Source organism: Enterococcus sp. CWB-B31 (assembly GCF_020567645.1).
Lineage (GTDB): Bacteria > Bacillota > Bacilli > Lactobacillales > Enterococcaceae > Enterococcus_L.
Genome location: NZ_JAJDJW010000020.1, coordinates 1 through 57,671, shown reverse-complemented (window position 1 = coordinate 57,671; position 57,671 = coordinate 1). Strand labels below are relative to the sequence as shown.

Below are 57,671 nucleotides of genomic sequence, written 5' to 3'. Positions count from 1 at the left end.
GTGGCAAAAGCTCAAATTGATAACCGTAAAATGCACTATTTGTATGAAAACGGCGAAAGCCATGTGTTTATGGATCTGGAAACGTATGAACAGATTGAAATTCCTGAAGAACAAATTCAGGATGAACTAAAATACATGCTGGAAAATATGGAATTGAGTATCATTATGTTTGGTTCTGAAATTCTTGGTGTTGATTTACCGAATACAGTGACATTGGAAGTAACATCTACTGACCCGAACATTAAAGGAGATACTTCTTCTGGAGGATCAAAACCTGCAACTATGGAAACGGGTGTTGTTGTGAATGTGCCGTTCTTTGTTAATCAGGGAGATCGGCTGATTGTTAATACAGCAGACGGAAGTTATGTGTCACGGGCATAAAGGACAGGAGGATTTATAATGGCAGAAGAAAGAAATCTTATTATTGATACAAAAGACGCTTTGGGCGAAATAGTTATTGCTCCGGAGGTCATTGAAGTAATTATTGGTATTGCCGCATCAAAAATTGATGGTGTCTATGGCATGCGAGGTACTTTTGCTAATAACGTAACAGAATTTCTGGGACGTGCAGCACATGGGAAAGGTGTCTATCTGAATCAGGAAGAAGATGGACTGAAAGTGGATATCTACTGTTACTTGGAATATGGTGTGTCTGTACCTAAAGCAGCGCTGGAAATGCAGGAGCGTGTAAAACAGCAGGTACTGTTTATGACAGATATTGATCTAATTGAAGTGAATATTCATGTTGTGGCGGTTATTCCGGAAAAGCTGCCTGAACCTGATTTTTCAGAACTTTTCCCGGAGGATGGGGAAGAGAATGAGTAAAGAAGCATTAACTCGACATGAGATTAGAGAAAAAGCCCTTCAGGCTCTTTTTCCTTTAGACTTTAACAGCGACCTGACAAAGCAGGATGCAATTACAAATGCTCTTGAACTGGATCATGGCGAAATGATCAGCGAAGATGGAGAAGAATTTGTCCCTGTCTATCTTGATGTACTGGTTGGCGGCGTCTGTGAAAAGAAAGAGGAGCTGGATCAGCTGATTCAAGGTCATTTAGGTAAAAACTGGACGATTCAGCGCATTGCAAAACTGGATCTGATTATCCTGCGAATTGCCATCTTTGAAATGAAGTACGCAGCAGACGTTCCGAATACTGTTGCGCTGAATGAAGCACTTGAGTTGGCTAAAAAATACAGTGATGACAGTTCAAGAAAATTTATTAACGGCGTGCTGTCTAATGTTATGAAGGGTCTGCAGGAATAACTTGATAAAAAAATGAATGACTTCCCTTATGCTCAGTCAGTACTTGGTTACGCTTGCTGCTATTGAGAGGGAAGTTTTTCAATTTCTTGAACCGATTCTGCTGAACATTAGTCATGTCTTTTTCTAACGAAAGACTGTTACTTATAGTGTCAAGCAACCTGAAATTATGCTAGAATAAAAGCATTGAAAAATTTGGGAAGAAAGTAGATCGTATCTTTTTTTAGAATAGCCGGCTGATGAAGGCAGAAAAACAGGTTGTTTAAGGATCGAAAAAATCAGATGACAAATCTCATTTTATTGTTTACTTATAGAAATAGGGGAAAAAGAACAATATATTATTCATTACCGGTACAGTCAAGTGCTGACCGGTTGTTAAAAAACAGGAGGAGTATGAACATGGGGCAATTAATCAACGGCCGGGAACTGGCAGATAAAATGCAGGAAGAAATGAAAAATGAAGTAAGTAAGCTGCAAGAAAGCGGGATTACTCCCGGTATTGTTGTTTTGCTGGTTGGTGAAAATCACGCCAGTCAGACTTATGTGAAAAACAAGGATCTGGCAGCAGCCCGTATCGGCATTCATTCAAAGGTGGAGCAATTGCCGGAGACGATCACAGAAGAGGAACTGCTTGGCAAAATTGAGCAATATAATCAGGATAAAAATTTTCACGGGATACTGGTTCAGCTGCCTCTCCCAAAGCATATTGATGAAGACAAAGTATTGCTGGCGATTGATCCGGCAAAGGATGTAGACGGTTTTCATCCGGTGAATCTTGGTCATCTGTTTATTGGAAAACCAACAATGATTCCTTGTACACCTTATGGCATTATGAAAATGTTTGAAGCCTATGATATTGATCTTGAAGGGAAACGAGCTGTGGTCATTGGTCGCAGTAATATTGTCGGTAAACCAATGGCACAGTTGCTGTTGATGAAAAGTGCTACTGTCACTATTGCACATTCCAAGACAAAAAATCTGGCGGAGCTTACCCGTGAAGCAGATATACTAGTAGTAGCCATTGGGAGAGGGCATTTTGTAACAAAAGAGTTCGTGAAGCCTGGTGCGGTGGTCATTGATGTTGGCATGAACAGAGATGAAAACGGCAAACTTATTGGCGATGTGAAATTTGATGAGGTTTCTGAAACAGCAGGCTTCATTACACCGGTACCTAAAGGAGTCGGACCAATGACCATTACCATGCTGATGTATCAGACCATCGAAGCAGCAAAGCGAATAAATTAAGTAAGAATATCTTTCTTAGTGTATGGAAATCCTTATATTCAAAGTAAAAATAATTTAACAGTCAATCATTCTATATAGAATAATAAAAACTGTATTGCTTCATTCGACAGAGGAACAGGATAATTGAATGACTGGCCTCGTATCAATCCAGTACCTGCTCATTTGGTTTGCAGATAGGGCAGACTGGTAAAATAATACAGGCAGTATCAAAAAAGAGAAGAGGAACGTAATGACGCAGCAATATTTAACAGTGACTGCATTAACTAAATATTTGAAGCGTAAATTTGATGCAGATCCTTATCTGGGGCGTGTCTATCTGACTGGAGAAATCTCCAATTTTCGATTGAGGGCAAACGCTCATCAGTATTTCAGCTTGAAAGATGACCGTGCTAAAATATCTGCAATTATGTTTAAATCTGCCTTTCAAAAATTGAAATTTCAGCCGAAGGAAGGTATGAAAGTGCTCGTTGTCGGCAGAATTTCATTATATGAAAATGGCGGGTCCTATCAAATTTATGTAGAACATATGGAACCTGACGGGGTTGGTGCGCTTTATCAGGCTTTGGCTGAACTAAAGGAAAAGCTATCAAAAGAGGGTCTGTTTGATGGTGTGAAAAAGCCGCTGCCCAGATATCCCAAACGGATTGCCATTATAACAAGTCCGAGCGGAGCTGTAATCAGAGATATTATTACCACGGTAAAAAGACGATATCCAATTGCTCAGCTGGTTCTGTTTCCCACCTTTGTTCAAGGGGATCAGGCAGCGGCTGATATTGTCAGGAACATCCATCGAGTGGAAGAAGAAGGTACCTTTGATACCATGATTATTGGTCGTGGAGGAGGTTCCATCGAGGATCTCTGGTCATTTAATGAAGAAGTGGTTGCTAGAGCAATTTTTGATACGGCAATTCCAGTTATTTCTTCTGTGGGTCACGAAACAGATGTTACCGTTGCTGATCTGGTTGCTGATGTGCGTGCGGCTACACCGACTGCGGCAGCGGAGCTTGCGGTTCCGGTACTTTCAGAGGAATTGATGCGTATTCGTGATAGGCAAAGCAGATTGGAGCAAAGCTTTCTCTATTTGCTGCAGCAAAAGAACGAGCGCTATACTCGTTTAAAAAATTCGTATGTTTTTCTTCAACCGGATCGTTTATATGAAGGTCAGGCTGTTAAACTGGATAAAATGATGCAGCGGCTGAATCAGGGGATGCAGGCTATTTATCATGAAAGATATCAGGTCTCACAGCAGATTATCAGTCGTCTGGTACAGCAAAATCCTACAGGAAGAATCAGGGAAGCGCGTCAGCAGGTAAATTTCATGAGTCAGCGTTTAACTGATCGTAAGGATAATTATATGAGCAATCAGCAAAAACGGCTGATTTCAGCTATTCAGCAGCTGGATTTGCTGAGTCCTTTAAAAATTATGGGGCGCGGCTACAGTTATACAACGAAGAATGAGATAGTTGTTAAATCAGCAGAAGAGCTCAGTGTGAACGATAAATTGACCATTCACTATGTTGATGGAGAAGTGACGGCTGTCATTGATTCGGTTGAGTTGAACAAAAAAGAGAAATAAATGAGTGACAGCATTCATGCAGGAGTCTGAAGAATCTGAAAAGTATTATCGTTGATGAAGAAGGAAAAGGAGCAGCAAGATGCCAAAAAAAACAGAGAAAACATTTGAAGAATCATTAAATGAACTGGAAGAAATTGTGCAGCGTCTGGAAAGAGGAGATGTTCCCTTGGAGGAAGCGTTGGATGCCTTTCAAAAGGGAGTGCTGCTAAGCAAACATTGTCAGGATACCCTGGAAAAAGCAGAAAAAACACTGACAAAAATGATGACTGACACAAATGAGGAAGTTGCCTTTGAAGAGAGTGAAGCAGAATGACAGAAGCCTTTCAGAAATTCCGGGCAGTCTATGTTCCGCTGGTCGAAAAAGAGATGACAGGCTTTTTGGAAAAGCACACTGCCAATGACTATTTAAAAGAGAGTATGTTGTATTCTATACAGGCTGGGGGGAAAAGGCTCCGTCCGCTTCTGGTAATCGCTGCGGTTCTTTCCTTTGGCAAAGAGCTTGAAAAAGAGGACTGTCAGGTTGCTGCGGCTTTGGAAATGATCCATACGTATTCTTTGATTCATGATGATTTGCCGGCAATGGATGATGATGATCTTCGCAGAGGAAAACCGACCAATCATAAAGTTTATGGAGAAGCGCATGCGATTTTGGCAGGTGATGGTCTACTGACAGCAGCTATTCAGCTGATTGCTATCAGCCAGCTGGACATGTCGAAGAAAGTACTCTTAATTCAGCAGCTGACAAGAGCGGCGGGAACACAGGGAATGGTTGCCGGACAAGCTGGCGACCTGCAGGGAGAAACACGTTCTCTGTCTTTGGAAGAACTGGTGGAAGTACATGAAGCCAAAACAGGTGCGCTCATTGAATTTGCTCTGATAGCAGGCGGAATTTTGGCAGATCAGACTGAGGTTATTATTGAACTTCTGAGCAGTTTTGCCCGCTATTTAGGACTGGCTTTTCAGATCAGAGATGATTTACTGGACGTAACAAGCTCGGAAGAAGAGCTTGGCAAGCAAGTGGGCAGAGATGAAACTTTAAATAAAAGTACGTATCCCGGATTGCTTGGAATAGAAGGAGCAGCAAAGGAATTTGAACAGCAGATGAAGCTTGCAAGCGAAAAATTAGCTGAAATTCAAGCCTGTAACAATGAGTTTCAGCCGATGCTTCTGGAAAATATACTGAAACAGCTGGCGCTTCAGTAAGGAGAAGAAGAGCATGAAGAAAGAACGAGTGGACGTCCTGGCATTTAATCAGGAATTATTTGAGACAAGAGAAAAAGCAAAACGCGGTGTTATGGCTGGACTGGTCTATAATGATAAAAATGAGCGATTGGATAAACCAGGAGAAAAAATTCCTGTAGACAGTATTTTGCAGGTGAAAGGTCAGACATTGCCTTACGTCTCTCGAGGCGGTTTGAAGCTGGAAAAAGCGTTGAAGGTATTCGACATAGCAGTTCAAGATAAAATTATGCTCGATATTGGCGCGTCAACCGGAGGCTTTACGGATGCGGCACTGCAGAATGGTGCGAAAATGAGTTATGCGCTGGATGTAGGGTACAATCAGCTTGCCTGGAAAATCAGACAGGATGAACGAGTTGTAGTTATGGAACGAACAAACTTCAGGTACAGCGAACCGGAAGACTTTTCAAAAGGACAGCCAGAGGTTGCCACGATTGATGTTTCATTCATTTCTTTGCGTCTTATTTTACCTCCGCTCCATAAAATATTAAAATCGGGCGGCGATGTTGTTGCACTTATAAAGCCTCAGTTTGAAGCTGGAAAAGAACAAGTTGGTAAAAAGGGAATTGTAAGAGATCCACATACACACACGGCTGTCTTAGAGGATATTCTTAGTTTTTCAGCAAGATCAGGCTACAAAGTTGCCGAACTGGATTATTCACCTATTACTGGAGGAGAAGGAAATATTGAATTTTTGGTTCATTTGATTTCAGTTGAAAATGAAGGAAGTATTGCACCTGAGGTTGATATTGAAGGCACTGTTCAGCAAGCTCATCAAAAATTAAAAAAGGCTTGATATAGAAAAATTGAGACGTTAATGCTCAGTTTTTTTATTTTAAACGGTTTTTGAAAGTGCTGTACACTATGATAAAATCGGCTTGTCAACTTGCATAAAATCAACAGTACTTTTTTAATTCTTTAAAAACAATGAAAAATGCGCTATGATAAAATGGAAATGAACCTGAAAAGGAGTAAAGTATTATGAGGAAGAAAGATCGTCATCGGTTAATCACTCGTCTGCTGACAGACAATAACATACAAAAACAGGAAGACTTTGTTTCCTTATTACAATCTGCAGGTGTGGAAGTGACGCAGGCAACTATTTCAAGAGATATTAAAGAAATGAAACTAATCAAAATACCATCAATAGAGGGCGGCTATCGGTACAGTATCCCTTTGGAGACGCAGGAAGACACAAAGAAAAAACTGGAAAAATTGATGAAAGAAGCATTTGTTTCTGTTGATCAAATGGAAAAATATGTGGTACTGCACACAATTCCGGGGAATGCCAAAGCATCGGCAGATTTGATTGAAAAGCAGTACAAAGAACAGCTGTTTGCAACGATCTGTGATGATGACAGCGTTCTGATGATCACACGGACAGAACAGGATGCTGGATTTTTAAGAGAAGAATTCTTCAATTATTTATAATGTAACGGGGTGAAAAATTATGCTGCAGGAGCTTTCAGTAAAAAACTTTGCAATTATCTCCTCACTGGAATTGGAATTTCGGAAGGGAATGACTGTTCTTACCGGAGAAACCGGGGCAGGGAAATCGATTATTATTGATGCAGTGGGCTTGTTAACTGGAGGAAGAGGCTCCAGTGATTTTATTCGTCAAGGTGCATCTAAATGTACGTTGGAGGGGTTGTTTACTCTGCCTGCTAATCCGGAGTTAATTGCATTACTGGATGAACAAGGGATTGAGCAGGAAGAAGAAATGCTGATTCTGCAAAGAGATATTTTTTCCTCAGGTAAAAATATTTGCCGTGTGAATGGACGAATTGTTACCATTGCCACGCTTAGAAGAGTTGGTGAATTTCTTGTTGATATCCATGGACAAAATGAGCATCAGGAATTAATGCACAACGAGAAGCATTTAGGTATGCTTGATGATTTTGGCGGCAGTGATCTTCGTGTGATTAAACAGGAGTATACTGAAGGCTATCAGGAATACTGTCAGCTGGAGCAAAAGGTTAGGAGTCTTCAAAAAAATGAAAAAGCATTCGCTCAGCGTTTGGACATGCTCCAGTTTCAACGTAATGAGATTGAAGAGGCTAAACTGACAGCTGGTGAAGAAGAACAGCTGACAGAAGAACGAAATAAACTGGCAAATTTTCAAAAAATTGTAGATGTACTGGCTGGCAGCTATGAGGCAATCAACGGGGAAGAAAACAGCAGTTTGGATAAAATAGCCTATGCGATGAATGAACTGACTACCATTGAAACGCTGGATACTGAATATCAGGCTATATCAGAAACGGTTCAAAATGGATACTATCAGCTTCAGGAAGCAAGTGCAGATTTGTCTCGTCATTTAGGTCAGCTTGAGCTTGATGAAGGTCGTCTGGATGAAGTTGAAAATCGGTTGGAATTGATCAGACAGTTGAAAAGAAAATATGGGGAATCCATCGCTTCCATATTAGATTATTATCAGGAAATCAGCGAAGAGCTGGCTGAAAATGGGCTGCTTGATGGAAAAGCAGATGAGTTGGAGCAGATACTTGCTGAGAAAAAAGAACAGGTGCTGAAGCTTGGACGCAAACTCAGTCAAATACGTAAGGAAGCAGCAGCTGGTCTGGAAAAAAGTATTTTAAAAGAGCTGAAAGAGCTCTATATGGAACGAACGGAATTTCAAGTGAATTTCCAGAACAACTCGGAAGAGGTGCTGACAGAAGATGGATTGGATCAAGTGGAATTTTACATCACCACGAATCCGGGAGAACCTTTAAAGCCGTTAGTAAAAGTAGCTTCAGGAGGAGAGCTTTCTCGGGTCATGCTGGCACTGAAAACTATTTTTTCAAAGACCCAGGGTATTACAAGTATTGTATTTGATGAGGTGGATACTGGAGTCAGCGGGCGAGTGGCTCAGGCAATTGCTGATAAAATCTACCAAATTTCCAAAAAATCTCAGGTTTTATGCATTACTCATCTGCCGCAGGTTGCAGCGATGGCTGATTATCAGTATTTTATTTCCAAAGAAATCAGTAATAATCGGACAGAAACGAAAGTTCGCAGACTTACCGGAGAGGAACGTACGTCAGAGGTTGCAAGAATGCTTTCTGGAAGCGAGATTACTCCGCTGACAATGGAGCATGCCAAAGAACTGCTTCAACTGGCTGATAAGGAGAAAGCAATCTAACTAAACAGCGTAATAAGTTTAATACTTGTCTTTAAAGACAGGCTCAGTCCTGATCTGAATAGTATGATATAAGAAGAAGCGCTTTTCAATAAAAAAAGGGACTACTTTTGTACAGTCCCTTTTATTGTACTCAAAAATCCCAATGAAATGAACCCTTTCCGGTTCTTTCATTGGGATTTTATTATGGACTAATGTCACAGTCCCTAAAGCCGAATAAACTGTGTTCCAGTCTTTGTATAATTCGAGCCTTCGTAAGAAGCTTTGTCACAACCTCTGCTTGTATGCCCGATTTATCTCAGATATAAAATCGCAGTGATGATAGTTGAACCTAAAATTGCAATCAACATCAGCCAAACAACGAATTTTGTAATTTTCGAAAAGGTACTGGTTTTCTTTTTATTCATCATTCTCACATCCTTTGCCTCTTACAGTTTACAACCTTTTATGAAAATCATCAACAGCAATTTACAGGAGATTTCTCTTTTTTAGGAATCGAATCACACCAATACATACTATGGAAGTAATGATAAAAATCCATAAAAAGGCGTCTTCTCTGCTTGCAAACGGCAGTTTAACATTCATTCCGTAAATCCCTCCGATAATTGTCGGAATGGTCAAAACAATCGTCAGAGAAGTTAGAATCTTCATAACTATATTTAGATTATTGGACACTATAGATGAGAATGTACTGCTGATCTGGTTTACCAGTTTTAATTGAATCTTGGTTGTCGTCAGAGCCTGCTTCATTTCTACAAGTATGTCGTGAAGATGAGGCAGATGATCAAATTTTTGTGCTTCTTTTCGAGTATCATAGAGTTGTCTGATCACACTGATATTCTCAGAAATAGCAGATTCAAAATAGACAAGGCTTTTCTGGATATCCATCATTTGGTAAAGCTGACTGTTTTCTGTTGCAATTTTCAATTCGCCCTCAAGATCACCAATCTCAGTAATAATCTTTGCAAGAAAGCTATTATAATGTTTGGAAATACGCCAGAGCAGCTGAAATAAAATGGCATTTTTTGTTGATAGTTGGGACTGAGAAAGATTTTCTGTCCGAACCTCATTGATAAAGTCAGTTGTTCTGTTGGTAACTGTGATAAGCTTTTCGTTTTTTGCCTGTATGACTGCGCAAGGAAAAGTATCCAACTGCATATATCCGCTTGGACTCAATGAGGCTATTGGATATTGAACCAATATTAATGCTGGGTGTTCACTGGCATTTTGCCAGTTTCCTTCAGAACGTGCCATTTCTCTTTCATCAAGGACACTGGTAATATAGTCTTTCGGTAGTTCGTAGGTTGAGATCAAATGATCTGCTTCTTCTTTGGTAGGAGCCTCCGCTATAATCCACTGAACTTCAGGGCTGTCTTGAGCTGTGCCGCTGAAACCGGCTGTGTCCTTTTTTAAATATGTAATCAATTCTGCCACCTCTTTCAAAAAAATCAATAGATAATTTCATTATAAGCGATTGAGCCCTTGAATAGTAACTGAATGACTTGTAAAATGGTATTATTTAGGCATCAACTTTTAAAGGAAATGAAACATGAGTGTAAAGTAAATGCAGTATAGTTAAACTAGGAGCTGTTTGAAAACTGTGGAGGAATTCGAATTTTTCAGGAATTTTAGTTGAGGTCTAAATTTACCAAACAAAAAAGCCGACTCATTTTAACGTGTTCATTTTTCTGTAAATAATGGTTGGAAAAATAGGATATATTCTCGTACGCATACCGTCCTACTAACTTGTAACAGGGGAAGCAGGATGGTATGTGTACGAGAATGAGATTGATTTTATGGTCATAAAATCAATTCATTAATACAGAGTAGTTGTCAATGCTTTTTCGAATAGACGTGTTTGTATTGAGAATCGAACAATATGAGACTCATGGATGCAAGTCTTTTCTTTGGTGCAGTTTAGTAGAATTGTCAGTCCCGCGTCTGTAGGAATATTTAGTGGTATAGTATGTGTCCGACAATAAAAAGAATGTTGCCACATTCTTTCTTTAAATGGAGTTAGCTCATATCTATTTCTTTGAAAATATTCGCTGCTAGAGTTTTCAAACAGGTCCTAAGTGTTATGAAAGGAATTGTTCTGGATGGTCTCTTTTTCAATTATTATGCTTCTTTGGTATGTTTTTCCGGTGGCAGCTTTATTCGCATCAAGTATTCTTATTACAAGGCTTTCTCTTGCAGAACGCTACAAGGTGAAAGCTCCTGATATTGCGACGCCGTTTCTGTTGATTGGAATGCATGTTTTATCAAAGGATACATATAATCAATCGATCATTCCCTATATGTTTATTTCTATTTTATTATTAGGGATATGTGTGGCTCTTTTTCAGGCATACTATTATGGAGAATTGATTTATGGACGCTATTTTAAGATGTTCTGGCGTCTTAATTTTTTATTGGTTCTAGTGGTATATGCTTTATTAGTGTTGTCCAACATTAGTCATTATTTGTTTTAAAAAGAAAAAATCGCCCGGAAATCGCAGAACAGAAGCGTTGATTCCGTTTTCTGCAAAATATGGTTAAATGATGAAATGTTACAAAGTCTTTAAATAACAGTGATTTGGTATAAGTTTTTTGGTTTTAAGTGGTAGAAAGTGGTGGAATATGGTAGACTGTTTCTATCAAGTGGAAAAGCGGGGAATCCGACTATGTTGATGGGCGAATTTCAACATAATATTGATGCCAAGGGCAGATTAATTGTGCCAGCCAAACTTCGTGATGAACTTGGAGACAAATTCATTGTTACTCGAGGAATGGACGGCTGCTTATTTGGTTATCCATTATCAGAATGGACAATATTGGAAGAGAAGTTGAAAACAATGCCCCTTGCAAAGAAAGATACCCGTACATTCGTCCGCTATTTTTATTCGGCTGCTGCTGAATGTGAAGTGGATAAACAGGGAAGAATCAATATTCCTGCAACATTAAGAGCTCACGGCAATCTGGAAAAGGGCTGTGTGATTATCGGTGTTTCAAACCGGATTGAAATTTGGGATGAAGCCAGATGGGCAGAATTTTCAGCAGAAGCTGAAGAGAATTTTGATGAAATCGCTGAAACAATGACTGATTTTGGTTTTTAAGGATGAGGAGCATGCATGGTGGAGTTTCAGCATTATACTGTTTTACTAAAAGAGACAGTAGACGGATTGGCAGTTAAAAAAAATGGTATCTATGTAGACTGTACCTTGGGTGGTGCAGGACACAGTGAGTATCTCTTGTCCCAATTAGATGAAACCGGTCATTTATATGCTTTCGATCAGGATCAAAAAGCACTGGACTTTGCAGCAGAGCGACTGAAGAAATACGTGGATAAAGGAATGGTCACATTTGTTAAATCAAACTTCCGCTATTTGAAGGAACGTTTGAATGAGCTCAATGTCCAGCATATTGATGGAGCCATTTACGATCTTGGAGTCTCTTCCCCTCAACTGGATGAAGCAGGTCGAGGATTTAGTTATCATAAGGATGCACCGTTGGATATGAGAATGGATCAGAGTGCAGAATTAACTGCTTATGATATTGTAAATACATACTCCTATCAGGAATTAATTAAAATATTTTTCCGTTATGGAGAAGAAAAATTTTCAAAACAGATTGCTAGAGAAATCGAGCGGGTGAGAAGTAAACAGCCAATCGAAACAACTGGCGAGTTAGTTGACATTATTAAGACAGCTATCCCTGCTGCTGCACGCCGCACTGGAGGACACCCTGCGAAAAGAATTTTTCAGGCGATCCGAATAGCCGTCAATGATGAGCTTCGTGTGATTGAAGAATCACTGGAGCAGGCAATTTCTTTGATTAGTTTATCGGGGAGAATCAGTGTCATTACCTTCCATTCATTGGAAGATCGAATTGTAAAAAATATGTTTAAAGAATACAGCTCAATAAAAGATCTGCCGCCCGGGCTGCCGGTTGTACCTGAAGAATTTCAACCGGAATTAAAGGTGATTACAAGAAAACCTGTATTACCGGGAGCGCAGGAATTAGAAGAAAATAATCGCTCGCGAAGCGCGAAGCTGAGAATAGCTGAGAGAATAAAAGCAAATTAGGGGAAGGAGAGCAGAGGATGGCAGAATTGAAGAAATATGAAGAAACAAATTATATAGGAATCATGGACGAAGCAGTGATTGAAACAGAAAGTCCTGAAATAAAAATTCAATCGCCGGAAAATCTGCCATATTCTCCTAAGAAACGCCTAAGAAATGTTTCGCTTTTTGAAAAATTTCTCAGTATTGTTATATTGGCTGCGGCAATCAGTGTTGCGGTGTTGACAATCCAAGTCAGAACAGCCATTGTTCAGACAACAAATGACATCACCAATGCACAGGCAGAAATAAAGCTCAAAGAAAATACTGCTTTGCAATTGGAACAGGAAAAAAATGAACTTTCAAAAGCAGACCGTATTAAGCAAACTGCTGAAGAACAAGGCCTTTCAGAAATTGATGGAAACTTAAGGAAAGTGAATTAAGTATGAGTAAAGATAGCAGAATAAAACGATTTATCAGGAAAAAAAACTTAAATCCAACGAACAATCGAAAAAAGGTGGGCATAATTCTATTTGCTGCAAGTATTGGATTGTTCTTTTTGTTTGCCTTTAGATTATCCTATATCATCAGCTCCGGCGAAGTTGCAGGTGTTTCTTTAAAGGAAAAAACACAGGACTTATACACAGGCAGTACGGTGATAAAAGCTAAAAGAGGGGCAATACTAGATAGAAACGGTCAGATTATTGCGGAAGATGCAACTTCTTATTCCCTTTATGCAGTGCTGTCGGAAACATTTTTAGGACAGGAAAACAAAAAGCTGTACGCTCAGAAAAAGGATTATGAGGCTATTGCTGAGACATTGGATAAATATACGAATTTATCAAAAGAAGACGCATTGAAATACTTAAATGGCGGTACAAAAGAAGACGGTACAGTTCAATTTCAGGTGGAATTTGGTAACAATGGAAAGAACCTAACTTTGGAACAACGGCAAAATATTGAGAATGAACTTGAAACTCTTGGGATTGAAGGAATTTATTTTAATGATCATCCTGACAGGATTTATCCAAATGGTGTATTTTCCTCTCATTTTATTGGTTATACAGACCTTGCAGATCCAGATGATGAATCAACAGGACTAGTTGGAAAAATGGGATTGGAAGCAGCTTATGACAACATTCTGAGCGGGAAAGACGGAAAAATTGAATATCAAAGAGATGTCTATGGCAATCCGTTGCCGGGAACAATTGTTGAAGATTCAGAATCTTATGACGGTAAAGATATTTATACAACTCTTGACATTCGTCTTCAGACACGCTTGGAAGCTTTGTTAGACCCGTTCGTGGAAAAATATGAGCCTGAGAGCGTTACAACTATGCTGATGGAAGCTAAAACAGGAAATATTCTTGCTATGGCACAACGACCTTCATTTGAACCTGAAACAAAAGAAGGAGTAGATGAAAATTTTGTCTGGCGTAATGCTTTAATTGAGGATTCTTTTGAGCCGGGCTCGACTATGAAAATAATAACCGCTGCAGCAGCTATTCAGGAAGGTGTATTTAATCCAAATGAGCAATTCGCCTATCCTTATGGCGGTGTGGTGCTTGATGAAGAGCGCGATGTAAAAGTAAATGACTGGGATAAAGGGGAAAAAGGAGTACTGACATTTCGTCAGGCCATTTCCTGGTCCAGTAATGTAGGGATGCTTGAACTGGAAAGACGTATGGGTAATGACAAATGGAAGAGTTATCTTGAAAGTTTTAATTTCGGGAAGTCAACGAATTCAGGCTTGCCAAGTGAATCTGCAGGAAGTCTTCCAACAGATAATATTGTAGATATTGCGATGTCTTCATTTGGCCAGGCGGTTTCAGTAACAAACTTTCAGATGATGCAGGCTTTTAGTGCATTTGCCAATGATGGGACGATGCTGAAGCCTCAGTACATCAGCAAAATCAAAGATCCTCAAACCGGGGAAGAAACAGTAACCAAAAAAGAAGCAGTTGGGACTCCTGTCAGTGCTCAGGCTGTTAGTGATGTTCGAACATACATGATCGATACAGTTGAAGATCCGGATTATGGTATTGCTTATGGGGTATATACAGTACCAAATTATCGGGTTGCTGCGAAAACAGGAACAGCTCAGATTACTGAAAATGGGCTCTATTTAGACGGAGAGACTGACTATCTTTACTCAGTTGTTGAAATGGTACCGGCAGAAAATCCAGAATACATCTTATATGTAACGGTTAAACGACCTGCATACTATGATAAAACGATGATGTCTGAAATTGCAAATCCATTAATGAAATTAGCAATGGAGCTTAAAGATACAGATGGAGCCGCTGATACGGCAACAGCTGTAGTAACGGAAACACCCGAGTCATCTGAGGTTGTTGAAGGAAATGAATAATGTTGAAGTGAATTAGGAGAGATAATATGGAGTGGACACAGATTTTTATTCCCATAGCGTTAAGTTTTGCGCTGACTGTTTCGGTTATGCCAATATTCATCGGCTATTTTCAAATGAAAAAACAGGGACAGGTGACAAGGGAAGAAGGACCAACCTGGCATAATGTTAAGTCTGGTACCCCGACTATGGGAGGAGCGGTTTTTTTAAGTGCAGCTTTTATTACTGCGCTGGCGATCGCATTCTGGCTTAGACAATTGACGCCGTCTGTGTTCATCATGCTCTTCATTTTGGTTTTATACGGACTACTTGGTTTTTTGGATGATTTTATCAAAATATTCAAAAAAAGAAACATGGGATTGAATTCTAAACAGAAACTGATTGGTCAGATTCTTGGAGGTATTGTTTTTTATCTGGTCTATCGAACGGAAGGACCGTCGGGGACTCTGAGCTTGTTTGGTTTGACAGAGCTTCCTCTGGGAATTTTTTATGGAGTATTCATCATTTTCTGGCTAGTTGGTTTTTCAAATGCAGTTAATTTGACGGACGGGATTGACGGACTGGTTTCCGGTTTGGGAACAATTTCTTTTGGTACATATGCAATTATTGCCTGGAAACAACAGCAATTTGATGTTGTGATTGTCTGCCTGAGTGTTGTTGGCGGATTAATTGGCTTCTTTCCATATAATAAGAAGTCTGCAAAAATATTTATGGGGGATGTCGGATCTCTGGCGCTGGGCGGATTACTGGCGGCGATTTCAATTATTCTCAGACAGGAATGGACTTTATTGCTGGTTGGCTTTATCTATGTTTGTGAAACAGCGAGTGTTATGCTGCAGGTTTTTTCATTTAAAGTATTTGGAAAACGAATCTTTAAGATGTCTCCTATCCATCATCATTTTGAAATGTCAGGATGGTCTGAATGGAAAGTGGATATCGTTTTTTGGACAGTTAGTTTAATTGGCTCCGCAGTTACACTGTGGATTCTTTTCTAATGAAGGGGAAAAAATAATGAAGAAAATTACAACCTATGAAAATAAAAAAATTCTGGTACTTGGTTTGGCCAAAAGTGGAGTAAGTGCAGCAAAGTTGCTGCAGGAGTTAGGTGCATTGGTCACTGTTAATGATTTTAAACAATTTGATCAAAACCCTGATGCCCAAGATTTATTAAGCTTGGGTATTCGTGTTGTTACGGGAGGTCATCCGATTGAATTGTTAGATGAGGATTTCTATATGGTTGTTAAAAACCCGGGGATTCCATATTCCAATACACTGGTTCAGCGTGCACTTGAAAAAGGACTGCCGATTCTGACAGAGGTTGAACTGGCTTATCAAATAGCTGATTGTCCAATAATAGGGATTACAGGAACAAATGGGAAAACAACGACAACGACTATGATTGGTCTATTGTTGAATGCTGACCGTGCAGCAGGAAGTGCGCGGCTTGCCGGCAATATTGGTTTTCCTGCAAGTCAGGTAGCGCAGGAAGCTGTCTCAGAGGACGAACTGGTCATGGAGCTGTCAAGTTTTCAATTAATGGGCGTTGATACGTTTAAACCTGAAATAGCAGTGATTACAAATTTGTATGAGGCACATTTAGACTACCATGAATCTCGTGAAGAATATGTTCGGGCGAAATGGGCTCTTCAAAAAAATATGACAGCATCAGACTATCTGATCCTCAATTGGGATCAGGAAGAGCTGCGTCAGCTGAGTAAGATGACACAGGCAACCGTGATTCCTTTTTCAACACTTGAAAAAGTTCCAGGGGCATTCTGCGACAGTGGAAAACTTTACTATAAAAAAGAATATATTATGGAAGCTTCAGAGCTTGGGGTTCCCGGAAGTCATAACATTGAGAACGCATTGGCTGCAATTGCTGCAGTGAAATTAAAAGGTGTTTCAAATGAAGCAATCAGAGAAACTTTGAAAAATTTCAATGGCGTTCCTCATCGAACACAGTACGTAGGGGAGCTTCATGGTCGGAAATTTTTCAACGACTCTAAAGCCACCAATATTTTGGCAACAGAAAAAGCATTGAGCGGGTTTAAAAAGAACCAGCTGATTCTATTAGCGGGCGGTTTGGATCGAGGGAATGAGTTTGATGAACTGATTCCGTCTTTAAAAGGACTAAAAGGAATTGTCATTTTTGGCGAAACAAAAGACAAGTTGTATCAGGCAGCAGCTGCTGCTGGAATTAAAGAAATAAAACTGACTGAGAATGTTGAAACAGCAGTAAAAGAAGCCTATGATTTTTCAGAAAAAGATGATACTATTTTATTGTCGCCGGCTTGTGCAAGCTGGGATCAGTATCCTAATTTTGAAATACGAGGAGACAAATTTATGCAGGCATTTCAGCAGCTAAAACAAATAGAAAAGTGAGAAATCGAATGAAGATACTAGTGACAGGCGGTGGAACCGGTGGACATATCTATCCGGCACTGGCTTTTATCAATTATGTAAAAAAAATAGATTCCGAGGCTGAGTTTATGTATGTCGGCACAGAAAACGGACTGGAAAGCAAAATTGTTCCATTATATGGCATTCCTTTTGAAACAATTGAAATCCAAGGGTTTCGCCGTTCGTTAAGTCCTCAAAACTTAAAGACGGTTTATCTTTTTTTATCCAGTATTGGTAAAGCAAAGAAAATTATTCGTTCTTTTCAGCCTGATCTGGTTATTGGGACAGGGGGCTATGTCTCTGGTTCTGTAGTAGTAGCTGCCAAACAGTTGAAGATTCCTATAATTGTTCATGAACAAAACAGCGTTCCTGGAGTAACCAACAAATTTCTTAGTAGATTCGCTTCTCGTGTAGCAATTTGTTTTCCGGATGTGGCTGCTTATTTTCCAGATGAAAAAGTTGTGCTGACAGGGAATCCGCGTGGACAGGAAGTTGCGGATATAAAACAATCAGCCATTTTATCAGAATATGATTTGGAACCGGGACAGCCGACAGTTGTTATTTTTGGCGGAAGTCGCGGAGCTTTGAAAATTAATCAGGCATTTATGGAAGCTTTACCTTTTTTTGAAGACAAGCCGTATCAAGTCTTATATGCATCGGGTGAGCGCTATTTTAAAGAGCTTCAGGAAAAGTTAAATCTTTCTAAAAGAAAGTTCAATAATGTAAGTATTCAGCCATATATTGATAAAATGGCAGATGTCATGGGGAATACGCAATTGGTGGTAGGTCGAGCAGGGGCAACTTCGATTGCTGAAATTACTGCTCTTGGTTTACCGGCTATTTTGATCCCCAGTCCGTTTGTTACAAATGATCATCAAACCAAAAATGCTGAAAGTCTTGTAAAAGCGGGAGCAGCTAAATTGATTCCGGATGGAGAACTGACAGGACAGCAGCTGGTTGCTGCAATTGATGAAATTTTATTAGATGATGAAGTGCACAGAAAAATGGCAGAAAGTTCCCGCAAAGAAGGGATTCCAGATGCCAGCAAACGACTTTATCAGCTGGTGAAAGAGCTTGTTCAATGACAGGGGGTGTAGAAGATTAGCAGGAAGGACCTTGAGGAAAGAGAAAATAATCCTAATACAGCTGAAAGCGAAATTGTAAAGCTCACTCCATGGCAACGAGAAAACCTTGAATATATGAAAAGCAAGGGCACTGCTCCCATTTGGCATGAGGAAGAAAAAGAGTCTGAGGAGGAGGAGCCGGCAACAGAAGAGGTTGAAGAGGAGTCTGAAGAAGCATCGTCAGAGGCAGAAATAAATCTGGAGATAGAAGTCCAGCATGATACGTATGAATCTTTTGCTGATCGACTGCCGAATGTCAAAAAAGTACGAAATAAACTCCTGATTCGACGCTTGACACTGATTATCTCAATTGCTGTTTTAATTATACTTGTACTGGTTTATTTTGTTTCACCGCTGAGCAAATTATCCAAGATCACTGTTTCAGGGAATGAAAATATAAATGCAGAAACAATTATTGCGGATTCCAAACTTAAAGTAGAAAGTCCATTATGGGATCAATACTGGAACCGTTCTGTTTATGAAAAAAATATTGTGAGAACCTTTCCTCGAGTGAGGAAAGCAGTTATTTCATTTAATGGATTGAATACCTTTAATGTTTCGATCCAGGAGTATGAAGTTGTAGCCATTGAAGCTTCTGAGGGTTCGTATTATCCAATTCTTGAAAACGGGAAAATTTTACCGGACAAACTGGAAAACCAGCCTGGTGGAATGCCGGTATTTGAAAATTTTGAAGATGAAGAAATCATCAAGAATCTTATGGTATCCTATACGCAGTTAAGTGACGAACTGAAGGAGAAAATTTCAGAAATAAAATATGCACCCTCCGAATCAAATAAAGATTTGGTTAATCTTTATATGAGAGATAACAACCGGGTACTTGTAAACATCTCCCAGCTGGCTGAAAAGATGAGGTACTATGAACAGGTTGCTGCACAGATGTCGGAACCAGGTGTGATTGATATGGAAGTAGGTATTTACTCCTATTCATTTGAAACTGAGAAGAAAAATAATGAAATAAACGAAAGTACAGATACCAGCTCTCAAATCGTGGAAGAAGGATAGTAAAAAAATAAAAGAGAAAAAAGTAGAATCTTCTTTCTAAAAGACCTATCTTTATGGTAGAATTGAAAGAAGTGAGTATTGATAAAAATAGATAAACGAGCTGTAGGTTCGCTTACATATTGGATTAACTAGGAGGAGGAACACCATTCATGGCAAAAACAGGAATGTATGTAGGCCTGGATATTGGTACAACATCAGTAAAGGTTGTAGTTGCCGAATTTATCGAAGGCCAAATGAATATAATTGGCGTCGGCAATGCGAAGTCTGACGGACTAAACAGAGGGATCATTGTTGATATTGACAAAACAGTAAACGCAATTCAGCGTGCAGTAAGACAGGCTGAAGAAAAAGCAGGAATTCAAATTAAGAGTGTAAATGTAGGGTTGCCGGCGAATATGCTGGAAGTAGAAAACTGCCAGGGAATGATCGCTGTCAGCAGCGACTCTAAAGAAATCAATGATGAAGATGTACTAAATGTTGCGTCTGCTGCCTTGGTTCGTTCAACTCCTCCAGAACGTCAAATTGTTGCGATCCTGCCACAGGAATTTACAGTCGACGGCTTTGAAGGAATTAAGGACCCTAGAGGAATGATCGGTGTTCGTCTGGAAATGATCGGTGTTGTATTCACTGGTCCTAAGACGATCATTCACAATACAAGAAAATGCGTTGAAAAAGCAGGACTTGCAGTGAATGAACTGGTTATTTTACCATTGGCTCTGACTGAAACTATTCTTTCTGACGGTGAAAAAGAATTTGGAACGATTGTTATTGATATGGGCGGCGGTCAGACAACGACTGCAGTTATGCATGACAAACAGTTGAAATTTAATCACGTGAATCAGGAAGGTGGAGAATTTGTCACTAAAGACATTTCTATCGTATTAAATACTTCCTTTAATAATGCGGAAGCACTAAAAATCAACTATGGAGATGCTTTCCCCGAAAGAACATCGGTTAGTGAAGAATTTCCTGTAGATGTTATCGGTAAATCAGAACCTGTAAAAGTTGATGAACGTTATTTATCTGAAGTGATTGAAGCCAGAGTAGAACAAATTTTCAGAAAATCAAAAGAAGTATTGGATGACATTGATGCACTTGATTTGCCAGGCGGAATCATACTGACTGGCGGCGGCGCGAGTCTTCCAGGTGTTGTTGATTTGGCACAGGACATTTTTGATGTAAATGTGAAGCTTTATGTACCAAACCATATGGGATTGCGTAATCCTGTATTCACAAATGTAATCAGCATTGTAGAATATTCTGCCCAGCTGGCTGATATTTATCATATTGCCAAGGGTGCAATTCCAGGGAAAAAATCAACGCCTGCGCCTCAAATAAGTGTTCAGCAGCAGGAAGTTAATTATGAGAGCTACAAGGAAGAACCAGTGGAAATCAACTATGAAGATTCTGAATCGTCAGAGTCAAATGAAAAAGTAACTGGAAAAATCAAAGATTTCTTCTCGAATATCTTTGATTAATCACTAAAACAGGAGGATATGAAAATATGGAATTTTCTTTAGATAATAACATCAATAATGGCGCTGTCATTAAAGTCATCGGTGTCGGCGGCGGCGGCGGCAATGCTGTCAACCGTATGATTGAAGAAAATGTCAAGGGCGTGGAGTTCATTGCTGCGAATACAGATGTTCAGGCATTGAGAAACTCACAGGCTGAAACAGTGATTCAGCTTGGACCTAAATATACAAGAGGCCTGGGAGCCGGTTCCCAACCGGAGGTGGGTCAAAAAGCAGCAGAAGAAAGTGAACAGACGATTTCTGATGCGCTTCAAGGAGCGGATATGATCTTTATCACTGCCGGAATGGGCGGCGGAACTGGAACTGGTGCTGCTCCTGTTGTTGCAAAAATCGCTAAGGAGCTAGGCGCTCTTACGGTTGGCGTGGTAACTCGCCCATTTAGTTTTGAAGGACCAAAAAGAGGACGTTTCGCAGCTGAAGGGATCGCTTTGCTGAAAGAAAATGTAGATACACTATTGATTATTTCGAACAACCGTTTATTAGAGGTTGTTGATAAGAAGACGCCGATGCTTGAAGCATTCCGTGAAGCAGACAATGTGTTGCGTCAAGGGGTTCAGGGAATCTCTGATTTAATCACTGCACCTGGTTACGTCAATTTGGACTTTGCTGATGTGAAGACAGTCATGGAAAATCAGGGAACGGCTTTAATGGGAATCGGTGTTGCCAGCGGTGAAGATCGCGTGATTGAAGCAACGAAGAAAGCAATTTCTTCTGCTTTGCTGGAAACATCTATTGACGGAGCTGAGCAGGTATTGCTTAACATTACAGGCGGGCTGGACATGACTCTGTTTGAAGCACAGGATGCTTCTGACATTATCACAGCAGCTGCTACAGGTGATGTGAATATCATTCTGGGTACATCGATTAATGAAGATCTTGGAGACGAAATTCGTGTAACAGTTATTGCTACAGGAATTGATCCTTCCAAAAAGGAAAAACGTCATCAAAGACATCCGAGAAATAACCAAATTCAGACTGCTCAACAAGCACCTGTTTTGGATATGGAACAAGCAAGAGGTTCTCAACCTCAGCAAACTGAAGAAACAAGTGCATTCGGTGACTGGGATATCCGTCGTGAACAGAATGTACGTCCTAAAGTAGAGGAAGCATCAACTGAAAATGTCGAGAAGAAAGAGTTCGAGACATTCAATCGTGAAGAATCCGGACAAAATGATGATGAATTAAATACACCGCCATTTTTCCGCAGAAAAAGATAAGGGGTAGTATTGTCGTATGCTGGCAGATAATTTAAAAGAAATAAATGAAAATATCGAGCTGGCTTGTGAAAATGCCCATCGTTCAACGTCTGAAGTAACTTTGGTTGCTGTGACAAAATCTGTCGACAGTGAAACGGCAGAAAAGCTCGCTGAACTGGGCGTGAATAATTTTGCTGAGAATCGCGTAGATAAATTATTGGAAAAAATGGCAGCTTTGAAAAATTTTTCGTCTTTAAAATGGCATTTGATTGGTAATTTACAGCGTAGGAAGGTAAAATTAGTAATTAATGATATTGATTATTTTCACGCTCTGGACAGTTTGAGTTTAGCTGAGGAAATTCAAAAACGTGCAGATAAGATTATTCCATGTTTTATCGAAGTAAATGTTTCAGAAGAAGAAAGCAAACATGGAATAAGAAAAGAAGAATTAAAAGATTTTATCAGTCAGTTAGATAACATGGATAAGATCTGCGTTATCGGTCTGATGACCATGGCGCCTTTAAATGCTGATAAGTGTCAACTTCATGAAATCTTTTCAGAACTCAGACAGCTTCAGGTGATGATAAAGGATTTGCAGTTGAAGCATGCACCTTGTACTGAACTGAGCATGGGAATGTCCAATGATTTTCCTATCGCTGTAGAAGAAGGTGCGACATTTGTACGTGTTGGCAGAGGATTATTTAGAGGTGCGTAAAGGAGGGGAATCTATGTCAATTTTTAATAAGAATGCATTATCAAACTTTTTTGGATTATCCAGTGAAGATGAATACGATAATTACGACAGCTATGTGGAAAAAAGCGCTGTGAACGAACAACCAAGACAGCCGAGACAGCAGCCACGGCAGCAACAGGCGGTTCCTCAGCAGCAGACTGCTCAGCGTCAGGATTATTACAGATCCAGCTCTGAACCTTTGAGCGGTAAACCATCCGCTCGTTATCGCTCGACTGAGGAAGCGTCAAATCCAAACAATGGTAATAGGCATCAGACAAGATCATATAATGAGAAAAAGGTTGTCTCCATGCGCAATTCCAGTAATTCAGCCAATTCTCAGGAGTTCAATCATTCGGGAAAACCTGTGAAAATATCAATCATTGAACCTAGAGTTTATTCAGAAGCAATGAATATTGCAAAACATATTATCGTGGATGAAGCTGTTTTAGTGAATTTTCATTTGGTTGAAGAAAGTCAGGCAAGAAGGATTGTTGATTTTCTTACCGGAGCAGTCTATGCATTAGATGGCGATATACAGCGCGTTGGAGATGAAATCTTCTTGTGTACACCATCAAATATGGAAATAGACAGTGCAACAGCGCAGTCATTAGCTAAAAAACAAATGTTTGATTTTTAGTCTTAGGAGGTAAATATGCTCTTATTTATTCAGATTATCTATTTAATTAATAAAGCCGTTCAAATTTATTCATGGATACTAGTCATTTATGCATTACTTTCATGGCTTCCAGGAGCTTATAATTCATTATTGGGTCGAATCGTCGCAAGACTATGTGAACCGTATTTGAATTTGTTTGACCGACTAAATCTGAATTTTGGCATGGTCAGTCTCAATGTGGTAGTCGGCATTCTTGCATTAAATCTGGTAAGCTGGGGTTTAAATTTTATTGTGAGACTACTATTAGGATATTAATCGAAGAAGGGTGGTTTATCTATGAATGAAAATGTGTATCAGCATTTCCGTAAAGATGAGCATCCTTTTATTGATTCAGTCGGAGACTGGCTGGAAAGAGTAGAAGATCAATATGCACCTTATTTAACTGAGTTTTTAGATCCCAGACAGGCTTATATTGTAGAGACTATTATTCGTCAAGACAGTGAGTTATCTTTTCGCTTTTATGGAGGATATGAACAAGCTGAAAGAAAGAGATGTTTGATTTTTCCAGATTACTATGAGCCAACCATTGAAGATTTTAAAATCGAATTGTTTGAAATCGTTTATCCAATAAAATTTGCTTCCCTGTCTCATGGGAAAATATTAGGTACTTTGGTAAGTACAGGTATTAAGCGTGAGTATTTTGGAGATATCATTTCCGATGGGGAGAAATGGCAGGTATTTATTTCTGAAGAAACGATGAATTTTATTACTGCTCAAGTAGAGAAAATTGGAAAAGTAGCTGTGCGGCTGGAGCCAAGAAACTATACGAAAATCATTGTGCCAAAAGATGAATGGACAGCGGAAAGAACGACAGTTAGTTCCTTGCGATTGGATAATTTGATTTCAACAGTATACAACATCTCTAGACAGCGATCCAAGCAGCTGATAGAATCTGGAAAGGTCAAAATCAACTGGGCTGAAAATACTCGACCCGATTTTCCTTTGGAGTTGTTGGATATTATTTCTGTAAGAGGCTTTGGCCGAATACAGATACAGGAGTTAGAAGGTAAGACAAAAAAAGATAAATATCGTTTGTTATTGGGAGTACTGCGAAAATAAATGGATGAGGTGAAAAATTATGGCATTAACCCCACTGGATATTCAAAATAAAGCTTTCTCAACAAAGATGAGAGGGTATAATCAAGATGAAGTCGATGATTTTCTGGATCAGGTAACAAAGGATTATGAAGATTCCATACAGAAAGTCCGTGAACTGGAAAAATCTTTAAAACATGCTGAAGAAAAACTGCAGTACTTTAATGAATTGAAGGATGCTTTGAATCAGTCAATTATTGTTGCACAGGACACTGCTGATAAAGTGAAAAACAGTGCGACAAAAGAATCAGAAGTCATTGTTACGTCTGCTGAAAATACAGCAAATGAAATGCTTTCCAATGCAGAAAGACGTTCTAATGCATTGGTTACGGCTGCCGAAGATAAAGCAACAGAGATTTTAACAGAAGCAACGAACCGTGCAAGACAGCTGGCTGTGGAAACAGATGATCTCAAGAAGAAAACAAGAGTATTCCACCAACGCCTGACTCTAATGCTGGAAACTCAGTTAGAACAAGTGAAAAGCGAAGAATGGAACGATTTGTTAAAACCATTCTCAAGCTATGTAAGCGACTCGCATACAGTGATTCAGGAGGTTCTTTCAAAAGAACTTGATGAGTTGGAGGCAGATCCTGAGAAAGCACCGGAATCAATTGTTTCTCTTGAAGATGCGAAGAAGCTGAATGATGAATTATCAGAATCAATGAATTTTTTAGATGATGACTCTTCAGAAGAAGATTCAGTAAAAGACGAATAGAACAGAAAGATTAACAGTATTCTTTTAAGCGAGTCAATGATGGTGTGAGATTGACAGACCCTGCTGTTAAAAAGATCCTCTATTCATAATCAGATTTGAACGGGTAGTAGAATCTGGCGGGTGATTTCGTTAGCGATCATCAGAGGGAATCATTTGTTTTCAATGATTCTAAATTTGGGTGGTATCACGAGCACTTTCGTCCCTTGGGATGAAGGTGCTTTTCTGCTTTATTTTATTAGGTAAAGCATGATCTGATAAATTTTTATGTTTCTCAGAGCGAAGTAAAATTTTTAATAAACAATGAATACGCAGCAGAGACTGAAAGCGAGGATGTTAGAATGAAAATGAAAGATACCTTACAACTTGGGAAAACAGCTTTTCCCATGCGTGGGAACCTGCCAAACAGAGAAGTAGAATGGCAAAAAGACTGGGAAGAAAAAGAGATTTATGAAAAAAGACAAAAACTAAACGAAGGAAAACCGACCTTTATTCTGCATGACGGACCTCCTTATGCGAATGGAAATATTCACTTGGGTCACGCTCTAAACAAAATCAGCAAGGATATCATTGTACGTTTTAAATCAATGTCAGGATATCGTTCGCCATACGTACCCGGCTGGGACACACATGGTTTGCCAATTGAACAGGTTTTAACGAATAAAGGTGTAAAGCGGAAAGATATGACACTTGCAGAATATCGTAAAAAATGTGAAGAGTATGCACGTTCACAGGTAGATACGCAGAAAAATGACTTTAAACGATTGGGAATTGGCGGTGACTGGGAGCATCCATACATTACTTTGGACCCTTCTTATGAAGCGGCAGAAATCCGTGTATTTGGAAAAATGGCTGAAAAGGGCTATATTTACAAAGGTTTGAAGCCGATCTACTGGTCACCCTCAAGTGAATCTTCATTGGCAGAAGCAGAAATTGAATATAAAGATGTTAAATCGCCTTCAATCTTTGTAGCGTTTAAAATTGTGGATGGCAAAGGGATTTTGGATACAGATACTTCTTTAGTAATCTGGACAACGACTCCGTGGACGCTTCCGGCAAATTTGGGGATTTCTGTAAATCCTGATTATCAGTATGTTGTTGTGAAAGCTTACGGCAAAAAATATGTAGTGGCTAAAGACCTTTTGGATCAGGTAAAAGAAGCGATTGACTGGGAGGATGTTGAAATCCTTGAGACGATCTCCGGAAAAGCTATGGAGTATATGACTGCTCAACATCCGTTTTATGATCGGACTTCATTGGTTATGCTTGGTGATCATGTGACATTGGAAGCTGGTACCGGGCTGGTTCATACAGCTCCCGGCCATGGGGAAGATGACTATATTGTCGGTAAAAAATATAATTTGGACGTATTATCGCCAGTGGATAGTCGAGGTATCTTTACTGAAGAAGCACCAGGCTTTGAAGGAGTCTTCTATGATAAAGCGAACCCGATGATTACTGCATTACTGGATGAGAAAGATGCACTGTTGAAACTGGATTTCTTTACTCACAGCTATCCGCATGACTGGCGGACAAAGAAACCAGTAATTTACCGGGCGACATCTCAATGGTTTGCATCCATTGATAAATTCCGTCAGAATATTCTTGATGAGGTTGAAAGAGTAGATTGGATTATACCTTGGGGTAAAACGCGTCTTTACAATATGATTCGTGACCGCGGCGATTGGGTTATCTCCCGTCAGCGTGCCTGGGGTGTTCCGCTGCCGATTTTCTATGCAGAAAATGGTGAAGCGATTATCACGCCGGAAACAATTGAACATGTAGCTGATTTATTTGCGGAATATGGATCAAATATCTGGTATGAAAGAGAAGCAAAGGCGCTTCTCCCGGAAGGCTTTACTCATGCAGGTTCGCCAAATGGCACGTTCACAAAAGAAACAGATATCATGGATGTTTGGTTTGACTCTGGTTCTTCACATGAAGCAGTTCTGCGTCAGCGTCCTGAGCTGAGCTTCCCTGCAGATATGTATCTTGAAGGATCAGACCAATACCGCGGCTGGTTTAATTCAAGTATTACAACAAGTGTGGCAATTAATGGTGTTGCCCCGTATAAAGCTGTTCTTTCACAAGGGTTCACTTTGGATGGAGAAGGGCGCAAAATGAGTAAATCCCTAGGGAACACGATTCTTCCAGATAAAGTGATCAAACAAATGGGGGCAGATATTCTGCGGCTGTGGGTGAGTAGTGTTGATTCTGAGTCGGATGTCCGTGTGTCCATGGATATTTTAAATCAGGTATCTGAAGTCTATCGTAAGATTCGCAACACGATGCGCTTCCTGCTTGCCAATACAAGTGATTTTGAGCCTTCAGAACACTCAGTATCTTTTGAAGAGCTGCGTTCAGTTGATAAATATATGATGGTTCGTTTGAATCAGGCTATTAAAGAAATCCGTAAAAAAGGCTATGAAAAATACAATTTCATGCAAATCTATCGTACAGTGGTGAATTTCCTGACAGTGGACCTTTCCTCTTTCTACTTGGATTTTGCCAAAGATGTTGTCTATATTGAAGCAGAAAATGACTATCAGCGTCGTTGCATGCAGACTGTATTTTATCAAACAGCTGTTTCTTTAACAAAATTATTAACACCAATTATTCCTCATACTTCTGAAGAAATCTGGAGCTTCTTAAAAGAAGAAGAAAGCTATGTTCAGCTTTCTGAATTTCCAGGCTATGAACAATTTGCCAATCAGGATGAGCTGATGGACACCTGGGCTGCATTTATGGAGTTTAGAGATAACGTCCTAAAAGCGCTGGAAGAAGCACGTAATGCCAAAATGATTGGAAAATCTCTGGAAGCAAAAGTTACTGTTTATCCGAGTGAAGTAGTTCGTCAGCTGCTGACAGCTGTTGATGCGGATATTGCACAGCTGCTGATTGTGTCCGACTTTGAAATTGCCGGAGAAGGTGTTGAAGTGCCAGAAAATGCACATAGCTTTGCAGATATGGCTGTTTTAGTTGAAGCAGCAGCAGGTGAAACCTGTGAACGCTGCCGTTCTGTAAAAACAGATGTAGGGACAGATGAAAAAATGCCCCATTTGTGCGGTCGCTGTGCAGCAATCGTTGAAGAGCATTATCCAGAAGCAGTAGCAGAAGGATTTGAAGATTAATAAATTTACTATTTTAAAAACCTCTCGAGAATTTTTTCCCGAGAGGCTTTTCTTAATAGCAGTGATAGATGAGTTTATTGCTAGTGATAAACGTTGATTATTCTTCCAGCTGTCCACGTTCACGATACCAGATATCCGGCTGCCAGATCCAATGGAAACCATCTTCTTCCAATAATTTAAAGGCTGCTTCAGGTCCCATGGTTCCAGCTGTATAATTAGGGAAATCAACAGTTGTTTTGTCCCATGCATGACGGATAATGTCAATAATGTGCCAAGACTGAGCAACTTCATCCCAGTGAGAGAAGTTTGTTCCATCTCCATTTAAACAATCCAGCATTAACTTTTCATAAGCTTCAGGACTGTTTGCTGTTGTTTTGGCTGTATTCCGATAATCCAGTTTCACAGGTGCTGTTGTGAAACCCTGTCCGATTTCTTTACCGTTCAATGTCATGGAGAAGCCTTCAGTCGGCTGAATATAAATAGTCAGGATATTAGGCGGCAGGTTTGTTTTTTCTATACACTCTTCCACATCATCCTTAAATACATTTACAGGAACCTGTTTAAAGACGATATTGATTCTTGTTCCTTTTTCAGTCAGTCGTTTTCCAGTACGAATGTAGAATGGAACGCCAGACCAGCGGAAGTTGTCAATATAGAACTTTCCTGCAGCAAATGTCTCTGTTTGAGAATCTTTTTCAACATTTGCTTCCTCACGATATCCGATAAATGCTTCATTATTCAGAGAACCGGAGCTGTATTGCCCACGTACAAAATTCTTTAGGGCTTCTTCTTCTGTATAAAGGCGAATAGCCTTTAGTGCTTTAATTTTTTCCACACGTATTTCTTCTTCAGAAAATGTTACTGGAGGTTCCATGGCAAGTAAAGAAAGAACCTGCAGAATATGGTTTTGAACCATATCTTTCAAGGCACCGCTGCTTTCGTAATATCCACCGCGATCTTCCACACCTAAACTTTCAGCAAAGGTAATCTGGATATTGTCAATGTAACGATTATTCCATTGAGATTCAAAGATATTATTGGCAAAGCGGATAGCAGAAATATTTTGAATCATTTCTTTCCCTAAATAGTGATCAATTCTGAAAATATCTTCTTCAGGAAAGACCGCTCGAATGGATTTGTTTAATTGAAGAGCTGTCTTATAATCCGTTCCGAAAGGTTTTTCAATGATTAAGCGATCAAACCCATTTTCTGTTAAGATCTTTTGAGACTTCAAATGTTTGACAATGGTATCGAAGAATTGAGGAGCCATTGCCAAATAAAAAATTCGATTTCCCTGCAGCTGATACTTTTCATCCAATTTATCTGCTAGGTTTTTGAGCGTATCGTAATGCTCTGTATCATTTACATTATGAGACTGATAATAAAAATGATCTGAAAAAGAATCGGCTTCTTCCTGCGAAGGATTTAGATCCTGTATTGTTTCCCGGACGATTTCCCGATAATGTTCGTCCGACCACTCTCTGCGGGCAGTTCCGATTACGGCAAAATGTTCACCGAGATTTCCTTTTCGGTAGAGTCTGAAAAGAGAAGGATAGAGCTTTCTTTTAGCTAAATCTCCTGTCCCTCCAAATATGGTAAAAAGTGCAACTTTCTCGTTCATTCTATTCCTCCTGCAGTCTGCCTGAGATCAATATAAATCTCAGGGATAATTTTTCTATTGCTGTTAAAATCTTTAAAGAACTTTTTTAGAATAACGGCTGGTCAGTATTGGTTTTGATTTCCTGTGTAACAGCCTTGAAAAAGTATATTTTATAATGGATCAACAAAAATTGTGCTTGCTGCCTTATAACTGACGACCAGTGTCTTGTCAGTATTTTTAATGGTGATCGGACCTTCATAGGCTGCGATCTCTTCAATCATGAACGTTTCATGAATATTCAAATTGATTGAGACTAGATAATCCAGCAGCTCTTTTTCATCCAATACTCTGGCAATACGGATTTTTGTACCTGCAGGATAATCCGCCAGTGTTTGATGTTTCTCTTCATGAACTGGCTGATTTGCTTCAGGAATGACTCCCCCATGAGGGCAAAATTGGGGGTTACCCAGATAGTGGGACAGACGATCTGCCAGTGTTTCCGAGGTAACATGTTCAAGGACCTCCGCATCATTGTGGACTTCATTCCAGGAATAATTTAAATGCTCCACCAAAAATACTTCCCATAGTCGATGCTTGCGAATTAATGTACTTGCTTTTGTTAACCCCAGTTCTGTCAGCTGCACCCCCTGATAAGGAGAATGCTGGACCAGTCCTTCCTTCACAAGCTTGGAAATCATTTCACTGACAGAAGCCGCAGAAACATTTAGACCAGATACAATGTGTTTATTATTAATTTTATTTTCATCTCCACCCAGTTCAAAAATGAGTTTGAGATAATCTTCTCGATTTGGCGTCATATTATTCATCCTTTCTCAGGAGCCATCAAAAATAGTTTATCAGAAAAATTTCTATTTGACCATTCAATAAGATAGTAAACGAAAAACTTTTATTCAAATTCTTTTCTTTTCATAAATTCACCGTCTAATCAGATTACATTCGTTATTTTTCAGATGTTTTCAAATTTTTCTTGTATTCTTTTTCATAAACATGTAAACTGTTAAAAAAAATTGAGAATTTTCAAACTATTTAAAGGGACTGATTATGAATGGGAAAAGAAACCAAAGCTGCAAAACCAATGATGTATGATTCTTCTTTTGAAAAAGATGCCTGTGGAATGGGCTTTATTGCTCAAATTGACGGCATTGCTTCTCATCAGCTGATTAATCATGCCCTGACCATGCTGGAAAGAATGAACCATCGCGGAGGTACTGGTGCAGAACCTGATACTGGAGATGGGGCAGGTATTCTGATGGCTATGCCGGATACTTTTTTTCAGAAGAAGGCAGCCACTGAACAAATAATGCTGCCGGATAAAAATGACTATGGTGTGGCTATGCTTTTTTTACATCAGGAAGAAACAGAAAAGAAAGCGTTGCTTCATTCGGTAGTGACCGAAGTGAAAAATGCCGGATATCGTGTTATTTGGGAAAGAGAAGTTCCTTTTTCCTTTGAGTACTGCGGACCAGGTGCTCAAAAAGTAATGCCGGGTTTTGTTCAGCTTTTTGTTGAAAAACCGGTTGACGTGGAAAGCGGCAGAGAATTTGAAGACCAGCTGTTCCAGCTTCGTCGAAAGATCGAAAAGAATTATTCACCCACCGAACTGTCAATTTGCAGTTTATCCTCAAAAACAATTGTCTATAAAGGAATGCTTCATGCATATCAAGTGCGTTTGTTTTATCCTGACTTACAGGACAAAACACTGGAAAGCAGTATCGCACTGATTCACTCACGTTTTTCAACCAATACATTTCCCAGCTGGGATCGGGCACAGCCCTTCAGGTTTTTAGCACATAATGGCGAGATCAATACCCTGAGAGGGGCCGAAAATTGGATGCACAGCCATCATATTGAAGTATACAATGAAGAGAATTCAGACTCAGCCAAGCTGGAGAACTGTATGGAGCTTCTTTATCGAAATGGTCGGGATATTCCACAGGCACTGATGATGATGGTTCCAGAAGCATGGTCTGAGGAAGCCGATTTGAAAGATGATATTGCTGCATTTTATGAGTACAATTCAAGCTTTATGGCTCCGTGGGACGGACCGGCAGCGCTATGTTTTACTGATGGGGAAATCGTCGGAGCTGCTTTGGATCGTAATGGTCTGCGGCCTTCCAGGTATTCCATTACAAAAGATAATTATATTATTGCTGCATCAGAGTCAGGGGTTGTAGAGCTAGAACCTTCAAGAGTGATTGAAAAAGGCGTTTTGGGACCTGCCAACATGATTTTGGTGGATACTATAAAAGGAAAATTTTACCGCAATGAGGAACTAAAGGAATATTATGCAAGTCAGCATCCCTACAGAAAATGGCTGAACGAGCAGCAGCTGACAATTGAACAGCTGCCTCAAGTTCAGGAAGAAGCCCAATCGGTATTAAGCCAAGAGGAATTGAATCATTTATGGAAGCTTAACGGCTATACAGATGAAATTATTCGAATGAACCTTCTGCCAATGGCTGAAAAAGGGGAAGAGCCGGTTATTTCAATGGGCTATGATTCTCCGCTGGCAGTACTAAGTGATAAGCCGCAGTCTCTGTTTACTTATTTTAAGCAGCAGTTTGCCCAGGTGACCAATCCGCCAATTGATGCCATTCGGGAAAAACTAGTGATTGGAACCGAGATGTTTTTGGGACGGGACAGGAATCTGCTGACAGATCAGGCAGAAAACTGTAATAAACTGAAAATCAACAGTCCTGTTTTATCAACAGAGGATTTTGAAAAAATCCGTCGGCTGGATAGTCATGGACAAAAGAGCAGGGTCCAGACCATTCAGTATTCATTGAAACCGGAAGTTCCTGATCGTCTGTTCAGAGCATTGGAAACAATGTTTAAGCAGGTGGAAGAAAAAATTGATGAGGGAGCAACGATTATCATCCTCTCTGACAGCGATAGGAAAGAAGGGCAGATGGCCATCCCGATTCTGCTCGCTGTATCAGGTCTGCATAATTATCTGGTGCGGCAGGGCAAACGGGGACTGGCTTCGATCATTGCTGATTCAGCAGAAGTTTGTGAGGTTCACCACTATGCAACTTTGATTGGATATGGCGCAAGTGCTGTTCATCCATACGGTGCATACGAAACGTTAAAAGACTATCATTTGTCTGAAAAAAGTGAAACGTATCGTACGGCTGCCGAAAAAGGGATTGTCAAAATTATGTCGAGAATGGGTATTTCCACTATTGCCGGCTATCACGGTGCACAATTATTTGAAGCAGTCGGACTCTCAGAAAAAGTTGTCAACCAGTTTTTCACGGGAACAGCCAGCCGAATCGGCGGATTGACTTTGGAACAGGTGGAAAATGAATATTTGTGTCGCTATACAGCTGCATACGGGGAAAAGGAAAATGATTTTCTGCCTTCCGGCGGGAGTTTTCAATATAAGGCAGACGGCGAACATCACTTGTTCAATCCTCTGACAATCTATAATTTTCAGCAGGCAGTACGAACTGGTGATTATGACCAATATAAAAAATATGCACTGCAGCTGAATCAGGAGGAAACTGAGACACCAACTACCTTGCGGGCTATGTGGGAATTCCACAGCGATCGGCCGTCTGTCAAGCTTTCTGAGGTCGAACCTGCAGAAACGATTGTCAAACGATTTAAAGTTGGTGCGATGAGTTATGGATCATTAAGTCAGGAAGCACATGAATGTATAGCTGAAGCGATGAATCGAATCAATGCCAAGTCAAACAGCGGTGAAGGCGGCGAAAACCGCAGCCGTTTTAAAAAGAAGAAAAACGGGGTTAACTTGAACAGCAAAATCAAACAGGTTGCATCCGGGCGATTCGGTGTCAATGCAGAATATCTGATGAGTGCAGAAGAGCTGCAGATTAAGATTGCACAAGGCGCAAAACCAGGAGAGGGCGGACAGCTGCCGGGGAATAAAGTTTTTCCGTGGATCGCAGAAATCCGCGGTTCAACTCCTGGTGTTCGTCTGATATCTCCGCCGCCTCATCATGATATTTATTCAATTGAGGATTTGGCCCAGCTGATTTATGATCTAAAGATGGTTAATCCTTATGCCAAAATCAATGTAAAGCTGGTTTCCAGCACGGGTGTTGGAACAATTGCAACTGGTGTTGTGAAGGCTGGAGCAGATGTGGTTGTTATTTCCGGCTATGATGGCGGTACAGGGGCTTCTCCGCGGAATTCAGTGAGAGATGCGGGACTGCCTTGGGAGATGGGCTTGGCAGAGGCTCATCAGACGCTTTCATTAAATAATCTTCGCCAGCGAATGACATTGGAGACGGACGGCAAACTGATGACTGGCAGAGATGTTGCAATTGCCGCATTGCTTGGAGCTGAAGAATACAGCTTTGCTTCACTTGCTTTAGTTGCTGTCGGCTGTGTAATGATGCGAGTCTGCAGCTTGAATACCTGTCCTGTTGGCGTCGCAACTCAAAATCCGGAACTGAGGAAGTTTTTTGCAGGTAAACCGGAACATGTAATCAATGCGATGATGTTTATTGCAGAAGATTTAAGAGAGTTGATGGCAAATCTTGGATTTAGGACGATTGATGAAATGATTGGTCATGCTGAAATTTTGAAACCTAAATTTGTGGCTAAAGGAAAAGCAAAATCTCTGGATTTTTCCAGAATGCTGGGACATTCAATGGGAATTGAAAGAAAATGTGAAGATCCTTTCAGAGAAAAACGCCAGTGGAAAGAACTGGATGCTTTTGCTGAAACAGCGATTAGGAATAATCAAAAAATATATGTTGAAGAAACGATTAATAATGTAAATCGAACAGTTGGAGCCAGAATGGGCGGATGGATTGCAGAACGTTTTGGCAATTATGCATTGGAGCCGGGGCTTCTTAATTATCATTACAAAGGAATTGCCGGTCAGAGCTTCGGCGCTTTTATCACTCAGGGAATGGAATTAAAATTAACTGGTGAAGCAAATGATTATGTAGGAAAAGGGTTGAGCGGGGGGCGTCTAATTATTGTTCCTCCTGAAGATGCAGGATATAAAGCAGAGGAGTCGCCAATTGTTGGAAATGTCGCCTGTTTCGGTGCAAATCGCGGCGAAGCTTATTTCAGAGGAAAGGGCGGCGAACGCTTCTGTGTCAGAAACAGCGGAGCCAATGTAGTTGTTGAAGGGATCGGCGATCATGGCTGTGAATACATGACGGGCGGTGTGGCTGTGATACTGGGAACTACTGGTCGGAATTTTGGTGCAGGGATGTCTGGAGGAGTCGCGTATGTTTATGATCCTGAACAACAGTTTTCAGGAAAATGCAACATGGAGATGGTTGAATTATTTCAATTAGGCGAATCAGGTTCTGACAGTGAGCTGAAGGAACTTTTGAAAAACCATTATCGGTATACAGCATCAGAAAAAGCAGCAGAGATTTTAGCTGATTGGAAAAATACACAGCATCATTTCATTAAAGTTTATCCAAAAGAATATCATGAGATGATTAAGGTAACTGAGCAGCTTCAAGGTGAGGGACTTTCCGGAACTGAATTGCTGGAGACTGCATTTGAAGCGGTAATCGGAGCTCAAACTGTACCAGTGAAAACAACCATAAAGGAGCGTGGCTAGTATGGCAGATCCATTTGGATTTTTAAACTATTCTCGAAAGGAAAATCCTTATCGGCCAGTTCATGAACGAATAGCGGACTGGAATGAACTGCAGATTCCTTTAAAGGAGGATGAGCGTCAGGAACAGGCTGCAAGATGTATGAACTGCGGTATACCATTTTGTCATACAGGTATTTTTTATGGAGGAAAAAGAGCTGTTTCAGGATGTCCGAATGACAATCTTATCCCAGAGTGGAATGATCTGGTTTATCGTGGTGAATACAAAAAAGCCTGGGAACGTTTAAGCAGAACAAACCCATTACCGGAAATGACTGGAAGGGTTTGTCCTGCTCCCTGCGAAAAGTCCTGTACGGAAGCGTTAAATGGATCAGGAGTTGCCATTCATGATAATGAACGTTTCATTATTGATACAGCATTTGAAAATGACTGGGTGAAGCCTACAGGTATACCCAAAGAAAAGACGGGGTTCAAAGTTGCTGTTATCGGCAGCGGACCGGCTGGTTTATCTGCTGCCTGGCGATTGAATCAGCTGGGACATGAAGTGACTGTTTATGAACGCTCAGATCGTTTCGGCGGATTGCTAATGTATGGTATTCCCAATATGAAGCTGGATAAAACAGTGGTCCAACGTCGAATTGATGTTATGGAGGAAATCGGCATCAATTTTGTTGGAAATACTGAAATAGGGGTAGATATTACAGCAGCAGAGCTGTCTCAAGAATTTGATCGAATTATTGTGGCAACGGGTGCGAGTGTGCCAAGAGATTTGAAAGTTAAGGGTAGGAAATTACAAGGAGTTCAATTTGCGGTGGACTATTTGACTGAAACAACAAAGGAAGTACTGAAGGATGGAACAGCTGCTGCAAATAAAAAGCTGGAGGGCAAGCATGTAGTTGTGATAGGCGGAGGAGACACTGGCAGCGACTGTATTGGATCGGCAATTCGACAGGGGTGCGCTTCTGTGAAACAGCTGGAAATTACGCCTAAAATGCCTGGAAGCAGAACGGAGAATAATCCATGGCCGGAATATCCGCTTACTGATAAATTAGGATATGGACAGGAAGAAGCACTGGCTGTTCAAAAGGAGGAGCTGACAAGTTATCAAACGTCAACTACCTCTTTTATCGGTGCAGAACAGGGTCAGCTAATTGGAGTGGAAACAGTTCAGGTTGATCAGAATTTTCAGCCGATTGAAGGAACAAAAAAAACAATGAGAGCTGATTTGGTTTTGTTGGCAATGGGGTTTATCGGACCTGAAAAAAGTTTGCTGGAGCAGCTGGATGTTGCAGAAGTGTATGATAACTATACAACAAATAATGAACGTGTCTATGTTGCCGGTGATGCGAAACGCGGCCCAAGTCTGGTGATCTGGGCGATCAGAGAAGGTCGGCTGGCAGCTGAGCATGTGGATAAAACATTGAGGGCACTTGTTGCTCAGTAGATTCTGTTCATTTTATGAATAACCTGATTATTCGTAGAGAACTTCCGTGTTACTTACAGCTGATTTTTTTGTAAGCTCTTGACTAACAAGAAAATACGTGGTAAAGTTTTTAGAAATAAATGAGAATACAATGAAAAAATAATGATCAGAATAGTAGACAGCTGCAGCAGTTTCAGAGAATTTCCGGTTGGTGCAAGGAAATAACTGCGGGATGTTGAACACACCTGTAAATTGTTTTTCTGAATAATCGTAGGAAAAATCGGGAATTGCCCGTTATCGCTTTTAGTCGTAGACTAGCAGAGGTTTTTGCTGTGAGGTGAAAACAAATCTGAGGTGGGACCACGTGAAAAAACTTTCTCGTCCTCTTGGCTTATTTGCCAAGAGGACTTTTTGGTATTCTGTGAAAATGGACGATTACCATTTGGATGGATACTCTTATTTATGGATGAGACCGAATGCGGGAGTTAAAAAGAGGGCAATAAACAAAAAAGACAGAGATTACATAGTAAATTAATGAATATATATTGAAGATGAGCAGTTAGAGAAGGGGTTTGATGGATATGAAATGGAATCGCAGCTTGCCGTCGGGAACAAAGGATAAATTATTTCGTGAAGCAAACGGTGCATATCAGTTGGAGCAGCAGGTGAATCAGGTTGTGAAAAAACGCGGGTATCAACGTGTGGATACACCATTGATTGAATTTGAAGATGTTTTTCAAGCAGATGATGGGGAAGGTCTGCTGTATCGATTCTTTGACAAGCAGGGACGATTACTTGTTCTGCGGCCGGATATGACTATGCCTATAGGAAGAGTAGCGGCAACGACAGGTATCCAACTGCCATTAAAGCTGGCATACAGCGGAAAGGTTTTTCGCTTTAACAACGAGATGGCGGGAGAACAGAATGAATTGACACAGGCAGGAATTGAGCTGATTGGCTTTACTTCAGCAAAGGCTGAATTGGAATGTGTCAGCTGTGCTGTAGAGATATTGAATACATTGAATATTCCAAATTTTCATTTTGAACTTGGTCATGCAGGAATATTTAAAGAAATTGCTGCCTATCTGAAATTGAATGCTGAAGAAATCAGAACGTTGAAAGAGCTGTTAAGTAATAAAAATTTGAGTGCATTAAAGGTTTTTATCCAAAATCATCCGAGTGAGCTGGATCATTTTATTGAAGAGATGCCCAAGCTTTTTGGAGAGGTAGAAGAAGTGATGGCATCTGCTCAGCAGCTGTTACCTGAAAATACAAAGCTGGCAACTGTTATTGATGAATTTAAAGCAATGGCTCGGATGCTTCAATCAAATATAAAGAGTATTTCGTTAACTGTTGATTTAGGTTCTGTTGCGCTGATGGATTATTATACCGGTATTTTATTCAATGGCTATGCTGATTTAATCCCGGACGTATTTTTGCGGGGCGGCCGATATGATCATCTGGTGGAACAGTTTGGACATACAGGAATTCCCGCTGTAGGCTTTGGCATCAATTTGGATACACTGGTAGCTTTGCAGTACCGGTTGGAATTGCTGGCAGACCTTGAACGACCAAAAGTACTGGTTCATGCGGGGATTACAGATTATTCAGCAGCAGAAGAGCTGGTGAAAAAGCATGAAAGCTATGAGCTTTCTCTGTTCGACACATGGGAAGAAGCGCTGGAATACGGGAAAAAATGGCAGTATGAAGAGCTGGTTTTGATAGAAGGACAAAAGACAACCCGAATAAAAGTAGGTGAACAGGTAAATGAGTAATTTGACAATTGCCCTGACGAAGGGAAGATTGGAACGGCAGACTCTGGAGCTTTTTGAGAAGGCGGGTATAGATGTTTCATTTATGAATGACAAACAGCGGAAACTGGTTTTTCATAATGCAGATCAGTCGCTGACTTTTTTATTGGTGAAAGCGGCAGATGTGGCGACTTATGTTAGACATGGTGTGGCAGACCTTGGTGTTGTTGGAAAAGATGTTCTGTTTGAACATCCTCACGGATATTATGAAATGCTGGATCTGGAGATCGGTAAATGTAAATTTTCAGTTGCTTCTGTAGGCACTTACCAGCCTCATGATCATAAGAGAAAAAGGATTGCAACGAAATATCCAACTATAGCCTCGGACTATTTCAGAGAAAAAGGCGAAGATGTTGAAATCATTAAAATTGAAGGCTCAGTAGAAATAGCACCAGTCTTGGGTCTGGCGGATGCAATTGTTGATATTGTTGAAACAGGGACAACATTGAAAGAAAACGGACTTGAAATTTATGAAGATATCTGTGATATTTCTGCACGGATAATTGTTAATAAAGCAACATTAAAGAGGAAGCGACAGGCAATATTTGAATTGTTTCAACAGTTGGAGACAGTAATCGGAAAAGAGGGATAGGATGAAGTGGCTTTCAGGAACAGCAGCAGAGATTTTATCTGAACTGGATAAGGAAAAATATGTAAGAAAATCAGAAGATCAAAAGGTTGAAGAATCAACTAAAGAAATTATTGATACCGTGATTCAGCTGGGAGATCAGGCATTGCTGGATTACTCCAAATGCTTTGATCAGGCAGAAATTACTGAGCTGGAAATTTCGGCAGCAGAGGTTGATCAGGCTTATCAGAAAGTGGACAGTAAAATCCGACAGGCATTGGAGCGGGCAAAAGAAAATATTATCAGCTATCATCAAAAGCAGAAGCAATACGATTTTATGGATACTGAAAAGGATGGCGTTTTTAGAGGACAGCTAGTTCGACCTTTGGCACGTGCAGGAGTCTATGTTCCAGGAGGTACAGCAGCGTATCCATCTTCCGTTCTAATGAATGTTTTGCCAGCAAAAATTGCAGGAGTCAAAGAAATTATTATGGTTACCCCGCCTTCAAAATCTGGTATTCCGCCCATTATCTTGGCAGCTGCAAAAATCGCAGGGGTTGATCGGATTTTTCAGGTTGGAGGTGCACAGGCTGTTGCCGCACTGGCATATGGAACGAAAAGTATTCCTAAAGTCGATAAGATTGTGGGTCCAGGAAATATCTACGTTGCAACAGCCAAAAAGCAAGTCTTTGGAGCAGTTGGTATCGACATGATTGCCGGACCATCTGAAATTGGAATTTTGGCTGATAAACAGGCCAATCCAGCGTTTATTGCAGCAGACTTGCTGTCACAGGCAGAGCATGATAAATTGGCGCGAACATTTTTAGTTACTGATTCCAGAGTGCTCGCCGAAGAGGTAGAAAAGGAAATAAAGACTCAGCTGGCTGACCTGCCTAGAAAAGAAATAGCAGAGTTCTCAGTAGAAAATAATGGCTGGCTGATTGTAACTGATTCTAAAAAGGAAATGTTTGAAGTGATGAATGAAATTGCTCCAGAACATTTGGAAGTACAGATGGAGGACCCAATAAGTTGGCTTCATCAGATTCAAAATGCCGGGTCCATTTTCTTGGGAGCTTATACATCAGAACCGGTCGGCGATTACTTATCCGGAACTAATCATGTGCTGCCAACCAGCGGGACAGCTAAGTTTTATTCTCCTCTGGGTGTTTATGATTTTGTAAAATACAGTCAGGTTAGTTACTATACAAGAGATGCGTTGGCAGAGGTTCAGGAAGACATCGCACTTCTGGCCAGAGAAGAGGGACTGGAAGCTCATGCACGGGCAGTAGAATGTCGATTTAAGGAGGAAGAACAATGAGAACAGCAGCTTTAACCAGAAGCACAGCAGAAACAACGATTGAACTGGCACTAAACCTTGATGCACAGGAGCCGGTCAGTATTGATACAGGTGTCGGTTTTTTCGATCATATGCTGACCTTGTTTGCCCGTCACAGCCGGATGTCTCTGGAAGTAAAGGCTAACGGAGATCTCGACGTAGACAGCCATCATACTGTCGAAGATGTTGGTATTGTATTAGGTCAATGTATAAAAGAAGCACTGGGAAATAAGGCAGGAATCAACCGTTATGGCACCAGCTTTGTTCCTATGGATGAAACATTGGGGATGGCTTCACTTGATTTGAGCGGAAGATCGTATCTTGTATTTGATGCAGTGTTTGATAATCCGAAACTGGGTACTTTTGACACGGAATTAACGGAAGAGTTTTTTCAGGCACTGGCATTTAATACACAAATGAATCTTCATTTAAAAATTTTACATGGTAAAAATAATCATCATAAAATAGAATCTTTGTTTAAAGCTGCCGGAAGAGCACTAAGAGAGGCGATCACTTTGAATCCTGAAATTAACGGCATCAATTCAACGAAGGGAACATTGTAGATGATTGTAATTATTGATTATGACACAGGAAATACACTAAATGTGCAGAAAGCACTAAATTATGTGGGACTCGAAAATAAGTTATCCTCAGATGTGAAGGAGATCGAAGCAGCAGATGGTCTGATTTTACCAGGAGTGGGCGCATTTTCTTTGGCAATGGCTGAGCTGGAGAAAAGAAACTTGATCCAGCCAATCAAACATGCTGCGAAAAAAGGTATTCCGATTTTGGGTGTCTGTCTTGGAATGCAGCTGCTCCTTGAAGGAAGTACTGAAAACGGCTTTACCAGAGGGCTGGGACTGATCGAAGGGATCTGTGAAGAAATTCCTCAGGAAAAGAACTTTCCTGTTCCTCATATGGGTTGGAATGATTTGATTGTTACAAAGGAGACGCCGCTGACTGCGGGTGCAGCCGGTAAATTTGTTTATTTTGTCCATTCGTATTATGCAGACTGCGACCCGGATAATATTGATGCACTGGCACAGTATTCCATCAAAGTTCCGGCAATGATTTCAAAGGGAAATATTTTTGGGACACAGTTTCATCCGGAGAAAAGCGGTGAACCTGGGTTGAATATATTGAAGGGCTTTAAGGAGGTCGTTGATCATGTACGTATTACCGGCAATTGATATACGCGAAGGAGAAGCAGTTCGCTTGGTCAAAGGTGATTTTGCCAGGAAAACAGTTGTGAATGAAGATCCTCTTGCTCAAGCTCGTGAATTTAATCAGTCAGGACTTCAAAATCTTCATATTGTTGATTTGGATGGAGCATTGGCTGGGGAAACAACAAATGCACCGCTGATCAGGCAGATTAAAAGCGAAACGGGACTAACTATCGAAGTAGGCGGCGGAATTCGTTCAATGGAGCAGATAAAAGAATATATTGATTCCGGTGTAGACAGAGTCATTATAGGATCAGCTGCTTTAAAAAATCCTAAGCTTGTAAAAGAAGCGGTAAAAAAATATCAGGAAAAAATTGCTGTGGGGATTGATGCAAAGAATGGGAAAGTTGCTGTCAGCGGCTGGTTGGAAGTCAGTGAAACAGACTATTTGACCATGGCAAAAGAAATGGCTGAAATCGGTGTTCAGACAATTATTTATACAGATATTTCAAAAGACGGGACATTAACCGGACCGAGTTTTGAACAGTACCAGCAGCTGCAGGAAACTGTTCCAACGGTAAATATTATTGCTTCCGGCGGTGTGAGCAGCAAAGAGGATTTAGTCAAATTGTCGGAAATCGGTGTATATGGAGCGATAGTTGGCAAGGCCTTTTATGAAGGGAAAGTAACGCTTGAAGAAATGCAGGAGGTAGAAGCTTTATGCTGACCAAACGAATCATTCCCTGTCTGGATGTCACAGATGGACAAGTAGTCAAAGGTGTAAACTTTATAAATTTAAAAAGTATCGGTGATCCAGTAGAAATTGCTCGAGCATACAACGAGCAGGGGGCGGATGAAATTGTCTTTCTTGACATCACTGCGACCAGTGACCAACGGGAAACAATGATAGCGGTTGTAGAGAGGACCGCTGCTGAAGTATTTATTCCGCTGACTGTAGGTGGAGGAATACGTTCAGTTGAGGATATGAAAAAAATGCTTCAGGCCGGAGCAGATAAAATTTCCCTGAACTCGGCTGCGATTCAGAAGCCGGAGCTTATTCAGGCCGGAGCAGAAAAATTCGGTGCGCAATGTATCGTTGTTGCTATTGATGCAAAGAAAACCGCTGCTGGAAACTGGCACGTATTTGTTAAGGGGGGAAGAGAAGATACAGGTTTGGATGCTGTTGAGTGGGCCCAAAAGGCTGTTGCTTTGGGTGCCGGAGAAATTCTTCTGACCAGTATGGATGCAGATGGGACAAAAGCAGGGTATGATCTGGAATTGAATCAGGCAATCTGTGAAGCAGTAACAGTTCCGGTAATTGCCTCCGGCGGTTGTGGAAACAGAGAAGATATTTTAGAAGTTTTTGAGAAGACAAATGTTACAGCCGCATTGGCAGCCAGTATTTTCCATTACGGTGAGGTGAAGATTCCCGAGCTGAAGGAATACTTAGCAGAGGAAGGAGTGAGTGTTCGCTTATGAAACCCGATTTTTCTAAAGGACTGATTCCTGCAATAATTATTGAGGATCAGACAGATGATGTTTTAATGCTGGCTTATATGAATGAGGAAAGCTTCAATAAGACACTTGAAACCAGAACAACATGGTTTTATTCCCGTTCCCGTCAATCGTTGTGGAATAAGGGAGAGACCAGCGGGCACATTCAAAAGGTGAAAAAAATTGCGACGGATTGTGATCAGGATACCTTGCTGATTCGAGTAGACCAAACGGGACCAGCCTGTCACACAGGCGCTCACAGTTGTTTTTTCAATGTGATAGTTGAGGAGGAACAAGCATGATTGAGATCTTGTATAATGAAATTTTAGAGCGAAAAGAACAGCCCAAAGAAGGCTCCTACACAAACTACCTGTTTGATAAAGGGCTTGATAAGATCTTAAAAAAAGTTGGTGAAGAATCAACTGAAGTAATTATTGCTGCAAAAAACAATGATCAGGAAGAACTCATTTATGAAACAGCAGATTTAGTTTATCATATGTTGGTGCTTCTGGCTGAAAAAGGCGTGTCATTGGATGAGATAAAAGCGGAACTGGAAGAGCGGCAGGGAAAACTGAGTGTGACGAAAGATCGCGGAGAAATAGAAAATTTATAATAAAAAAGACGGAAAATGATGTAAGAGTGTCCTAAAAAGTTAGACTAAAAATCTAATGGTTGGCATTGACTCATGCAGCACCTTCTGTCTTTTTCATATTCAGCTTTTCAGAGAATCTCAATCAGAGCGGATGATTTCGTTTATAGGCAAGACTTTCTCTAAAAGATAGGTCTTGTCATCTGCTTCATCATATAATGTGTAAGGGATATCATTTTTTGTTTCAATAATCAGATGAAACCCGAAAGAATCTTGGACAACCAGACGTTTTATGTTCCATTCGATTAAACTGAATGTCAGCTTTTTTCCGTCAATTTGGATCTGCAGCTGATCGTCTATAGACAACTGATGCTGGGTAGCCTTCATTTTATCTACAAACCACCATTGACCTTGGAAAATTTTTATTAAATCAGAAGCAGTCAGATTGGCTTCCTGGCTACTCTTATTTTTCTTAAACAGCAGAGAACTTGCAATCCCTGTCAGAACAGAAGCACCAATTAAAAACGACCAACGCTTTTTCATCACTCAACCTCCAGTTTTCTTTTAATCATAGCACGAATCAGAAAATTTGAAGAGCTGGAAACATGATTATTAACAAAATTTAACGAAGCTTAAAAATTAGTAATGGGACTGTGACATAAGTATGTCTGAGATCCCTAAAACTGAATAAACGGTGTTTCAGAAGCTGTCTCTTCGGAAATAAGTCAAACGATACTGAAAATATGAGTAGCTCCAGGGAGGTATCCATTCACAGCTAGTCATTTTATGACTAGTGTTCTTTGACAATTTTCGTATATTCCGACTTATTGACATAAATCACTACGATTGACTTGTCAGAGTAGATGATGCATGATACCTACCTGATTCTTGAGGCAGAACACTTCTGCTCCTGCGATTACTCGTCGCATGAAGTGCTTTGCTCCTGCGGTTACTCGTCGCAGTTAAGGATGTGCAAGTGCTCCTGCGGTTACTCGTCGCAGTTAAGGATGTGCAAGTGCTCCTGCGGTTACTCGTCGCAGTTAAGGATGTGCAAGTGCTCCTGCGGTTACTCGTCGCAGTTAAGGACGTGCAAGTGCTCCTGCGGTTACTCATCGTATGGAGAAGCTTTGTCACAACCTCAGTAGAAGTTGATTGGTATAATAAGGCTTATTATCAATGAGTGTTGTTGCGCACGCAATTGCAGGTGTTGCGTTATTTTTAATAGGAATACATAGTAAGATTATTTTTGAGGAGGGAATGAGAATTGGAATTGAATGAAAAACTCAAATCTCAAAGAATAGCAATGAGATTTACTCAACAAGAAGTAGCCGACAAAGTTTTTGTCACCCGGCAGACAATCTCAAAATGGGAACTGGGGAAGAGCAGGCCGGATCTGGTTTCCTTAAAATTATTAAGTGAGCTGCTGCAGACAGATTTCTTGAAAACAGAGGAGGGAAAGGAAAATTATGAAATGAATATAACAATAAAGGATATCTTCTTAACTTTTTTATTTGGTGTTTTGTTTTTACCAGTACGATGGGTCGTTTCATTTCTTCGTCCCAAGAGGAACTGGGTGTCAGTAAAATTGGGGTTAATTCCTATAGTTCTGATTTTTTTTGTTCTGTATATGCGATCTCTAAAAGAGTCTGCTTTCGTAGCTGTTGGTGTATTGCTGATTTTAGGTTACTATTCAATGGTCTGCTATTATTCTTCAGATAGCGGAAAGGAAGAGAACGAGCGAAGTTCGAACTGAGCAGTTTTTTATATGTTCTGAAAGAGGTCGTTCAATAATAATCAGGCTGCTTATAGAAGATGTAAAAACAGCATTTTACTGAGGGTATTTTTCTCTTATTAAATATTGTGCGGTGATTCATTTGCTTCATACTTCTTATCACTCCAACTTATTTGTCTAAACTTTGGAAAATGTGGTATTGTTTTGATGAGAGGTGTTTAAATGATCGTATATCCGGATGTATATCGAGCAAGATTTGTCTGCAGACCAAATCGATTTATTGCTGAATGTATAGTAGAAGAAACAGGAGAAAAAGTAACTGTTCATGTAAAAAATACAGGGAGAGGGAGAGAAGTTTTTCTGCCGAATGCAGAAGTTGCATTAAGTTATCGACCTTCGCCGAAAAGGAAAACAGATTATGATTTAATCGCAGTGAAAAAAGGCAGACAATGGTTTAATATTGACAGTCAGATACCTAATGCACTGGTTGCTGAAGGTTTGTTAGACGGAACAATCGAGTTGCCTGGACTAAATGGCGGGATTGCTTCAATTAAACGTGAGAAGAAATATGGGAACTCTCAATTTGATCTGTTTATTGAAACAAATAAAGGGCAGCAGGCTTTTGTGGAAGTGAAAGGAATGACCCTCGAAAATGAGCGGATTGGTGCCTTTCCAGATGCTCCGACACTGAGAGGTTTAAAGCATGTGAAAGAATTGACTGCGGCGATTCATGCAGGCTATCAGTGTTACGTGCTGTTTATTGCTCAGTTTGAACAAATTGATGTAGCAACTATTAATGATGAGATGCAGCTGGAACTGGCGCAGGCAGTTTTACTGGGACAAGAGTCCGGACTGCAGGTTCTGACTTATAATTGTCAGGTTACTCCTGAAACAATACGTGTATTAAAAGCAGTTCCTTTTGATTTAAATCAAAAGTTTAAACAACCAGAATAAAGAAAGGTGAGGATAAAATGATTCATCTGGGTATTATTGGAACAAACTGGATTAGCGATCAGTTTGTAGAGGCGGCATTAAAGACCGGGAAATATGATTTAGCAGCAGTATACTCCAGAAAGCTGGAGAGCGCTCAGGCATTTGGCGAAAAATATGGTGATGTTGAATATGCAACCGATCTAAAAGTATTTTTTGGAATTGAACATATGACTACAGTTTATATTGCTTCGCCTAATTCTCTGCATTTTGAACAGGCAAAGCAGGCAATACTGGCTGGAAAAAATGTTATTGTTGAAAAGCCGGCATTTTCAACACCTGATGAGATGGATGAAATTATTTCACTTACCAATGAGAAAAGGGTGTATTTTTTTGAAGCAGCTCGGAATATCCACGAAAAAAGTTTCAAAAAAATTGGTTCGCTGCTGCCGTTGAAGAATGAGATCATCGGAGCGAATTTTACCTATATGAAATACTCTTCCCGTTATGATCAGGTTTTAGATGGACAGGAACCGAATGTGTTTTCTCCATATTTTTCAGGTGGAGCACTAATGGATTTAGGTATTTATCTGGTGTATGCTGCGGTTGCATGGTTTGGTGTTCCGGTTGAAAGCCATTATTTTGCACGAAAGATTTCGACTGGGGTGGATGGCTTGGGAACAGCAATTTTACGCTATGATCACTTTGATGTGACGATTCAGGCAGGAAAAATCGGTGATTCATTTTTATCTTCTGAAATTTATTTTGACAGCGGTACACTGCTTTTAGATGGGATTAATTCTATCTCGAAAGCTGAGTTTCACGATCGAAGCCATCAACAGATAGAGCGCATTTCTTTGACAGCGGAAGAAAATCCAATGGTGGAAGAAGCTGCTGACTTTGCTAATGTTATTGAAAACCCAAATGATAGGAACTGGGGTGTTCAATATGAGGAATGGGTGGAGCTGGCTCGTAATGTCAATCGAGTGTTGACTTATTTGAGAAAAGATGCAGGTATTGTATTTGAGGCGGATAAAAAGTAAAATAGAGACAGGCTTATTTCCTCTGAAATAAAGAAATAAGAATAAATAGCAATTGAGAAAAATGAGATCATTCAATCAATTGTTTTTTGTTTGCTCATTGGATTGCGTCGGCAAAATCAGCAGATGCTGAATTCTAGACATGTCGGGATAAATCAACGGACAGACAGTTTTGGTGATAGAAAAAAAGGGAAACTTTTGATTAAATCTTTATCCATGAAAGGAACTATATGAATTTTGTAAATCAACTACCAGAAGTTTGGCAGGAGAAATGGCAGACTTCTGGTTTTAACGAACCTTCAGCTATTCAGAAAAAAAGTTTTCAGCCTTTATCTGAAGGAAAAAATGTAAGAGGAATTTCGCCTACCGGTACAGGTAAAACACTGGCTTATTTATTGCCGCTGCTGTTGAGAACAACTGCCCATTCAGGAAACCAGTTGCTGATATTAGCACCTTCTCAGGAATTAGCCGTGCAGATTGGGCAGGTCGCACAAGAGTGGGGTAATCTGCTTCAGTTGAAAACACAGACGTTGATCGGTGGAGCAAATGTTAAACGGCAGATAGAAAAGCTCAAAAAGAAGCCGGAAGTACTGATTGGTACTCCTGGTAGAATAATTGAACTGATCCGGGCGAAGAAAATTAAAAGTCATCAGCTTAAAACAATTGTGATGGACGAAGCTGATCAGCTTCTGCAGAAAACGGATCTGGATCTGACCCGACAAATTCTGCAGAGTGCTCCTGTTGACTTCCAGCTGGCTTTTTACTCTGCAACTGCAGATCGAATTGAATCAGAAGTGTCTGAGCTTGCGGAAGAAGTTCAGACAATTGATGTATCTGAAGAGGATCAGTCAGCGGGCACAATTCACCATTATTACATAGAAGTACCGTTTAGAAAGAGAAAAGACTTTCTGCAAAAGATGCTTCATGTCCCTGAATTCTATGGAATGGTCTTTTTTAATCAGCTGTCAGATTTAGGTGCAGTTGAAGAGAAAATGATTTATGATGGGTTACCGATTCTGGGGCTGGCTTCTGATCAGAATAAGCAGCTGAGAAAACTGGCAGTCAGTCAGTTCTCTAATAAAAGAGTAAAAATGTTGCTGACAACAGATGTCGGTGCAAGAGGACTTGATTTTACGGAAGTCGCATATATTATTAATGCAGATGTTCCGTTAGATGCCGTCAGCTATGCTCATCGAGCCGGCAGGACAGGACGAATGGGTGCAGAAGGAGCGGTTATTACTTTTGTTAATGATCGGACAAAAAGAGACTTTCAGCGTTTGATGAAAGCAGCAGCTGTTTCAGCAAAAGAAATTTTTCTTTATGGTGCGGAATTTCATGAAACCAGAAAAGAAACAGAGGCTGGGCATTTAAAAAAGGAAAAGTAACAACTATTTGTCGTGTTTGCATTCATCAGGCGTAAAGGGAGGCTAAGCATGAAATCCAGAAAAGAAGAAATTTTAGCTTTGTTAGAGAATACAAAGGTTGGTATGACAGCTGCTGATATCGGGGAGAAACTATCTATTGACCGAAGCAATGCAAGCCGATATTTAAGTGAGCTGTCGAAGGAACATAAAATTCGAAAAAAAGAAGGACGTCCGGTTGTTTATACGTCTGTTTTTGAAGAAGATATGATTCATGTTGACAGTTCAAGTGAAGTTTCATTTGAAAATCTGGTTGGTGCCAATGATTCACTGAAAATAAGTATTCAGCAGGCGAAAGCGGCTATTCTCTATCCGCCGCGGGGACTCCATACCATTATTTTTGGTGAAACAGGTACAGGGAAGTCGCTATTTGCGGAATGTATGTACCACTTTGCTGTGAGCTCCAATACATTGCCGGAGAATGCACCGTTTGTTTCATTTAACTGTGCAGACTATGCTCAAAATCCGCAGCTGCTTTTTGGCCATATTTTTGGTGTGAAAAAAGGAGCCTATACCGGAGCTGAAAACGATAGCCCGGGACTGATTTCAGAAGCAGACGGAGGTATCCTTTTTCTGGATGAAATTCATCGTTTGACTCCAGAAGGACAGGAAATGCTCTTTACGTTTATTGACAAGGGCATTTATCGTCCGCTGGGCGAAAGCGGCAAGACCTATAATGCTTCTGTACAGATTATCGGTGCTACAACAGAATCCTCCGAAAGTTTTCTGACGACATTTAATAGAAGAATTCCTATGGCAATTACACTGCCCAATTTAGATGCCAGATCGTTGGATGAGCGTTATGATATTATCTCTTTGTTTATCAAACAGGAAGCTAATCGGCTGAATCAGCGAATCAACATTGAAAGAGAAGCGATTTTAGCATTTATGCTTTATGATGCTGAAGGAAATATCGGTCAGATTAAGCGGGATTTGAAGCTTGTTTGTGCCAAGTCTTTTCTTCATTACCGAACGCACAATGAGGTCTTTTTAATGATTAGGAAGAAGGATCTGCCGCTGCAGGTTCAAAAGGGCTTATTGAAAATTAAGGAAGTTTCCGATCGGCTGGATCGTTTTGTGGATGGAAAAAACAATTATCTAAGCTTTGAACCAGGGACAAATGAAGTGGTCTGGTCCAGGGACCCGGCAAGAGATATGCAGGTTTATAATGAAATTGAAAAAAAAGTTGCTTCTTTGGCTGGAAATGAGCTTGAAAATATTGATCTGGAAGAATTAATTTCTACAGATATGGATGCATATTTCCAAACCTATGTGAAGGAGCTGACTCAAAATTCCATTCACAAGGAGCTGCTTCCGGAAAGCATCTGGAAGCTGACAAACCGCTTGTACGACCTGGCGGAAAAACGTTTATCACGCCAATATAATGAAAATGCCCGCTTTGCTTTTGCACTCCATCTCCAAAGTACGATTGAGCGTGTTCGTGAAGGTCATGTGATTGTTCACCCCAACCTGAACAATATTCGAAAACAAATGAAGAAAGAATTTCAGGTGGCTATTGATCTGTCTGCAATTATTGAAGAAGAGAATGATATAGAGATTCCTTTTGATGAAATCGGCTTTATCAGCATGTTTCTTTCTATTGATGTGGGAGACAAAGAAAAAGTTGAAGTAAATAATGTCGGTGTAGTTGTTTTAATGCATGGTGATTCCACAGCCTCCAGTATGTTAAAAACAGCACAGGAGCTTTTGGGGACCTCCACAGGAGTGGCGATGAATATGCCATTGACAATGGAAGTTCAGACGATGTATGAATATTTGAGAAAATATGTTGTGGATCATCAGGATTCATTAAGTAACGGGATGCTGTTGCTAACAGATATGGGATCGCTGAATTCATTTGGAAATATGATTTATGAAGAAACTGGGATTCGAACAAAAGCTATTTCGATGACGAGTACGATGATCGTGCTGGAAGCGATTCGTATGTCCAGTGTCGGAAGAAGCTTGGAAGATATCTATCAGAACATCCAGATGTCTCTTGAGGGGATTATTCGCGAACAATTCCGAAGCAGCTTGAAAAATCCTAATCAGGTAAAAAAGGCAGTCGTTGTTACCTGCTTTACCGGAGAAGGAGTAGCAGCAAGACTGTATCAGCGAATTTTGCCTGTCATTGATGAAGAAAAGGTTGAAATTATCCAAATGCAGTTTTTGGAAAGAGAAGCCTTTAAAAAGCATATAGACAGTTTGATGGAAGAATATGAAATTAAAGCAATTGCTGGAACTGTAGATGTTGAGTATCAAAATATTCCTTTCTTTTCAGCGTACGATATCTTCGATGATGAGAAGCTTAATGTACTGAAGCGAATTGCAGGAGATGAAGTGCCGACAGAAAAGATTGTCCGTTCATTAAGTGATACAATTACTACGGTGGATTCATTACAGAAACTAATTGCCATGCTCCAAAAAACAGTTCATCAAATTCAGAGTGACATGCATATTATTGTTGAGCCGGGAGTGGATGCCGGCATTGTGTTCCATTTGGCTTTTCTGGTTGATTCTATTATTAAAGGAGAAGAAGGCAGAGGCTTTGAAGGTCTTTCCGAATTTATGAAGAAGTATCGACTGGAAACTGATGTGGCCAGAACGAATATGATGATAATCGAAAAAGCCTATAGAATCAAGGTTCCTGAGGCTGATATTGCACATTTAACCAAAATGTTTTTAGATAATAAAATCAGAAAATAGAATTTACACACTAAATTTTTGTGTGTAAGAGAATAATAAAGTGTGCAAGACTAAGTGGTATAGATCAAAACCCTGATATGATGGGATTTGGTCTATACTGTTTTTTGGCACGTTTATTGCTTATATAATTGTGTAATCAAATAATTTAGGGAGATGAAAACAATGGCTAAAAAAACAATTATGCTAGTTTGTTCTGCTGGAATGAGCACCAGTCTGTTAGTAACTAAAATGCAAAAAGCTGCAGAAGCACGTGGAATGGAAGCTGATATCTTTGCTGTATCTGCATCAGACGCTGACAACAATTTAGAGTCAAAAGATGTAAATGTATTATTATTAGGCCCGCAAGTACGTTTCATGAAAGCTCAATTTGAACAAAAACTTGCACCAAAAGGTATTCCGTTAGATGTTATCAACATGGCTGACTATGGAATGATGAATGGTGAAAAAGTTTTAGATCAGGCAATTGCTTTAATGGATTAATTTAAACAATCAGTACTATTTAAGGAGGAATGAAAATGGAAGAACAACCAAATTTAGAAGCTATCATGGGTTTGATTATGTATGGTGGTAATGCCAAGAGTGATGCAATGGAGGCCATTGCATCAGCGAAAGAAGGAAACTTCGAATTGGCGGATCAGAAAATTGCTGATGCAGAGGCATCATTAGTTGAGGCACATCATTCTCAAACAGGGTTGTTGACTCAGGAAGCTCAGGGAAATAATATTACTGTAACGTTATTAACTGTTCACAGTCAGGACCACTTAATGACTTCAATTGCTTTTACAGATTTAGCAAAAGAAATCATTGATGTATACCGTCGTATCGACGCAAACTAATAATCATTCTTTTTTGAACGGAAGGTTGAGAGAGTAACTAAAACTTTTTGAACGGAGTTTTAATTCTTTTAATTTAGAGAGCATGGCTCTTTAGATAAATACTATTTATAGGGGGATATAAAAATGAACGCTTTAACAGCTTGGATGGAGAAGCACATTCTTCCAATTGCCGGAAAAATCGGTGCGCAAAAGCATTTAGTGGCTTTACGTGACGCATTTATCGGCACAATGCCAGCAACAATGGCTGGTGCGATTGCCGTAATGATCAACGCAATCATTCGTGATTTACCGCCGGCATTTTGGCCTAATTATGATGGTTCGACAATTCCGGTTATCAGGGAAATCATATCAGTTAATGGGTATGTATGGAACGGTACATTGGCAATTGCTGGTTTGATTTTTGCTTTTTCTTGGGGATTTAACTTAGCACGTGCTTACAACGTAAACGACCTGGCAGGTGGTATTGTAGCTCTTGCAGCATTTATTCAAGGTATTTCATTTGGACCATCACTATCTGCAGATTTAGGCGTTAACGTTCCTTCTGATGTAGCAGAAGCAATCAATAATGCAGGCATCGGAGCAACGGTTGATGGAAACAGCTTGAGCGTAGGTCTTTGGGGCTGGCTGAAGTTGGATCACTTAAATGGAAATGCTTACTTCACAATCATGGTTATTGGTGCTTTGGCAACTATCATCTATGCAAAACTAATGTTGGCGAACATTACGATCAAAATGCCTGATCAAGTACCGCCGGCAGTATCAAAAGCGTTTGCAGCGATTATTCCTGCAGCAGTGGCATTATATGTAGTAGCAATTATTAATTTTGCAGTGGCACAAATAACTGACGGACAGTTACTGATTGATTTGATTCAGAAATACATTGCAGAACCGTTCTTGGGTCTGACTCAAGGCTTTGGAGCAATTGCATTGATTCAGGTTGCTATCCAAATATTCTGGTTCTTTGGTATTCACGGAACCAACGTTATGGCACCGGTTCTGGAAGGAATCTTCGGTGTTGCTCAGTTGAAAAATATTAATATTTTTGAACAAGGCTACAACGGTGTTAAAGGTAGTGCTGCCGTATTGGAAGCGATCAAAGATGGACAAGCGTACTACTGGGTTCGCGGATCATTTGATGCGTACACTATGTTTGGCGGTTCAGGTGGTACAATCGTGCTGTTGTTTGCAATCTTCATTTTTTCAAAACGTGCAGATTACTTAACAGTTGCGAAATTGTCAATTGGACCTGGTTTCTTCAACATCAACGAACCAGTAATGTTTGGTTTGCCAATCGTATTAAATCCAATTATGTTTATTCCGTTTATCATTGCACCAGTAGTAACTACTGCAATTGGATACTTTGCAACTATTGGCGGATTGGTTAATCCGGTATCACAACAAGTGCCATGGGTTGTTCCTCCAGTGCTATTGTCATTCCTTGCAACAGGAGCTGACTGGAGAGCACCGATCGTAACACTTGTATGTATTGTGGTCAGCTTCTTCATCTGGGTACCGTTCGTTATTGCAGCGAACAAGATGGACCCTTCATTGGGAGAACCTGATAACAAATAATTGAGTTACTAAAATAGTTGCTTCCGCTTCTACGAGGTGAAGCAACTATTTTTACTAGTATGAATTTAGGCGTTCAAAAGTTAAACAAATTTTTCAGAGGACTTCAAATAAAACTTTGTAAAAAAAGATGTTTTAAGGATTGCTGAAATTTTTTTAACAAGGTAATCTAATAAATAGAAAGAGAAAGAAAGGAAGATGGACATGATTGCAATTTCAAGCGCAATGCAGCAGGACGCAATTAAAGAATTATTAGAAGGCTACAGTGAGGGTGATTTTACATATACCTTTAAAGAAAAACAGGGAATTAAGTTAATCTTTGAAGTAACCGGAGACAGCGAAGAAGCCGCTGCCAAAGCAAAACAGTTAATCAAAGGTGAGTCTTGGGGAAATGTTCTGTATTTCCAGTCAGCTGCAGTTTAACGAGTAGATAGGATGAAAAATCATGATGATGAAAAACGGAATATTTTTATGTAGTATTGGTTTATTGGTTTTTGTGTATTCAGCGAACATGAGTACCGGGAAATATGATTTTTCCAGTATGACTACAGCAATTTCCTTAATTGCTGCTGGACTATTCTTCTACTTTAGAGGGAAGAAAAAGGAAAAGCAAAAGGATGATTCAAAAAATGGTGAGGTGAAGAAATAGTGGAAGTTGTAAAAAAACTAAATATTCCTGCACCTGTCTTTTACAAGAAAATCATTGAATCTGTTATTTATGATATCAGGGTACAAACGGGAAAAGATGTCACAGAAAAGCAATTGAATAATTTTGAATATGTTAAAACATTTTCAAAAAGCCAGCGGGCAAAAATAAAAATCGATAAAATTGAAAAAAATTCTGCTTATCATTTTTCTACATCTACGACTAAAAATGAATTTAAAGTGAGTTACGATATTACAATGATCGATGACAATTCCTGCGAAATCCGTTATGCTGAAAGCATGGAGTCATATGGAACTCTTCAAAAAATGAATGATATAGTACTAAGTATGCTACTTGTTTTTTTCAAAAAGCGTCAATTTAAAAAAATGTTGGAACAAATGGAAAATTCATAATTGTAAAATAGAAGAGGTTGGGACTAGCATCATAAGATGAGGCGATAATGTTCCTTCCTTTTTTCATTTTAAAGCAGGAAAGGATGGGGAAGCATGGAGCATATCAGAAAACTGGAACTGAAAGATACAAAAGCTATGTTTGATCTTGCTGCTTACGCGTTTAATTCTGAAGTATCGGATGAAAGAAAAAAGAGATTTGACTGGATTGTAGAACACTCGGAAGCCTACGGATATATTGAAGGGGAACAGTTAACAAGTCAGCTGTTGTCAACGCCATTTACTGTTGATTTTCATGGGAGTAAATATAAAATGGGTGGTGTCGGCTGTGTGTCTTCTTATCCAGAGTATCGGGGGCAAGGGAGTATAACTGCTTTGATGAGAAGGCTGCTGTCAGATTTAGCTAAAGAAAAAACAGCATTGTCTTATCTGTCTCCATTCTCCTATCCATTTTATCGGCGTTATGGGTATGAACAGCTTTTTGAACAGATCATCTATCGAATTGCGAGTACTGACTGGCCGAAAACAACAGCTGCTGAGAGTTCAGTGTATCGAGAAGATTGGTCCCATGCTAAATCTGTCATTGCTGAGATTTATGCGGAGGAACTTGTCAAACATCCCGGAGCTTTGGTTAGAGAAGACTGGTGGCTGGAATACAAATTTGCACAGGGAAATGAGTTTCGGTTTGCCATTGCAAAAAGCAAAGAGGGTCAACCGCTAGGTTATTTAGTTTATAAGGTTACTTCAGAGGAATTTACGATTAACGAATGGAAGGCATTAAATAAAGATGCCTATTCAGCACTGGCTGGATTTATCGGTTCACACAGTGGTACTACCCGACAGTTCTACTATGAAAAAGGCTTTATCGGTGAAAATCTAAGCTATCTGATGCCTGCGCCTGTGGTTGAAATGAAGCTGGTGCCGTATATGATGGGGAGAATCGTTGATTTTAAAACATTTATTGCTTCTTATCCGTTCCAAAAGTATTCGACAGAATATCAATTTTATTTGGAAATTGTTGATGAGTTTGCCCCATGGAATGCAGGTTTCTGGCAGCTGAAAGTCAAAGATGGAACAGCTGTTTTAAATCAAATTGAAGATAAAGTGTTTGTTGAAGGAAAAAGAGTTTTGAGCTCTGGAATTCAGGGATGGACGCAACTATTGATGGGATATCGTACAGGGGCGGAGCTGAATTTTCATGAAATACTATCCGGCAGCAGAGAAATGGTCGTACTTTTAGATCAGCTGATTCCTGATGGCAAACCGGTTTTGGAAGATTATTTCTAAGCATAAAAATAACTGAGCATTCTCTGCATACCATGTATTCTTACAGAAAATGCTCAGTTTTTTAATTTATGAAAGACAGAAGGCTTATTTTTTCTTTTCATCTTTTTCAGTTGCCTTATGCTCCTTCAGTGCTTTTTTGATGATCTCTTCTTTTTCCTGTTTGTAATGATCCTGTCGCTCCGCAAATACTTCTTCTTTTGATTTTTCTGTCATACTGTTAGCACTCCTTATTCACTTATTTACTTAATCATAGCATCTCATCCGCTTCTTTTCGATCTATTTGCCTGAGAATAGCAGAAAAAATGAGAAAATACTAAAACTGCTGAAATAAAACGAAAGCGTTGTCTTTTTTGCAGACTATTAATGATTTGCCTGAGAACCACTGATTAAAGATATATTTTTTTAGACTATCCAGTTGCTTGGCAGATAGTCATTGACAGGAACAGGGAAGAAATTTAAAATAGAGAAGTATGTTTATTTAACTGTTTTTGTTCAATAAGCAAGCTTATTTAAATAGTCCCCTTAGTAAAATGGATATTACAAGACCCTCCTAAGTGGTAGTAGTTCCAATCCCTAGGAGGGTAAAAAGAGCAGATTTGCCAACAAAAATTTAATATGTCCTCGTAGCTCAGCTGGATAGAGCACCGCCCTCCTAAGGCGGGTGTCGTACGTTCAAATCGTATCGGGGACGCCATAGAAATTACGTCGAAAGCCTTTATTGATAAGGGTTTTCGGCTTTTTATATGTTGCTCTCTATGGGTATATTTTCTTTTAATTACAATAGATGTCGGTGCTTTGTTAGTAGCCTTTTTTGCTAACAGCCTTGCTAACACTCTTTTTTTTAGTCTTGAATTTCTTCGTTTTTTTCCTTTATTTGCTAACACTTTTTGTTAGTTTCATTTGTCAAATTAACCTAGACACCATCTCATCATCCATATAACTCAAAAATACTTCCATGGGGGTTCGATAGTTCAGTGATTTCCTTGGAATATGGTTCCTTTTTGAGGCAACCGATTGGACAAATGCCTCATCAACTTCATTGAAA

The 57,671-nt window shown here is 40.0% G+C and carries 56 protein-coding genes, 1 tRNA gene, 1 pseudogene and 1 other annotated feature (1 of these 59 running past the window's edge); of the genes and pseudogenes, 51 read left to right on the top strand and 7 right to left on the bottom strand.

Annotated elements, in window-relative coordinates; translation table 11 throughout:
* The 10 genes from efp to recN all read left to right on the top strand — a co-directional run.
* On the top strand, nt 1-381 hold the 3' portion of the coding sequence (gene efp, locus LI954_RS14440; protein WP_202064335.1) for an elongation factor P. Its footprint begins 177 nt before the window's first position; the window shows 381 of its 558 coding nt (coding positions 178-558); the start codon falls outside the window, past its left edge; it ends in the stop codon at nt 379-381.
* 18 nt (nt 382-399) lie between these two features.
* Nucleotides 400-825 (top strand): Asp23/Gls24 family envelope stress response protein, encoded by a 426-nt coding sequence (locus LI954_RS14435; RefSeq protein ID WP_202064337.1) that lies wholly within the window; start codon nt 400-402, stop codon nt 823-825.
* Nucleotides 818-1,264 (top strand): transcription antitermination factor NusB, encoded by a 447-nt coding sequence (gene nusB / locus LI954_RS14430; RefSeq protein ID WP_229444799.1) that lies wholly within the window; start codon nt 818-820, stop codon nt 1,262-1,264. Before LI954_RS14435 ends, nusB begins: the two co-directional genes overlap by 8 nt.
* A 396-nt stretch (nt 1,265-1,660) precedes the next feature.
* Nucleotides 1,661-2,506 (top strand): bifunctional methylenetetrahydrofolate dehydrogenase/methenyltetrahydrofolate cyclohydrolase, encoded by an 846-nt coding sequence (locus LI954_RS14425; protein ID WP_202064340.1) that lies wholly within the window; start codon nt 1,661-1,663, stop codon nt 2,504-2,506.
* A gap of 229 nt (nt 2,507-2,735) precedes the next feature.
* Nucleotides 2,736-4,082 (top strand): exodeoxyribonuclease VII large subunit, encoded by a 1,347-nt coding sequence (gene xseA / locus LI954_RS14420; RefSeq protein ID WP_229444798.1) that lies wholly within the window; start codon nt 2,736-2,738, stop codon nt 4,080-4,082.
* 79 nt (nt 4,083-4,161) lie between these two features.
* Nucleotides 4,162-4,395 carry an exodeoxyribonuclease VII small subunit gene (locus tag LI954_RS14415; protein ID WP_202064342.1) on the top strand — a complete coding sequence of 78 codons (234 nt, stop codon included), beginning with the start codon at nt 4,162-4,164 and terminating at the stop codon, nt 4,393-4,395.
* Nucleotides 4,392-5,285: a polyprenyl synthetase family protein gene (locus LI954_RS14410; RefSeq protein WP_229444797.1), complete on the top strand. Its 894-nt coding sequence runs from the start codon at nt 4,392-4,394 to the stop codon at nt 5,283-5,285. The genes LI954_RS14415 and LI954_RS14410 overlap by 4 nt, the downstream gene beginning before the upstream one ends.
* Before the next feature lie 13 nt (nt 5,286-5,298).
* Nucleotides 5,299-6,117 (top strand): TlyA family RNA methyltransferase, encoded by an 819-nt coding sequence (locus LI954_RS14405; RefSeq protein ID WP_202064344.1) that lies wholly within the window; start codon nt 5,299-5,301, stop codon nt 6,115-6,117.
* A gap of 185 nt (nt 6,118-6,302) precedes the next feature.
* On the top strand, nt 6,303-6,752 hold the full coding sequence (argR, locus tag LI954_RS14400) for an arginine repressor (protein WP_202064345.1): 450 nt from the start codon (nt 6,303-6,305) through the stop codon (nt 6,750-6,752).
* Between the two features lie 19 nt (nt 6,753-6,771).
* The gene (gene recN / locus LI954_RS14395; RefSeq protein WP_202064347.1) at nt 6,772-8,463 is read left to right on the top strand and encodes a DNA repair protein RecN; all 1,692 of its coding nucleotides are present in this window, start codon (nt 6,772-6,774) and stop codon (nt 8,461-8,463) included.
* Nucleotides 8,464-8,753: 290 nt separating this feature from the next.
* Here the strand turns inward: recN and LI954_RS14390 are convergent, their stop codons facing one another.
* Entirely contained in the window at nt 8,754-8,870 is a 117-nt protein-coding gene (locus tag LI954_RS14390) for a DUF4044 domain-containing protein (protein WP_202064445.1), read from the bottom strand.
* Nucleotides 8,871-8,928: 58 nt separating this feature from the next.
* Entirely contained in the window at nt 8,929-9,885 is a 957-nt protein-coding gene (locus tag LI954_RS14385; protein WP_202064348.1) for a magnesium transporter CorA family protein, read from the bottom strand.
* A gap of 674 nt (nt 9,886-10,559) precedes the next feature.
* Here LI954_RS14385 and LI954_RS14380 point away from each other — a divergent pair.
* The 17 genes from LI954_RS14380 to ileS all read left to right on the top strand — a co-directional run bounded on the left by LI954_RS14380 (nt 10,560) and on the right by ileS (nt 28,493).
* Nucleotides 10,560-10,931, top strand: coding sequence for a DUF3397 domain-containing protein (locus LI954_RS14380; RefSeq protein ID WP_229442566.1), 372 nt, complete (start codon nt 10,560-10,562; stop codon nt 10,929-10,931).
* A 138-nt stretch (nt 10,932-11,069) separates the two neighbouring features.
* Entirely contained in the window at nt 11,070-11,555 is a 486-nt protein-coding gene (gene mraZ / locus LI954_RS14375) for a division/cell wall cluster transcriptional repressor MraZ (protein WP_202064350.1), read from the top strand.
* A 15-nt stretch (nt 11,556-11,570) separates the two neighbouring features.
* Complete coding sequence (gene rsmH / locus LI954_RS14370; protein WP_229442565.1) at nt 11,571-12,524, top strand: 16S rRNA (cytosine(1402)-N(4))-methyltransferase RsmH; 954 nt, start codon at nt 11,571-11,573, stop codon at nt 12,522-12,524.
* A 17-nt stretch (nt 12,525-12,541) separates the two neighbouring features.
* Nucleotides 12,542-12,943: a cell division protein FtsL gene (gene ftsL, locus LI954_RS14365; RefSeq protein ID WP_202064359.1), complete on the top strand. Its 402-nt coding sequence runs from the start codon at nt 12,542-12,544 to the stop codon at nt 12,941-12,943.
* Nucleotides 12,944-12,945: 2 nt separating this feature from the next.
* On the top strand, nt 12,946-14,871 hold the full coding sequence (locus tag LI954_RS14360; protein WP_229442564.1) for a peptidoglycan D,D-transpeptidase FtsI family protein: 1,926 nt from the start codon (nt 12,946-12,948) through the stop codon (nt 14,869-14,871).
* 26 nt (nt 14,872-14,897) lie between these two features.
* Nucleotides 14,898-15,863: a phospho-N-acetylmuramoyl-pentapeptide-transferase gene (gene mraY / locus LI954_RS14355; RefSeq protein ID WP_202064362.1), complete on the top strand. Its 966-nt coding sequence runs from the start codon at nt 14,898-14,900 to the stop codon at nt 15,861-15,863.
* A 16-nt stretch (nt 15,864-15,879) separates the two neighbouring features.
* Nucleotides 15,880-17,250, top strand: a complete 1,371-nt coding sequence (gene murD, locus LI954_RS14350) for a UDP-N-acetylmuramoyl-L-alanine--D-glutamate ligase (RefSeq protein ID WP_202064363.1) — start codon at nt 15,880-15,882, stop codon at nt 17,248-17,250.
* An 8-nt stretch (nt 17,251-17,258) separates the two neighbouring features.
* Nucleotides 17,259-18,353 carry an undecaprenyldiphospho-muramoylpentapeptide beta-N-acetylglucosaminyltransferase gene (murG, locus tag LI954_RS14345; RefSeq protein WP_229444796.1) on the top strand — a complete coding sequence of 365 codons (1,095 nt, stop codon included), beginning with the start codon at nt 17,259-17,261 and terminating at the stop codon, nt 18,351-18,353.
* A gap of 114 nt (nt 18,354-18,467) precedes the next feature.
* Nucleotides 18,468-19,415 (top strand): cell division protein FtsQ/DivIB, encoded by a 948-nt coding sequence (locus LI954_RS14340; protein ID WP_202064365.1) that lies wholly within the window; start codon nt 18,468-18,470, stop codon nt 19,413-19,415.
* A 149-nt stretch (nt 19,416-19,564) separates the two neighbouring features.
* Nucleotides 19,565-20,893, top strand: a complete 1,329-nt coding sequence (gene ftsA / locus LI954_RS14335) for a cell division protein FtsA (protein ID WP_202064366.1) — start codon at nt 19,565-19,567, stop codon at nt 20,891-20,893.
* A 26-nt stretch (nt 20,894-20,919) separates the two neighbouring features.
* Entirely contained in the window at nt 20,920-22,167 is a 1,248-nt protein-coding gene (ftsZ, locus tag LI954_RS14330; protein ID WP_202064367.1) for a cell division protein FtsZ, read from the top strand.
* Between the two features lie 16 nt (nt 22,168-22,183).
* Nucleotides 22,184-22,861: a YggS family pyridoxal phosphate-dependent enzyme gene (locus tag LI954_RS14325; RefSeq protein WP_202064373.1), complete on the top strand. Its 678-nt coding sequence runs from the start codon at nt 22,184-22,186 to the stop codon at nt 22,859-22,861.
* Between the two features lie 13 nt (nt 22,862-22,874).
* Nucleotides 22,875-23,516 carry a cell division protein SepF gene (locus LI954_RS14320; RefSeq protein ID WP_202064375.1) on the top strand — a complete coding sequence of 214 codons (642 nt, stop codon included), beginning with the start codon at nt 22,875-22,877 and terminating at the stop codon, nt 23,514-23,516.
* Nucleotides 23,517-23,531: 15 nt separating this feature from the next.
* Nucleotides 23,532-23,810 (top strand): YggT family protein, encoded by a 279-nt coding sequence (locus tag LI954_RS14315; protein ID WP_202064377.1) that lies wholly within the window; start codon nt 23,532-23,534, stop codon nt 23,808-23,810.
* 21 nt (nt 23,811-23,831) lie between these two features.
* Nucleotides 23,832-24,614, top strand: coding sequence for an RNA-binding protein (locus tag LI954_RS14310; protein WP_202064379.1), 783 nt, complete (start codon nt 23,832-23,834; stop codon nt 24,612-24,614).
* A gap of 19 nt (nt 24,615-24,633) precedes the next feature.
* Nucleotides 24,634-25,365, top strand: a complete 732-nt coding sequence (locus tag LI954_RS14305) for a DivIVA domain-containing protein (RefSeq protein ID WP_202064381.1) — start codon at nt 24,634-24,636, stop codon at nt 25,363-25,365.
* Between the two features lie 338 nt (nt 25,366-25,703).
* Complete coding sequence (gene ileS, locus LI954_RS14300) at nt 25,704-28,493, top strand: isoleucine--tRNA ligase (RefSeq protein ID WP_229444795.1); 2,790 nt, start codon at nt 25,704-25,706, stop codon at nt 28,491-28,493.
* A 97-nt stretch (nt 28,494-28,590) separates the two neighbouring features.
* Here ileS and zwf read toward each other — a convergent pair whose 3' ends face one another.
* Both zwf and LI954_RS14290 read right to left on the bottom strand, forming a co-directional pair.
* Complete coding sequence (gene zwf / locus LI954_RS14295; RefSeq protein ID WP_202064384.1) at nt 28,591-30,114, bottom strand: glucose-6-phosphate dehydrogenase; 1,524 nt, start codon at nt 30,112-30,114, stop codon at nt 28,591-28,593.
* A gap of 149 nt (nt 30,115-30,263) precedes the next feature.
* Complete coding sequence (locus LI954_RS14290) at nt 30,264-30,911, bottom strand: metal-dependent transcriptional regulator (RefSeq protein ID WP_229444794.1); 648 nt, start codon at nt 30,909-30,911, stop codon at nt 30,264-30,266.
* 248 nt (nt 30,912-31,159) lie between these two features.
* Here LI954_RS14290 and gltB point away from each other — a divergent pair, with 248 nt between their 5' ends.
* The 11 genes from gltB to hisE all read left to right on the top strand — a co-directional run bounded on the left by gltB (nt 31,160) and on the right by hisE (nt 44,073).
* The gene (gene gltB, locus LI954_RS14285) at nt 31,160-35,668 is read left to right on the top strand and encodes a glutamate synthase large subunit (protein ID WP_229444793.1); all 4,509 of its coding nucleotides are present in this window, start codon (nt 31,160-31,162) and stop codon (nt 35,666-35,668) included.
* Nucleotide 35,669: 1 nt separating this feature from the next.
* Entirely contained in the window at nt 35,670-37,109 is a 1,440-nt protein-coding gene (locus LI954_RS14280) for a glutamate synthase subunit beta (RefSeq protein WP_229444792.1), read from the top strand.
* Nucleotides 37,110-37,241: 132 nt separating this feature from the next.
* Nucleotides 37,242-37,477: a binding site (T-box leader), on the top strand.
* A gap of 186 nt (nt 37,478-37,663) precedes the next feature.
* Nucleotides 37,664-38,863 (top strand): ATP phosphoribosyltransferase regulatory subunit, encoded by a 1,200-nt coding sequence (gene hisZ, locus LI954_RS14275; RefSeq protein WP_229442549.1) that lies wholly within the window; start codon nt 37,664-37,666, stop codon nt 38,861-38,863.
* Nucleotides 38,856-39,491, top strand: coding sequence for an ATP phosphoribosyltransferase (gene hisG / locus LI954_RS14270; protein ID WP_229442547.1), 636 nt, complete (start codon nt 38,856-38,858; stop codon nt 39,489-39,491). The genes hisZ and hisG overlap by 8 nt, the downstream gene beginning before the upstream one ends.
* Before the next feature lies 1 nt (nt 39,492).
* The gene (hisD, locus tag LI954_RS14265) at nt 39,493-40,785 is read left to right on the top strand and encodes a histidinol dehydrogenase (protein ID WP_229444791.1); all 1,293 of its coding nucleotides are present in this window, start codon (nt 39,493-39,495) and stop codon (nt 40,783-40,785) included.
* On the top strand, nt 40,782-41,366 hold the full coding sequence (gene hisB, locus LI954_RS14260) for an imidazoleglycerol-phosphate dehydratase HisB (RefSeq protein WP_202064392.1): 585 nt from the start codon (nt 40,782-40,784) through the stop codon (nt 41,364-41,366). Before hisD ends, hisB begins: the two co-directional genes overlap by 4 nt.
* Nucleotides 41,367-41,993, top strand: coding sequence for an imidazole glycerol phosphate synthase subunit HisH (gene hisH, locus LI954_RS14255; protein WP_202064393.1), 627 nt, complete (start codon nt 41,367-41,369; stop codon nt 41,991-41,993).
* Nucleotides 41,971-42,693 carry a 1-(5-phosphoribosyl)-5-[(5-phosphoribosylamino)methylideneamino]imidazole-4-carboxamide isomerase gene (gene hisA, locus LI954_RS14250; protein WP_229444790.1) on the top strand — a complete coding sequence of 241 codons (723 nt, stop codon included), beginning with the start codon at nt 41,971-41,973 and terminating at the stop codon, nt 42,691-42,693. The genes hisH and hisA overlap by 23 nt, the downstream gene beginning before the upstream one ends.
* The gene (gene hisF, locus LI954_RS14245; protein ID WP_202064395.1) at nt 42,687-43,445 is read left to right on the top strand and encodes an imidazole glycerol phosphate synthase subunit HisF; all 759 of its coding nucleotides are present in this window, start codon (nt 42,687-42,689) and stop codon (nt 43,443-43,445) included. Before hisA ends, hisF begins: the two co-directional genes overlap by 7 nt.
* On the top strand, nt 43,442-43,762 hold the full coding sequence (gene hisI / locus LI954_RS14240) for a phosphoribosyl-AMP cyclohydrolase (protein ID WP_202064397.1): 321 nt from the start codon (nt 43,442-43,444) through the stop codon (nt 43,760-43,762). The genes hisF and hisI overlap by 4 nt, the downstream gene beginning before the upstream one ends.
* On the top strand, nt 43,759-44,073 hold the full coding sequence (gene hisE / locus LI954_RS14235; RefSeq protein WP_202064398.1) for a phosphoribosyl-ATP diphosphatase: 315 nt from the start codon (nt 43,759-43,761) through the stop codon (nt 44,071-44,073). The genes hisI and hisE overlap by 4 nt, the downstream gene beginning before the upstream one ends.
* A gap of 117 nt (nt 44,074-44,190) precedes the next feature.
* Here the strand turns inward: hisE and LI954_RS14230 are convergent, their stop codons facing one another.
* On the bottom strand, nt 44,191-44,592 hold the full coding sequence (locus tag LI954_RS14230) for a DUF4828 domain-containing protein (protein ID WP_229442540.1): 402 nt from the start codon (nt 44,590-44,592) through the stop codon (nt 44,191-44,193).
* A 721-nt stretch (nt 44,593-45,313) separates the two neighbouring features.
* Here LI954_RS14230 and LI954_RS14225 point away from each other — a divergent pair.
* The 12 genes from LI954_RS14225 to LI954_RS14170 all read left to right on the top strand — a co-directional run bounded on the left by LI954_RS14225 (nt 45,314) and on the right by LI954_RS14170 (nt 56,626).
* The gene (locus tag LI954_RS14225; protein WP_229444789.1) at nt 45,314-45,802 is read left to right on the top strand and encodes a helix-turn-helix domain-containing protein; all 489 of its coding nucleotides are present in this window, start codon (nt 45,314-45,316) and stop codon (nt 45,800-45,802) included.
* A 204-nt stretch (nt 45,803-46,006) separates the two neighbouring features.
* On the top strand, nt 46,007-46,735 hold the full coding sequence (sfsA, locus tag LI954_RS14220) for a DNA/RNA nuclease SfsA (protein WP_420705989.1): 729 nt from the start codon (nt 46,007-46,009) through the stop codon (nt 46,733-46,735).
* Between the two features lie 17 nt (nt 46,736-46,752).
* Nucleotides 46,753-47,754, top strand: coding sequence for a Gfo/Idh/MocA family protein (locus LI954_RS14215; protein WP_229444787.1), 1,002 nt, complete (start codon nt 46,753-46,755; stop codon nt 47,752-47,754).
* 227 nt (nt 47,755-47,981) lie between these two features.
* Nucleotides 47,982-49,136, top strand: a complete 1,155-nt coding sequence (locus tag LI954_RS14210; RefSeq protein ID WP_229444786.1) for a DEAD/DEAH box helicase — start codon at nt 47,982-47,984, stop codon at nt 49,134-49,136.
* A gap of 48 nt (nt 49,137-49,184) precedes the next feature.
* Nucleotides 49,185-51,878 carry a sigma 54-interacting transcriptional regulator gene (locus LI954_RS14205; protein ID WP_202064407.1) on the top strand — a complete coding sequence of 898 codons (2,694 nt, stop codon included), beginning with the start codon at nt 49,185-49,187 and terminating at the stop codon, nt 51,876-51,878.
* A 162-nt stretch (nt 51,879-52,040) separates the two neighbouring features.
* Nucleotides 52,041-52,358, top strand: a complete 318-nt coding sequence (locus LI954_RS14200; RefSeq protein WP_202064408.1) for a PTS sugar transporter subunit IIB — start codon at nt 52,041-52,043, stop codon at nt 52,356-52,358.
* Nucleotides 52,359-52,393: 35 nt separating this feature from the next.
* Nucleotides 52,394-52,714: a PTS lactose/cellobiose transporter subunit IIA gene (locus LI954_RS14195; RefSeq protein ID WP_202064409.1), complete on the top strand. Its 321-nt coding sequence runs from the start codon at nt 52,394-52,396 to the stop codon at nt 52,712-52,714.
* 123 nt (nt 52,715-52,837) lie between these two features.
* Nucleotides 52,838-54,286, top strand: a complete 1,449-nt coding sequence (locus LI954_RS14190) for a PTS sugar transporter subunit IIC (protein WP_229444785.1) — start codon at nt 52,838-52,840, stop codon at nt 54,284-54,286.
* A 201-nt stretch (nt 54,287-54,487) separates the two neighbouring features.
* Nucleotides 54,488-54,706, top strand: coding sequence for a hypothetical protein (locus LI954_RS14185; RefSeq protein WP_202064411.1), 219 nt, complete (start codon nt 54,488-54,490; stop codon nt 54,704-54,706).
* 22 nt (nt 54,707-54,728) lie between these two features.
* Nucleotides 54,729-54,932, top strand: a complete 204-nt coding sequence (locus LI954_RS14180; RefSeq protein WP_229442531.1) for a DUF3188 domain-containing protein — start codon at nt 54,729-54,731, stop codon at nt 54,930-54,932.
* Nucleotides 54,932-55,342, top strand: a complete 411-nt coding sequence (locus LI954_RS14175; protein ID WP_229444784.1) for a DUF3284 domain-containing protein — start codon at nt 54,932-54,934, stop codon at nt 55,340-55,342. The genes LI954_RS14180 and LI954_RS14175 overlap by 1 nt, the downstream gene beginning before the upstream one ends.
* A gap of 93 nt (nt 55,343-55,435) precedes the next feature.
* Entirely contained in the window at nt 55,436-56,626 is a 1,191-nt protein-coding gene (locus LI954_RS14170; protein ID WP_229444783.1) for a GNAT family N-acetyltransferase, read from the top strand.
* Nucleotides 56,627-56,710: 84 nt separating this feature from the next.
* Here LI954_RS14170 and LI954_RS16160 read toward each other — a convergent pair whose 3' ends face one another.
* Nucleotides 56,711-56,839 (bottom strand): hypothetical protein, encoded by a 129-nt coding sequence (locus LI954_RS16160; protein ID WP_267491509.1) that lies wholly within the window; start codon nt 56,837-56,839, stop codon nt 56,711-56,713.
* Between the two features lie 404 nt (nt 56,840-57,243).
* Here LI954_RS16160 and LI954_RS14165 point away from each other — a divergent pair.
* Nucleotides 57,244-57,320 (top strand) — tRNA-Arg (locus LI954_RS14165).
* A gap of 209 nt (nt 57,321-57,529) precedes the next feature.
* Here LI954_RS14165 and LI954_RS14160 read toward each other — a convergent pair.
* A pseudogene (locus LI954_RS14160) lies at nt 57,530-57,671 on the bottom strand (IS30 family transposase); the annotation flags it as partial.

Coding starts and splice junctions, on each gene's coding strand:
- LI954_RS14435 (WP_202064337.1), top strand. CDS start 400: ATGGCAGAAGAAAGAAATCTTATTATTGATACAAAAGACGCTTTGGGC.
- nusB (WP_229444799.1), top strand. CDS start 818: ATGAGTAAAGAAGCATTAACTCGACATGAGATTAGAGAAAAAGCCCTT.
- LI954_RS14425 (WP_202064340.1), top strand. CDS start 1,661: ATGGGGCAATTAATCAACGGCCGGGAACTGGCAGATAAAATGCAGGAA.
- xseA (WP_229444798.1), top strand. CDS start 2,736: ATGACGCAGCAATATTTAACAGTGACTGCATTAACTAAATATTTGAAG.
- LI954_RS14415 (WP_202064342.1), top strand. CDS start 4,162: ATGCCAAAAAAAACAGAGAAAACATTTGAAGAATCATTAAATGAACTG.
- LI954_RS14410 (WP_229444797.1), top strand. CDS start 4,392: ATGACAGAAGCCTTTCAGAAATTCCGGGCAGTCTATGTTCCGCTGGTC.
- LI954_RS14405 (WP_202064344.1), top strand. CDS start 5,299: ATGAAGAAAGAACGAGTGGACGTCCTGGCATTTAATCAGGAATTATTT.
- argR (WP_202064345.1), top strand. CDS start 6,303: ATGAGGAAGAAAGATCGTCATCGGTTAATCACTCGTCTGCTGACAGAC.
- recN (WP_202064347.1), top strand. CDS start 6,772: ATGCTGCAGGAGCTTTCAGTAAAAAACTTTGCAATTATCTCCTCACTG.
- LI954_RS14390 (WP_202064445.1), bottom strand. CDS start 8,870: ATGATGAATAAAAAGAAAACCAGTACCTTTTCGAAAATTACAAAATTC.
- LI954_RS14380 (WP_229442566.1), top strand. CDS start 10,560: ATGGTCTCTTTTTCAATTATTATGCTTCTTTGGTATGTTTTTCCGGTG.
- rsmH (WP_229442565.1), top strand. CDS start 11,571: ATGGTGGAGTTTCAGCATTATACTGTTTTACTAAAAGAGACAGTAGAC.
- ftsL (WP_202064359.1), top strand. CDS start 12,542: ATGGCAGAATTGAAGAAATATGAAGAAACAAATTATATAGGAATCATG.
- LI954_RS14360 (WP_229442564.1), top strand. CDS start 12,946: ATGAGTAAAGATAGCAGAATAAAACGATTTATCAGGAAAAAAAACTTA.
- mraY (WP_202064362.1), top strand. CDS start 14,898: ATGGAGTGGACACAGATTTTTATTCCCATAGCGTTAAGTTTTGCGCTG.
- murD (WP_202064363.1), top strand. CDS start 15,880: ATGAAGAAAATTACAACCTATGAAAATAAAAAAATTCTGGTACTTGGT.
- murG (WP_229444796.1), top strand. CDS start 17,259: ATGAAGATACTAGTGACAGGCGGTGGAACCGGTGGACATATCTATCCG.
- LI954_RS14340 (WP_202064365.1), top strand. CDS start 18,468: ATGAAAAGCAAGGGCACTGCTCCCATTTGGCATGAGGAAGAAAAAGAG.
- ftsA (WP_202064366.1), top strand. CDS start 19,565: ATGGCAAAAACAGGAATGTATGTAGGCCTGGATATTGGTACAACATCA.
- ftsZ (WP_202064367.1), top strand. CDS start 20,920: ATGGAATTTTCTTTAGATAATAACATCAATAATGGCGCTGTCATTAAA.
- LI954_RS14325 (WP_202064373.1), top strand. CDS start 22,184: ATGCTGGCAGATAATTTAAAAGAAATAAATGAAAATATCGAGCTGGCT.
- LI954_RS14320 (WP_202064375.1), top strand. CDS start 22,875: ATGTCAATTTTTAATAAGAATGCATTATCAAACTTTTTTGGATTATCC.
- LI954_RS14315 (WP_202064377.1), top strand. CDS start 23,532: ATGCTCTTATTTATTCAGATTATCTATTTAATTAATAAAGCCGTTCAA.
- LI954_RS14310 (WP_202064379.1), top strand. CDS start 23,832: ATGAATGAAAATGTGTATCAGCATTTCCGTAAAGATGAGCATCCTTTT.
- LI954_RS14305 (WP_202064381.1), top strand. CDS start 24,634: ATGGCATTAACCCCACTGGATATTCAAAATAAAGCTTTCTCAACAAAG.
- ileS (WP_229444795.1), top strand. CDS start 25,704: ATGAAAATGAAAGATACCTTACAACTTGGGAAAACAGCTTTTCCCATG.
- zwf (WP_202064384.1), bottom strand. CDS start 30,114: ATGAACGAGAAAGTTGCACTTTTTACCATATTTGGAGGGACAGGAGAT.
- LI954_RS14290 (WP_229444794.1), bottom strand. CDS start 30,911: ATGACGCCAAATCGAGAAGATTATCTCAAACTCATTTTTGAACTGGGT.
- gltB (WP_229444793.1), top strand. CDS start 31,160: ATGGGAAAAGAAACCAAAGCTGCAAAACCAATGATGTATGATTCTTCT.
- LI954_RS14280 (WP_229444792.1), top strand. CDS start 35,670: ATGGCAGATCCATTTGGATTTTTAAACTATTCTCGAAAGGAAAATCCT.
- hisZ (WP_229442549.1), top strand. CDS start 37,664: ATGGATATGAAATGGAATCGCAGCTTGCCGTCGGGAACAAAGGATAAA.
- hisG (WP_229442547.1), top strand. CDS start 38,856: ATGAGTAATTTGACAATTGCCCTGACGAAGGGAAGATTGGAACGGCAG.
- hisD (WP_229444791.1), top strand. CDS start 39,493: ATGAAGTGGCTTTCAGGAACAGCAGCAGAGATTTTATCTGAACTGGAT.
- hisB (WP_202064392.1), top strand. CDS start 40,782: ATGAGAACAGCAGCTTTAACCAGAAGCACAGCAGAAACAACGATTGAA.
- hisH (WP_202064393.1), top strand. CDS start 41,367: ATGATTGTAATTATTGATTATGACACAGGAAATACACTAAATGTGCAG.
- hisA (WP_229444790.1), top strand. CDS start 41,971: ATGTACGTATTACCGGCAATTGATATACGCGAAGGAGAAGCAGTTCGC.
- hisF (WP_202064395.1), top strand. CDS start 42,687: ATGCTGACCAAACGAATCATTCCCTGTCTGGATGTCACAGATGGACAA.
- hisI (WP_202064397.1), top strand. CDS start 43,442: ATGAAACCCGATTTTTCTAAAGGACTGATTCCTGCAATAATTATTGAG.
- hisE (WP_202064398.1), top strand. CDS start 43,759: ATGATTGAGATCTTGTATAATGAAATTTTAGAGCGAAAAGAACAGCCC.
- LI954_RS14230 (WP_229442540.1), bottom strand. CDS start 44,592: ATGAAAAAGCGTTGGTCGTTTTTAATTGGTGCTTCTGTTCTGACAGGG.
- LI954_RS14215 (WP_229444787.1), top strand. CDS start 46,753: ATGATTCATCTGGGTATTATTGGAACAAACTGGATTAGCGATCAGTTT.
- LI954_RS14210 (WP_229444786.1), top strand. CDS start 47,982: ATGAATTTTGTAAATCAACTACCAGAAGTTTGGCAGGAGAAATGGCAG.
- LI954_RS14205 (WP_202064407.1), top strand. CDS start 49,185: ATGAAATCCAGAAAAGAAGAAATTTTAGCTTTGTTAGAGAATACAAAG.
- LI954_RS14200 (WP_202064408.1), top strand. CDS start 52,041: ATGGCTAAAAAAACAATTATGCTAGTTTGTTCTGCTGGAATGAGCACC.
- LI954_RS14195 (WP_202064409.1), top strand. CDS start 52,394: ATGGAAGAACAACCAAATTTAGAAGCTATCATGGGTTTGATTATGTAT.
- LI954_RS14190 (WP_229444785.1), top strand. CDS start 52,838: ATGAACGCTTTAACAGCTTGGATGGAGAAGCACATTCTTCCAATTGCC.
- LI954_RS14185 (WP_202064411.1), top strand. CDS start 54,488: ATGATTGCAATTTCAAGCGCAATGCAGCAGGACGCAATTAAAGAATTA.
- LI954_RS14180 (WP_229442531.1), top strand. CDS start 54,729: ATGATGATGAAAAACGGAATATTTTTATGTAGTATTGGTTTATTGGTT.
- LI954_RS14170 (WP_229444783.1), top strand. CDS start 55,436: ATGGAGCATATCAGAAAACTGGAACTGAAAGATACAAAAGCTATGTTT.
- LI954_RS16160 (WP_267491509.1), bottom strand. CDS start 56,839: ATGACAGAAAAATCAAAAGAAGAAGTATTTGCGGAGCGACAGGATCAT.